We start from the raw sequence: 40,529 nt of genomic DNA, 5'->3' as shown, positions 1-40,529 counted from the left end.
AAGGGCGTGGCGGGGGGCACGACCGGAGCCGGGGGCTGAACGGGTGTCGGCAGGGGCCTCGCGGCGGGCGTTGCCGCCAGAGGCGTGTGGTTGCGGGCGCTCGGCGGCGGCGTGGACGGCGAGGGCTCGGCTACGCGGGCCTGCACCGGCGGCGCGTTCTCGTCGGCTTCCTCGGCCTCTGGCGCATCGAGGTAGCGGCCGTTGTTTTTGACGACCTCGCCGGCGAGCGCCATGTAGTTGCGCGTGCCGGTAGAGACCACGTCGTAAAGCAGGACCGGCTTGCCAAAGGACGGAGCCTCGCTCACGCGAACGTTGCGCTGGATCACAGCGCCAAACACCCGGTCACCGAAGTAGCGGCGGACCTCGCTCGCGACCTGGTTGGAGAGGCGCAGGCGACCGTCGAACATGGTCAGCAGCACGCCCTCGATCTCCAGATCGGGGTTGAGGTGCTGGCGCACGATCTTGATCGTATTGAGCAACTGCCCGAGGCCTTCGAGCGCGAAGTACTCCGCCTGGACCGGGATGAGGACCGAGTCCGACGCGGTCAGCGCGTTCAGCGTCAGCAGCCCGAGGCTGGGCGGGCAGTCGATCACGATGAAGTCGTACTTCCGCCGTGCCTGCAGCAACGCCTTCTTAAGGACCTGCTCGCGCTCATAGAGGTCGATCATCTCGATCTCAGCGCCGACCAGGTTGATGTGGCTTGGAAGGAGGTCCAGAAACGGCATCTCCGACTGCAGCACGGCGTCCTCGACGCTGACGCTGCCCATCAGCACCTCGTACACGGACGAGGCGACGGTCCGGCTGTCCACGCCGAGGCTGGACGAGCCGTTGGCCTGGGGGTCCGTGTCCAGCAGGAGCGTCGGGTGCTCCATGGCGGCCAGGCTCGCCGCGAGGTTCACCGCCGTCGTCGTCTTGCCGACGCCGCCTTTCTGGTTGGCGATCGCGATGACCTTGCCCATGGGGCGAGCGCTGTGCTGGGGGGTGGGGCCTGCGGCCCGACGGGAGGAAAACGAAGGGGGCCGCGCGCCGATCACCGGCGGGCCGCACCTGCCTTCGAATATAGCCCGCCGCGGCGCTGGCGTCGGGACCCCGCCAGGGGCCTCTGGCGTGTATCGCGGCCTTTTCTTCTTCCAGACGCATGCCCTCACCCTCCGCTCTCGCGCTGGAGCACCGCCAGCGGCTCCTCGCCCTCCAGTCCGATCTCCGCGACTCGCTCTCTGCCCTCGACGGCGCCTCGGGCGACGCGCCGCTCCAACTCCGCGCCACGATCGAAACCGCCGCCGAAGCGCTCGGCGGCCTCGCCAACGCGTTCGGGGACTTCGCCGAAGGCGACGAGGACGCCTGGGAGGGATAACGTCTGCCCGGGCGATCCCGCGGCTCTCAACGCGTGAGTGCTGCCCGACGCCGATCTTAGGCGCCCGCTCCGCACCTCCACCGTGGCCCGCCGTTTCGTTCTCCCTGCCCGCACGCCAGAGGCCTCCGCTGCCTCAGGCGCGCTACGCGCGGACCTCCAGATCGACTACGCGGCGGAGCTCAACCCCCAGCAGCTTGCCGCCGCGACGGCCTCTGGCGGGCCGACGCTGATCGTCGCGGGCGCGGGGACGGGCAAGACGCGCACGCTGGTCTACCGCGTGGCGTACTTGGTGGAGACGGGTGTGGAGCCGGACCGAATCGCGCTGCTGACCTTCACGCGCCGCGCCGCGCGCGAAATGCTCGTCCGCGCCAGCGGCCTCTTGGACGGCCGCTGCGAGCGCGTGCGCGGGGGCACCTTCCACGCTTTCTGCGTCGAGGTTCTGCGGCAGCACGGCGAGGCCATCGGCTTGCCGCGGCGCTTTACGATCCTAGACCAGGCCGACGCCGCCGACGTGATTGACCTCGTGCGCACCGAAAAGGGACTGGACTCGCGCGAGAGGCGCTTTCCCAAGAAGCGCTCGCTCCAGCGCATCCTCTCCAGCGCCGCCAACCGCGGCATGAGCGTTCAAGAGGTCATCGAAGAGGAGCACCCGCACTACGCCCGCCACGCCGACGCCATCGCGGAGCTTGGCGACGCGTTTCAGGCCACCAAGCGCCGCTACGGACTGGCGGATTACGACGACCTCCTCGGCCTCACCGCGCAACTCCTCGCGACGCAAGAGGCCATCCGAAAGCAGGTCTCGGGCCGCCTCACGCACGTGCTCGTGGACGAGTACCAGGACGTCAACCACGTCCAGGCCGATCTCGTGCGGCTTCTGGCGAGCGAGCACGGCAACGTCACCGTCGTGGGAGACGACGCGCAGAGCATTTACCGCTTCCGCGGCGCCGACGTGGGGCACATCCTCGCGTTTCCCGAGCGCTTCCCCGGCGCGCGCGTGCTCAAGCTGGAGGAGAACTACCGCTCCACGCAGCCCATCCTGACCCTCGCCAACCACGTGCTAGAGGGCGCCCGAGAGAAGTACGAGAAGCGCCTGTTCACCCGCAAGGAAGGCGGCGAGACGCCCGGCCTGGTGCCGTGCCCGGACGAAGAGTGGCAGTCCCGGTTCGTTTGCGAGCTCGTTCTCGGCACGCGAGAGGCGGGGGTGCCTCTGGCGCGGCAGGCGGTCCTATTCCGGGCCTCGTGGTGCTCGTACGCGCTCGAAGCCGAGCTCACGCGGCGCCAGATCCCGTTCGTTAAAGTGGGCGGGCTCAAGCTGGCCGAAGCGGCCCACGTCAAGGACATGGTGGCGCACCTCCGCGTGGCGGAGAACGCGGCGGACGCGGTCGCCTGGAACCGGGCGCTGCTGCTTCTGGAAGGCGTCGGGCCGCGGACGGTCCGCAAGGTGCTGGACTGGATCGGCGCGCAAGAGGCCTCTGGCGCCGACGCGTACGGGCTCGCCTTCGGCGCCGATGCGCGCTACGCCGACTCGGTCCGTGCCCTCGCCGCGCTGCTGGCGGACCTGCGGGACGGACGGCCTCTGGCGGACCAGGTGGACCGCCTTCTCGCGTACTACCGCCCGCACTTCGAGCGGATCTACGACGACTGGGGGCGCCGCGAACCCGATCTGGACGGACTCGCCGACCTCGCCGCGCGCTACGAAACCCGCGCTGATCTCCTGGAATCCTTCGCGCTGGACCCCGTGGACCTCTCGCAAGAGGACGTGGAAGGCGCCTACCGCGACGAGCCCCCGCTCGTGCTTTCTACCATCCACTCCGCCAAAGGCCTGGAGTTCGATACCGTGGTGTTGATCGACGCGCTGGACGGCGTGCTGCCCAACGAGTACGCCGTCAAGACGCAGGCCGAGCTGGACGAGGAGCGGCGCCTCCTCTACGTCGCGCTCACGCGCGCCGAGCGCGAGCTGTACGTCAGCTACCCCGCGAGCCGCTGGCGCCGGGGCTCGGGCGGCTTCCTGACCCGCGTCAGCCGTTTCCTCGAAGACACGCCAGAGGCCCTGCTGGAGCGCGTGGCGCTCGTTGAGGAAACCTCCGGTTCGGCGCTCCCGCCCGCGGACGCGCGAGGCGCAATAGGCGCGGGAGGGGGAAAGGGCGGGGAGACGCCCAAGCGGTTAGGTCCGTGAGGGCTTGCAGGAGAAGGCGGAAACCTGTACCCTTCATTTTGGCTTCATGAAGTCTCGCGGCTATGCAAATCGACGCCTCCCCTAGCTCTTCTGCTGGCTTCTCGCTCGGGGAGGTGCGCATTGAGCGCGTGGGGATCTCGCGGTACGCCGAGGTGCAGGCCTTGAACCGGGCGGTGTTCGGCGACGACCGCGTCATCTTCCGGCTCGACCGGACGGACCTGACGTTTCTCGTGGCCTACCACGAGCAGACGCCCATCGGGTTCAAGGTCGGCTACGGGGAGTCCGAGCCGACGTTTTACAGCGCGAAGGGGGCCATCCTCGAACCCTACAGGCGCAGAGGCGTGGCCCGTCAGCTCCTGGCTCGGCTGATGGACGAGGCCCGCGCGATGGACTACCGCCGGTTCGCCTACGACACGTTCCCCAACAAGCATCCGGGCATGACCGTGATGGGCCTGGCCGAGGGCTTTAAAGTGACCGCGGCCGGGTACAACGCGGCGTACAGGGACTACCGCATCCGCTTCGAGAAGCGCCTGTAGCGCCAGAGGCCTCTGGCGCCAGAGGCTCGGAGCGGTCCGCCTCTGGCGGCCCCACCTGCGCTCTATCCCAACCGATCCATGCGCCGCGTTTCCCTCCTCATCCTTCTCAGTTGTGGCCTCGCGTCGTGCTCCGCGCCTGCACCGGTGCGTTGGAGCGGGGGAGGCGGGAGCAAAGCCGAGGGCAAGGTCTCGCTCTGCCACGACGGCAAGACGATCCGCGTGGACGGCAGCGAGGTGCGCGCGCACCTGCTCCACGGCGATCAGCGCGGCGCGTGCCGCGGCTAGCGACACACGCGCCAGAGGCCTCTGGCGTCGAGAGGTGTCGGGCGCGAAGAACAATCGGAGCGGCCCTCTCGTTCTCTTCGCGCACCTCTCTCGAACCGATGACCTCCCGTCTCCCGATCGCCGTTTTGCTCGGCTGCTGCGTTGGCCTCGCCGCGTGCTCCACGCCCTCCCGCACGACGGGAAAACGGGGCGACTCTCCCCGGCAGGGCCGTGCCGATACGCGAGGCAGCGGCAAAGTCACCATCTGCCACAAGGGCCGGACGCTCCGCGTGGACGGCAACGCGGTCCGCGCGCACCTCAACCACGGCGACCGCCGCGGCGCCTGCCGCTAGCGTCGCGCGCGGTCCGGCCTCTGGCGCCAGAGGCTTCCCTCTACTCCTGCACCACGGAGAGCACGACGTATCCGCCAGAGGCGACCAGTCGCACACCGTACGGCCGCTGCGCGCTCGCCGCGAACATGAGCGAGCCTTCAGGCGAGGGGACGGGATCGCCGCCTGCGGCCTCTTGCGTCTGCAAGGAGCGGAGTTGGAAAACCGTAGAGGTCAGGCGCGAAGAGACCGGGTCCGCGATGCTCACGCCGACAACCGCGCCGGCTTCGTAGGCGAGAACGAGAAGCCTCTGGCGCCCGCCCGCCTCGCGAGCAAAGGTGAGGATGGGAGCGGCGTCCGTTCCGTCCGTGCGCGTGGGCGTTCCCAGGCCGAGCGCGGACGCGGCCTCTGGGGTGCAGCCGAGAAGGCGCTGCGCCAGAGGCACCCAGGCGTTCGGGGTGGGCTCGAAAAGGTCGGCGGCATCCAACGGCGCCGCTTCCAGACCACACGCCTCTGGCGGCGCGGGTGGCGTGGGCGGAGGCCCGGGCGGGGGAGGAGTGGCCTCGGTGGTCGTGGTCTCTGGCGCGCGAGAGGCAGGCGCCAGAGGCGCATCGGCGGGCGGGGCTGAGGCGCACGCGCCGAGGGCGAGGCAGAGCAGGAGGGCGGAGGTTCGCATCGCGGTCGGAGGGGGACCGCAGGATCGCACCGCCAGAGGCGGCTTGCTTCGCGAACCGGCCCACGAACCCAGCCGCCCCCTCTGGCGTTGCCGAGGCCCCCGCGCCAGATCCCCCGCATGACACCCGACGCTCCCACGACCTCCTCCGGCCTCGATCTCCCCGCCGTCGCCACCGCCGAGGACCTCCCAGCCGATCTCGATGCGCGCCTCGGCGCCCCGGGCGAGTACCCGTTCACGCGCGGGGTCTACCCCGAGATGTACCGCCAGAGGCTCTGGACCATGCGGCAGTACGCGGGCTTCTCCACCGCCGAAGCGTCCAACGAGCGCTACCACGCCCTTCTCGGAGCAGGCGCCAGAGGCCTCTCGGTCGCGTTCGACCTGCCCACGCAGATCGGCTACGACGCCGACGACCCGATGGCCGAGGGCGAGGTCGGAAAGGTGGGCGTGAGCATCTGCTCGCTCGACGACATGCGGCGCCTGTTCAGCGGCATCCCGCTCGGCGACGTGACGACGAGCATGACCATCAACGCGACGGCGCCCATTCTGCTGGCGCTCTACGTCGCCGTCGCGAAGGAGCAAGGCGCGGACCTCTCGCGCCTGGGCGGGACGATCCAGAACGACATCCTGAAGGAGTACGCGGCCCGTGGCACGTACATCTTCCCGCCACGCCCGTCGATGCGCTTTATCACCGACGTGTTCGCGTGGTGCGGCCAAGAGCTCCCGCGGTGGAATACGATCTCGATCTCGGGCTACCACATCCGCGAAGCCGGCGCCACCGCCGCGCAGGAACTGGCGTTCACCCTCGCCGACGGCATCGCGTACGTCCAAGCTGCGCTCGATGCCGGGCTCGACGTGGACGCTTTTGGCAAGCGCCTGAGCTTCTTCTTTAACGCCCACAACGACTTCTTGGAGGAGGTCGCCAAGTTCCGCGCGGCTCGCAAGATGTGGGCGCAGATCATGCGCGAGCGCTTTGGCGCGACGGACCCGAAGGCGCAGATGCTCCGCTTCCACACCCAGACCGGCGGCAGCACGCTCACCGCCCAGCAGCCTCTGGCGAACGTGGCGCGCGTGACCATCCAAGCACTCGCGGCCGTCCTCGGCGGGACTCAGAGCCTCCATACCAACGGCTACGACGAGGCCCTCGCGCTCCCCACCGAAGAGGCCGCCACGCTCGCGCTCCGCACGCAGCAGGTCATCGGCTTCGAGAGCGGCGTGACCGAGACCGTCGATCCTCTGGCGGGCTCGTTCGTCGTCGAGAAGCTGACGGCGGATCTGGAGGCCGAGGCCACGCGGCTCATCGAGCAGGTCGACGAGATGGGCGGCGCCGTCGCGGCTATCGAGGAAGGGTTCTACCAGGACGCCATCGCGCAGAGCGCGTACCGCCAGCAGCTCGACATTGAGAGCGGCGAGGCGGTCGTTGTCGGCGTCAACAAGTTCCAGTCCGACGAGACGACGACGTTCGAGACGATGACCGTCCCGGACTCCATCCGCGAGACGCAGATCGAGCGCCTCCGCGAGCTCCGCGCCTCGCGCGACCCGGGCCTCTGGCGCGACGCGATGGACGCGATCACCGCAGCCGCCCGCTCCGACGAGAACCTCATGCCGCGCGTGCTCACCGCCGTCGAGGCCGGCGCGACGGTCGGCGAGATTTCCAACGCGCTCCGCGAGGTCTGGGGCGAGTTCGCGGGGTAGCTGCTAGCGCGAGAGGCCTCTGGCGCCAGAGGATTACAGGCCCATCCGGAACGTGAGGATGGGCGCGTTCGCTTCCACGCTGTAGCCCAGCGAGACTTCCGGCGGCGCGACCGTGACGCCTCCCGCCAGAGGCCTCTGGCGCCGGAGCCGCGCCTCGCGCGCGTTGCCGGGGATCGTCGCGAGGTCGTAGCCGATGGCGCTGGCGAGCCCGCCGAGGAGAACGGCCGCGCCCGCGTAGATCACCACGGCGGTCCCGTTCGAGCACCCCCCCTGGTCGAAAGACGAGAGCACGCACAGGAGCCCGCCCGTGAAGAGGAGTCCGCCGCCAACGGCTGTCGAGAGGCCCCGAATGCGGAGGCTGGTCACAACGTCGTCCTGCGCGCCTAGCGTAAAGTTGCCGACAAGCGAGCCGGTAAGCCCGCCGATAATCATCACGGCGTACGCCACCTCCTCGCCCTGGCGCCCCGGGCTCTCGTCGGGGCCGTTCTCTGGTAGCACAGTGTAAAGCGCGTACCCGCCCAGCACGGATGCGGCCGGGATGCCTACAGAGTAGGCGTACGCTCGAAGCGCCGACCTCTGCAGCGGCTGGAAGTTCTCCGTGACCGGAATCCTCAGCCCGGGGAGGGGCGGCAAGCTGTCCGTGGGGACCTGCGCCATCGCAGCCGATCCCGCGAGGAGGCTGGCGACGAGAACCAGAAAACGCATAGCGAGTGAGGGCTGACTGCGCGAAGGTAGGACACCCGCGCTCCATTCCCGTCCTCCCGCCGTCTTCGGTTGCCTCTGGCGCAAGAGGCCGACAGTTTGCGGCCTTCGCCTCCCGCCCAAGCCCGTGGCCGACGCCCTCGCGCCCTACGACTTCGACCTCCCCGACGCGCTGATCGCGCAGCGCCCTGCCGAGCAACGCGACGGCTCGCGGATGCTTGTGCTCCACCGCACTTCTGGCGAGATCGAGGACCGCCACGTAACGGATCTGCCGGAGTACCTGGCATCTGGCGACGCGCTCGTGTTCAACGACACGCGCGTGATGGCCGCCCGCCTTCTCGGCCACCGGCCGACCGGCGGCAAGGCCGAGCTGTTCCTCATCGAGCGGCGCGAGGACGGCCTTTGGCGCGCGCTCGCCAAGCCCGGACGCAAGCTCCGCGAAGGCGCCGAGGTCTGGCTCGGGGGGGAGAGCGGAGATGCGGGCTCCGGCGCCAGAGGCCTCCGCGCCGAGGTCGTCGGCGTCGAGGACGACGGCAAGCGGCTCGTCCGGTTCACGCGCGGCGGCGGGCCTCTGGCGGAGGCCGAAGAGCGCGAGGCGCTGGACGAGATCGGGCAGCTACCGCTGCCGCCTTACATCGCGCGGCCAACCGACCGCGCCGACCGCGAGCGCTACCAGACCATTTTCGCGCGCGAAAGCGGCGCCGTCGCCGCGCCCACCGCCGGGCTCCACTTCACTGACACGCTGCTGGGGCGCCTCGAAGCAGGCGGCGTTGGACGCGTGCACGTCACGCTCCACGTCGGCTACGGCACGTTCGAGCCCGTCAAGGCCGAGGACCTCGCCGACCACCGCGTCGCGGCGGAGCGGATCGCCGTCACGCCAGAGGCCTCTGGCGCCCTCAACCGCGTGCGCGCGGCGGGCGGGCGGATCGTCGCCGTGGGCACCACGAGCACGCGCACGCTCGAGACCAGCGCCGACGCCAGCGGCACGTTTTACCCGGCCTCTGGCGCCACGGACCTGACCGTCACGCCCGGCTACACCTTCACCGGCGTGGACGCGCTGCTGACCAACTTCCACCTCCCGAAGTCGTCGCTGCTCGTGCTCACGTCCACGTTCGGCGGGCGCGAGAACGTCATGCGCGCCTACCGCCACGCTGTTGCCGAGCGCTACCGGTTCTACTCCTACGGCGACTGCATGCTGATCCTGTAGAGCGCCTCTGGCGTCAGAAGCCGGGAGCGCAAGAGGCACGGCGCAAGGGGAGAACGTGAGGAGAGACCACCGCCTCGCAAGCGCGGCCGGCGCGTCCCCTATCATGCCGTCTCGGAACGAGACGCCGCCCGTTCCCGCGGCTTCTGGCGCCCGCACGAAACCACCCCGCGCGCCGCCAGAGGCCTCTGGCGCGAGGTCTTTAGCGTCTCAGGCTGTGCCGCTTTTGAGAGATAGCCCGTGCGGGCGTCACCCGAGAGCGCCAATAGTGGCGGCCAAGCCTGCGTTGAGCGAGAGGGCTCGCCCCTTGCACACGCCGCGCTTGTGTCTCCCCCCGAGTCGGCCGATACCCCGACTGACCCGCCCCGACCTATGCAGGACCGCCCGACCCCTTCGCCCCAGCGCCCGGACCGATCTGGACCGGCCAGCCCGTCCTCCGGCGACGTCCACGACGCCGTCTTCGAGGAGATCGTTTTCGATCCCACGCCCATGGAGGAGTGGCGCGCGCCCGAACTCGTCGAGCCCCTGCCCGAGTCCTCTGGCGACGGCGCCGCCGTGCCCAACGCCGAGCGCGCCGACGCCCCCCGCCTCGCAGCCGAGCCGGACGCCACCGCGATGGACTACGACGAGCGCGAGGGCTTCCGCATCGACTCGCCAGAGGCCTACCCCGCAACGGGCGCCGCTGGCGCCGCGCTCGCGCCCATCCAGCGCTCGCTCCCCGCCGCGCCGCAGACGGCATCGGGCGCGCCCCCGGCCCCGCCTCTCCCGCCCGCGCGGACCGAGGCCCGCCGCGCCTTCCGCGACCGGATGCAGATGCTGAGCCGCCACAAGTGGCTCATCCTCGGCATCTTCCTCGCCACGCTCGGCGCCTTCGCGCTCTACACCGCCCTCGCCCCGCGCGAGTACACGGCGTACAGCCTGCTCCTCATCAACCCCGACGAGGACGCCGAAGTCTCCGCGCAAGAGGATCCCAACCGCGTTCTCAACCAGGCGCTGATCCTGCAAGAGAACCCGCTGATCGCGCGCCAGACTGCTCAGGCCATCCTGGACGAGCCGGGCGCGGAGACGCTGAGCGTCGTCCGCGAGGCCGCTGCGGAGTACGAAGCCCCTGTAGACGCCGCGAATCTGGGGGAGTACCTCCAGCAGGAGATCGTCTCCGTGGGGCCTGCGCGTGAGGAGGTGGACGCGCTCAAGGTGGAGGCCGTCGCGCACGATCCGCGAGAGGCCGCCAAGATCGCGCGGGTCTACACCAACGAGTACCTCGCGATGACGCGGCAGTCCAACCGCGCCGACCTCTCGGAGACACGAGAACTCTTGGAAGGCCAGGTGATGACCCGACAAGGCGAGCTCTCCGAAATCGAGTCCCAGTTGCAGGCGTTCATGACGCGCGAGAACGCCGCCGGCCTGCAGATCCAGACGCAGAACACCGTAAGCCAGATCGGCCAGTTGGAGTCCGGTCTCGACCTCGCGCAGGCCGAGATCAGCCAGCGCAGCGCCACGCTCGCCCAGTTGGAGCGCGAGGCCGCGTCTATCCAGCCCCGTCTGGCCGAAAGCGCCAACACTGGCGCCTCCAACGCGCAGAGCGCAGAGGTGCAAACCGAGATCACCCGCTACGAAGGGCTCCTAGCACAGGCGCTCCGCGCCAACCCGGACCTCCGCGGCGATCCCAACGCGCACCCCGACACCCGCGCGCTCAACCAGCGCATCCAGGGCCTCAAAGCCGAGCAGCGGCGCTTGGCACAGGAGCGGGCCTCTGGCGTCGTGAACTCCAACGGATTGGACCTGTCCAGCTCGGGCTCCAACGGCGCGAGCTACGTCGCCGACCTCCAGCGGCGCATCGCCGACGAGCGCTCGGCGCTCCAGGGCGCCCGCGCCCGCGCGAGCTCGCTCAGCTCCCGCTTGGGCGAAGCCCGTGGCGAGCTTCGCGCCAAGCCGGGCCAAGAGGTCCGCCTGTCGCAACTGGAGCGCCGCCGCGCGATGGCGTCCGAGGCGCTCGTCGAGCTGGAGCGTGAGCTGGCCAAGACGGAGATGGCCGAAGGGACCGAACTGGCCGTTGCCAGCGTGCTCCGCGAGGTGCAGGAGCCGCGCAAGCCCTCCAGCCCGAACGTGCTGCTCAACCTCATTCTCGGCTCGGTTCTCGGCCTTCTGCTCGGTCTCGGCGCCGCCGCGCTCCGCTACACGACGGACAGCCGCATCCACACGCCGGGTGACCTGGAAGGCGCCGGCTTCACGGTCGTCGGCACGGTCCCGGACCTGACGGACCAGCTCCGCAAGGGCCGCAAAACCGTGGACGGCATCCCGGTGCATCCGGGCATGGTGACCATCACGGAAGCGTTCGCGCCAGAGGCCGAGGCGTTCCGACATCTCCACGCCGCGCTCAACGCGGGCGCTGCCTCGCCGCAGGTCGTCCTCGTGGGCGCGCCAGAGGCTGGCGTGGGCAAAAGCCTCGTCGCGGCCAACCTCGCCGCCGCTGGCGCGCAAGCCGGCCGCCGCGTGCTGCTCATCGACGCCGACCTCCGCACGCCCGCCGTGGGCGCGCTTCTGGGACTTGGCGAGAGCCCGGCGCTCGGGACCGGCGGCCAGGACCTCAACGTGGTCTACTGGAGCACGGTCGTGCCCGGCCTGTTCGCCGTGACCGCCCGCGAGACGCCCGACGCCCCCGGCCAAGCCTGGGCGCCCGAGCGCGTCGGCGAGTTGCTGGGCAACCTCCGCCACACGTTCGACCTCATCCTCATCGACACGCCGCCCGCGCTCCGCACCGCCGATGCCGCGCTCCTCGCGCCCTACGCCGACGCCGCGCTGCTCGTGGCCGAGGCCGGCGAGAGCGACATCGACGCCATGAGCCACGTCGCGGGCGAGCTTGCCGGCGCGGGCCTCTCGCGCGTGGGCGCCGTGCTCAACCGGTTCGTGCCGTCTCGCGCCGTGGGTCACAAGAAGACCCAGGGCGCCCGCTTCTCTACCCCCAAGGCCCGCGCGACCCAGCAGCAGGCCGATCCCCACCAGAAGGCTCTCACCGCCTAGACATCATGCGCTCCTTCGCCCTCTGCGCCCTGTTCCTGCTCCTCCTGCCTCTGGCGCCAGAGGCCTTTGCCCAGGGCTCGCAAGGCGGCCGCATCGGCCGCAGCGAGCAGGTGATCTCCACCAGCCCGGGCTACTACCAGTTCCACCAGCCCGGCGAGGCCACGATCCAGGTGCAGGTGGAGGGCGCGGTCCGCAACCCCGGCCTGTACGAGATCTCGGTCCAGACCGACCTCAGCCGGCTTCTGGCGCTCACCGGCGGCGCCAACTACGACGTGCGCCAGTCCTCGGAGCGTCAGCGCGTCGAGGTGCGGCTGTTCCGGCCCTCCGAAGGCGTCGTTTACGCGACGACCTCGTCGGACATCGCGGCTAATCCCGGCTCGTACCCGCCGCTTCGCGAAGGCGACTCGGTGATCGTGGACGTGATCCGGAAGCGGAACTTCGGCTGGCAGGAGGCGGGCATCATCGTCGGCGCGGTCTCGGCGGTGGCCTTGCTCGTCAACGCGGTCGCGGGCAACTAGCCTCTGGCGCCAGAGGCCCCGGCCTCGGCGTGGGCCTCGGTTCCTGCACCCCCTATGTCCGCATCTCCATCTCCGGCCGTTTCGCCAGAGGCCCCCAGCCGGGCCTCGCGCGCGCGCCGTTGGGCGGGCAAGGGCATGTGGAGCGTCCTGGACCAGGCGCTGTTCGCCGGCGCCAACTTCGTGGTCAACGTGCTCCTCGCGCGGTGGCTCTCGCCAGAGGCCTACGGCGCGTACACCGTCGCGTTCACGGTTTTCTTGCTCTTTAGCACGCTCCACCAGGGGATGCTGACGGAGCCGATGCTGGTTTTTGGGCCGGGGCGCTTTAAGGACCGGCTGCCGGCGTACTTCGGAACGCTCTTGCGCGGGCACCTGGGCGTGAGCGCTATCGGTTTCGCCGTGCTCGGCGCGGGCGCGCTCGGCACGTGGGCGTTCGGCGGGCCTCTGGCGCTGACGGTTGGGCTCCTCGCCATCGCGATCGCGCAGGGCGGAATCCTGCTGACGTGGCTCACGCGCTCGATGCAGTACGTCACGTTCGAGCCGCAGCGCTCGGCCGTCGCCGGAGCGATCTACGCCGTGCTCTTGCTCGGCGGCGTGGCGGCGCTCTACGCCGCGGGTGTGATCGGCGAGGTGGAGTCCACCGACGTGCTCCTGGCCGTTGGCGTGACGGGCGCGGCGGGGCTCCTGTCCGGCCTGTGGCTCGTCCGGCGCGGCGGCCTGTGGCCGCTGCCGACGCCAGAGGCCGAGGTGGTGCGGGAGGCGCGCGCGCAGCACGTCGAGTACGGCCGGTGGGCGGTCGCCTCTGGCGGGCTGGACTGGGTGGCGGGCTACCTGCCCATCATGTGGCTGAGCCTCGCGGGCGGCCTGGCCGAGGCCGGCGGTCTGCGGGCGCTGTACAACTTCGCCCTCCCGGCCGTGCACGTGTTCCAAGTGCTCGGCACGCTCATGGTGCCGACGTTCGTGAAAGCGCTGGAAGGGGGGACCGGCCGCCGCACGCTGGGCGCGCTGACGGCCCTGGCCGTCGTGCTCGCGGGCATCTACGGCGCCGTGCTCCTCGTCGCGGGCGCACCCGCGCTGTCGCTCATCTACGACGGCAAGTTCGACGCGTACGCGGACCTCATGTGGGCCGTCGCGCTCGTGCCCGTCGGCATCGGCGTGGTGGTGGTGTTGCTCTCGTGCCTCCGCGCGATGGAGCGCCCGCGCCAGCTGTTCTGGGCGCGCATCGTCGCGCTCGTGTTGACGGTCGCGCCTCTGGCGCTGCTGGGCGGCGTGACGACGGCGCGCGCGGCGCTGCTCACGATCGTCGCCATTTCGCTCGCGAGCGCCCTCGCGATGGGGATCGACGCGCTGCGCCACCTCGGCACGTCGGGCGCCAGCGGCCCAGATAGCGCCTCTGGCGACGGCCCGCAGAGCCCACCGCCCGCCTCTGGCGACGGCGCGGGGCATGCCCACACGCCAGAGGCTACAGGCGAGCCCCGCTTGCCGCTCCATTCCGCATCCCCTATCCCTCCGCCAGAGGCCGAGCCGTGGACCTGACGTTTTCTCCCGGCCTCTCGCGCGGCATCTCCACCCGAGGCGGCGAGCGCTACCTCCGCGTGCTCGGCGTGTGCCTGCTGGGCTACGCGTTGTTCTCGCGCACGTTTGCCTACATCGGCGTGCCGCCGCTGTTTATCGGCGAGGTGATGCTGGCCATCGGCCTGTGGCTGGCGGCGACCTCCGGGCAGATGCGGCACGTGCTGGGCATGTGGACGGTGCGGATCTGGGCGGCGCTCGTCGTCTGGACGCTGATCCGAATGGTCCCGTACCTCGGCACGTATGGGCTAGACGGTCCGCGCGACGCGATGCTCATCGTGTACGGGAGTTACGCCGTGATCGTGGCCTCGCTGATTCTGGCGGCGCCGGAGCGGCTCGTGGAGGCGGTCACGCGCTACCGCACGTTCGTGGTCGTGATGCTCTCGCTGGCGTGGGTGGTGTACCTCGCGGCCAAGCAGTTCTACGCGCAGATCCCGGACCTGCCGTGGGCGGGCAACGTCAAACTGTTGGAAGCCAAAGGCGGCGACCTGATGGTCCACATGACCGGCATCACCGCGTTCATGGTGCTGGGCCTGATGAAGCGCAAGATGCTCTGGATCAGCCTCGCGGCGTTCAGCAGCGGCATCATCATGGTGAGCAACCGTGGCGGGATGGTGGCCTTCTTCCTAGGCCTGGGCCTCGCGTGGCTTATGCGCCCGCCCGGTACGGGACAGGGGAGCAGCAAGCTCGTGTACGCCTTCGTCTTCCTCGTCGTCGTCGGCGCGATTGCGGGGCCGATGTTGAAGCTGGAGGTGCAGGGCGGCAGCCGCGAGATCACCGTCGAGCAGGTCGTCGAGAACATCAGCTCCATCTTTGGGCGCTCGGGCTCGGACACGCTGGACGGCACGAAAAAGTGGCGCCTGCTGTGGTGGACCAAGATCGTGGACTACACCTTTAACGGGCCGTACTTCGCGCAGGGCAAGGGCTTCGGCATCAACCTCGCGGAGTCGGACGGCTTCGAACTCGACATCGACGAGGGGCTCCGGAGCCCGCACAACGGTCACCTGACGGTCCTCGCGCGAGCGGGCGTGCCGGGCTTCCTGCTCTGGCTCGCGGTCCACGCGATGTGGTTCTGGACCGTCGGCAGCGCGTGGGTGCGGGCGCGGCTCGCGGACCAGCGCCGCTGGATGGCGCTGTTCGCGTGGCTCTCCGCGGTGTGGATCGCGGCCCTGGTAAACGCGTCGTTCGACGTGTTTTTAGAGGGCCCGATGGGCGGCATATGGGTCTGGTCGGTGATCGGCGCGGGTCTTGCAGCGGCCCGGTTGCAACGCACGCACCCGACCCTGCTCGACGCGCCAGAGGCCCCGCTGCCTCGCGCGGCGTCGGCGCCCCCCGCCCCCCGCCATGCCCTCCGCCCCGAACCGTCCCGCTCCCCATCCCGACCTCCCGTTGCCTGGCAGTGGTGACGGCTCGCCTCTGGCGCCTGGAACGCTACACGCGGGAGCGCCACGCCTTTCGGTGACGGCCGAGAAGGAAGCGTCGGCGCCAGAGGACGCCCCTCTGACCGTCCTGCTGGTGCACAACTTCTACCAGCACCCAGGCGGCGAGGACCGCGTGTTCGAAGTAGAAGGGGAGATGCTGGAGCAGCGCGGCCACCGCGTGCTGCGGTACACGCTTCGAAACGAGGAGGTGGACGAAATGAACCGCGTGGCGCTGGCGGCGCGGACGGTGTGGAGCCGCGACGCCTACCGCGAGGTCCTGGAGATCGTCGAGCGGGAGGGCGTCGACGTCGTCCACGTCCACAACACGCTGCCCCTGGCGTCGCCGAGCGTGTACCACGCGGCGCAGGACGGCGGGGCGGCCGTCGTGCAGACCCTCCACAATTTCCGGTTCATCTGCCCGGGCGCGCTCCTCTTGCGCGACGGCGAGCTGTGCCACGATTGCGTGGGCAAAAGCGTGGCGACGCCCGCGATCCAGCACAAGTGCTACCGCGGGAGCACGGCCGCGACGGCGGCGGTCGTAGCGACGACGGCGATCCACAAGGCGGCGGGGACGTACGCCTCGAAGGTCGACCGGTACATCGCGCTCAGCGACTTCGCCCGAGGCCTCTTCATCGAGGGCGGGCTGCCCGCGGACCAGATCGCCGTCAAGCCCAACGCGCTCCAGGACGATCCCGTTCAGGGGCCCGGCGGCGAGTACGCGCTGTTCGCGGGCCGACTGGGCAAGGGCAAAGGCATCCAGGTGCTGCTGGACGCGTGGTCGATGGACCCGGACCTCCCGCACCTCAAGATCGCCGGAGACGGCGAGCTCTCGCACCTCGTCACAGAAGCGGCCTCTGGCGACCCACGCATCGAGTGGCTCGGGTGGTGCAACGGCGACGAAATGGCGCAGCTCATGCGCGAGGCCGCCGTGCTCGTCACGCCGTCCATGTGGTACGAAGGCTGGCCGCTTGTCGCCATCGAGGCGATGGGGTTGGGCACGCCCGTCGTGGCGACGAACCACGGCGTCTTTCCCGAGATGATCATCGACGGCGTAACGGGCTCGCTCGTACCTCGCGGCGACGCGGGCGCGCTCGGCCAAGCCGTCAGGCGCCTCCTCAGCGACCCTGAGATGCTGAAGGAGATCCGCCACGCCACGTGGGAGCTGTACCGCGAGCGGTTCACGCGCGAGATCAACTACCTCCAGCTCCGCCGCATCTACGCGGACGCGATTGCGCGCCGCAACGGCGAGCCGACCCCTCTACCTTCGCCAGAGGCCGCTCGGCCGCTGTTCGTCCCCGCCGCCGGCCATGCCCGATCCTCGCCCCCCGTTCCCGTTGACTGGTAGCGCCGCGCCTCTGGCGCCTGCGCGGGGCGCGCGCGATGCGGAGGGGACGCCAGAGGCGCTCTGGAACTCGGCCGAGGGCGGTGACCTGCCGACCGTCCTGCTGGTGCACAACTTCTACCAACAGCCGGGCGGCGAGGACCGCGTATTCGATATCGAGGGTGGCTTGCTGGAAGCGGCGGGCCACCGGGTGCTGCGGTACACGCTCACAAACGAGGACGTAGACGGAATGGGCCGCGCGGCGCTGGCGGCGCGGACGGTGTGGAGCCGGGACGCCTACCGCGAGGTGTTGGACATCGTCGAGCGGGAGGGCGTCGACGTCGTCCACGTCCACAACACGCTGCCCCTGGCGTCGCCGAGCGTGTACCACGCGGCGCAGGACGGCGGGGCCGCCGTCGTGCAGACCCTCCACAACTTCCGGCTGATCTGCGCCGGGGCGCTGCTCCTGCGCGACGGCCACATCTGCCACGACTGCGTCGGCACGCGGCTCGCGCTCCCGGCCATCCGGCACGCGTGCTATCGCGGGAGCACGGCCGCGACGGCGGCGGTCGTGGCGACGACGGCGATCCACAAGGCGGCGGGGACGTACGCGTCGAAGGTCGACCGGTACATCGCGCTCAGCGACTTCGCCCGAGGCCTCTTCATCGAGGGCGGGCTGCCAGAGGCGCTCATCGTGACCAAGCCCAATGCGCTTCTGGCGGAGCCGTCGCTGGGACCGGGCGGGGACTTCGCGCTGTTCGGAGGCCGCCTGGACTCCAACAAGGGCATCCAAGTCATGCTCGACGCGTGGCGAAATCACCCCGATCTGCCCCCACTCAAGATCGCGGGCGACGGCGCGATGGCGCCAGAGGTGCGGGCCGCGGCCTCTGGCGACCCGCGCATCGAGTGGCTGGGCTGGAAAAGCTCGGACGAGATGCGGGAGCTGATGGGCCGGGCCGCCGTGCTCGTGGCGCCGTCGCTCTCCTACGAGGGCTGGCCGCTGGTCGTCATCGAGGCGATGGGGCAGGGCACGCCCGTCGTGGCGACAAACCACGGCGTCTTCCCCGAGATGATCGTCGACGGCGTGACGGGCCACCTGGTCAAGCGCGACGACCCCCACGCCCTCGCCGCTGGCGTGCGCGCACTCCTCGCGGACCGCGAGGCGTTGCAGGAGACCCGCCGCGCGACGTGGAAGCTGTACCGGGAGCGGTTCACCCGCCGCATCAACTACCTACAGTTGCGCGCCATTTATGCCGATGCCATAGCCCACCGCCGCGCCCACGCCTAAAACCGCATGCCGCCCGAGAGTCCCCGCGTCGCGTTCGCCGTCCCCGTCTACAACGGGGAAGCCTACCTCGCCGAAGCGCTCCGCGCGCTCCAGGCGCAGACCGAGACGCGGTGGGTCGCGTTCGTGACGGACAACGCGAGCACGGACTCCACGCCCGAGATCGTGCAGGCGGCGGCCTCTGGCGATCCCCGGATCCGCTACGTCCGCAATGCCGCCAACCTCGGCGCCAACGGCAACTTCAACCGCTCCGCCGAGCTCGCCGTCGCCAGCGGCGCGCCCTTCGTCAAGTGGGCCGCCCACGACGACCGCCCGCACCCCGGCTACCTCGCCGCGTGTCTCGCCGCGCTGGACGCCGCGCCAGAGGCCGTCGGCGCGCACTCGGCAATCCGGCTGATCGACGGCGACGGCGACGTCTATCCCTACCGCGAGGACGCGGGCGGCTTTATCGCCTCGCCCACCGACGTGTGGAAGTGGACGCCCGAGACCATGCGGTTGCTCTCCGCGCCCGAGCCGGCCGAGCGATTCGGAAGCTTCCTGCGCGTCAAGGCGGGGGAGTGGATGATCTACGGCCTCTTGCGCGCCGACGCGCTCGCGAAGACCAAGCCGTTCGACCTCCCCGGCGTGGAGGACGCGCTCTGCGCCGAGCTCCTCTTGCGCGGGCCGATGCTGTACGTGGACCCGGTCCTGTTCGATCACCGGCTGCACGGCGGCAGCGCGCGGCACATGAGCCGCGCCGACTACCTCGAATACGAATCGGGATCTGAACATTCTAGCCCGGTATTGCCTTCCATCGGTCGTGCGGCGGACTTCGTGACGGCCATCCGCCGCGTGCCGCTTGCGCCTCGCCAGCGGCTCCGCGCCTGGGCCACGCTCGCGCACTTCGCGCTGGGCCTGCGCCGTTTCCGCAACCTCGTCGTCCCCGGCCCCGACAACTACCTCGGCCTCAACTTCCAGCGCTCCTGACCGCCTCTGGCGCCAGAGGCCGCGGCGCTTCCCGTCGCAGCGCTCCCGGACGACCGACCCCGACGACCCATGACCGACTCCGCCCACATCCTCGGCGTCCGCTTCGACGCCCGCTCGACCGACGAGGCCGCCGACGAGATCCTCGGCTGGGCCTCTCGCGCCGAAGCGCGCTATGCCTGCTTCTCCAACGCCCACGGCACCATCGAAGCGCAGGACGACCCGTCGTTCATGGACGTCCTCAACGGCGCCGACCTCAACGTGCCGGACGGCATGAGCGTGGTCCGCGCGATGCGCTCGCTAGGCGTGGATCAGAAGGACCGCGTCTACGGCCCCGACGTCACGCTCGCCGTTGCCGAGCGCGCCGCCGCCAGAGGCGTGCCCGTCGCGTTTTACGGCTCCAGCCAGAAGGTCTTGGACGCGCTCTCGGCCAACCTCCCGCAAAAGGCGCCGGGCCTTCAGATCGTCTCCGCCATCTCGCCGCCCTTCCGTGCGCTCACGCCCGAAGAGGACGAGGCCTTCGTGCAGGAACTCAAGGCCTCTGGCGCCCGCATCGTTTTTGTCGGCCTGGGCTGCCCACGCCAGGAGCGGTGGGCCGCCGAGCACGCCGACCGCATCGGCGCGGTCTGCCTCGCCGTCGGCGCCGCGTTCGACTTCCACGCCGGGCTGCTCACGCAGGCGCCGGGCTGGATTCAGCAGGCCGGCCTAGAGTGGGCCTTCCGCCTCGCGATGGAGCCCAAGCGCCTCTGGCGCCGCTACTCGCGCATCGTCCCCCGGTTTATGGGCGGATTCGCCGCGCAGCGGTTCCGCCAGAGGCAGCAGAACGCGGTCTCGGCCCCGACGGCATAGCTCTCGCATCAGAACGCACAGCGCCGCCTCCCCCGGTACATTCACGTCCCCTGGCCCACGATTGCGGGCCGCGGAATCTCACCTTCGCCACACGAGATGAACATCGACCACGACCCCAAGAACACTCGCGTCCTCGTCACAGGTGCTGGCGGCTTTATCGGCCACCACCTCGTCACGTACCTCAAAGCCAAGGGCTACTGGGTCCGCGGCGTGGACATCAAGGAGCCCGAGTACAAGGCCACCGACGCCGACCAGTTCGACTTGCTCGACCTCCGCCGGTGGGACAACTGCCTGGAGGCCATGCGCCCCGCGCCCGACGGGCAGAAGATCGACCACGTGTACGCCCTCGCGGCGGACATGGGCGGCATGGGCTTCATCTCGGCCAACCACAGCCTGATCCTCCACAACAACGTGCTCATCAACACGCACACGCTGGAGGCCGCCCGCAAGGGGGGCGTGAGCCGCTACTTCTACACGTCCAGCGCGTGCGTCTACCCGGAGCACCTCCAGACCTCGGCGGACGTGGTCCCGCTCAAGGAGGAGGACGCCTACCCGGCCGCGCCGCAGGATGCCTACGGGTGGGAAAAGCTCTTCACCGAGTTGCTCTGCCACTACTACGCCGGCGACTACGGCATGGAGACCCGCACGGTCCGCTTCCACAACGTGTACGGCGAGCTCGGCACGTGGGACGGCGGCCGCGAGAAGGCGCCAGCGGCCATGTGCCGCAAGGTGGCCGTCGGCAAGCTCACCGGCGAGCCGACCATCGATGTCTGGGGCGACGGCGAGCAGACCCGCTCGTTCATGCACGTGGACGACTGCACCGAGGGCGTGTACCGCCTCATGATGAGCGACTACAAGGAGCCGCTCAACCTCGGCCGTGACCGCATGGTGAGCATCAACAAGCTCGTCGACATTGTGGCCGATGCCGCTGGCGTCGAGATCCAGAAGAACCACATCGACGGCCCGATGGGCGTCCGTGGCCGCAACTCGAACAATGACCGCCTCCGCGAAGTCCTCGGCTGGGAGCCGAAGATCACGTTGGAGGAGGGCATGGCCCGCACGTACAACTGGATCGAGGCGCAGGTACGTGACAAGATGGCCCGCGAGGCCATGGAGCAGGAACTCGCCGCCGCTGGCGATGGGGCAGTGCACGCAGCGCAGCCCGCGTAGCGGCCTACCATTCAGGCACAGAGAGGGGCGTGGCGCTGAGGCGCCGCGCCCCTTTTGTATACGTTGATGGTCGGGAGCAACGCCTAACGCGAGGTTGGAGAACCGTCGGCGGAGAACATTCGGTGAGATACTGCGACAAGGTGGGTGTGTGCCTCGCGGATCTACGTTAACTCGCACTGTTTAGGAACCGGAAACGGTACCTTGCGCGTTACGCCGAACTCATTCGGCTATTACCCACTACCAGAGGCACATCATGGCGAAGTCAAAATCATCCAAAGCGTTCGAGTTCGAGACCATCAGCGCGGACGAGGCGAGCAACCGCAAGTCCACGCGCGGTCGTCGCCGCAGCAAGTACAGCCCGATCGGCGAGCGGTTCGCGGATCTCAAAAAGGGCGAGGTTCTCGTCTTCAAGGCGACGAAGAACGAGGTGCAAGGCATCCGTAACTACATGCGCCGCAACTTTGAGGACGCGCACGTGGTGAACAGCCGTTCCCTCGACGGCGACAACTTCGAGGTTTACCTCTCGGAGGCGTAACGCTCCCGGCTGCGACCGATCCAACGCCCGGTGTCACTACACACCGGGCGTTTCTGTATCTGTCCCGCGCGCCGGTCGCCTCTCGCGACGCCAGAGGCGAGCCTACGGCGCGGCACCTCTGGCGGCACGGTCTTCGCTCCGCCTCGGGTGCACGACATTGCCACGTATGCGCATCCTCCTTACCGGCCACGACGGGTACATCGGTACCGTCATGGCTACGACTCTACGCGACGCGGGCCACGAGGTCCACGGCATCGACAGCGGCCTCTTCGCGGCCTGCGCCTTCGGGCCTCAGCCTCTGGCGCCGGTGGCCACGCAGGCCGACGTCCGCGAGATCACGCCCGCTTCCCTCGACGGCTTCGACGCCGTCGTTCACCTCGCGAACCTGAGCAACGACCCGCTCGGCAACCTCGACCCAGACCTCACCTTTGCTGTCAACCACCGCGCCACGGTGAAGTTGGCGGAGATGGCGCGAGAGGCCGGCGTCGGCCGCTTCGTGTTCGCGAGCTCGTGCAGCCTTTACGGCGCCGCCGGGCAGGACGCCGTGACCGAGACTGCCCCGTTCAACCCCGTCACGCCGTACGGCGAGGCCAAAGTGCTCGCCGAGCGCGACCTGAAGCCTCTGGCGACGGACTCCTTCGCGCCCGTCTTCATGCGCAACGCGACGGTCTACGGCGTGAGCCCGCGCCTCCGGTTCGACCTCGTGGTCAACAACCTGACCGCCTGGGCGATGGCCACAGGCCAGATCCGCATGAAGAGCGATGGCAGCCCCTGGCGCCCGCTCGTCCACGTCCGCGACGTGTGCTCGGCGTTCGGCGCTGCTCTCGACGCCCCGCCAGAGGCCGTGAGCGGCGAGGCGTTCAACGTCGGCGCGGCAAGCGAGAACTACCGCATCCGCGAGGTCGCGGAGATCGTGGGGGAGGAGGTGGACGGCACGCGCGTGACGTTCGCCGAGGGCGCGAGCCCGGACGCGCGATCGTACCGCGTCGCCTTCGACAAGATCACCGAGCGCCTAGGCTGGACTCCCGAGTGGACCGTGCGCGATGGCGTCCGCGAGGTCCGCGACGCGCTCGCCGGGCTCGATCTCCAGCCCGAGACCTTCGAGGGCCCGCGCTACTCCCGCATCGCGCACCTCCAGTCTCTTCTCGACTCGGGCCGCTTACAGCCTGACCTCCGCTGGGCCGACGCCATCCCCGCCTGATTCGCCTCTGGCGCGATGGGCGCCTCCGCCAGAGGCCTCTGGCGCCAGAATGCAGGCACATGCGAAAATGCGGGCGTATGCGATACGCCCCTACGGGCTTGATCCTTCAGGTATATCGACAGCACTGACGACCGAACATCGATCCATGACCGCCACCGAATCCGCGCCTGCCGCGCTCTCCCTCGACTCCGACCCGGGCCTCGATTGCCGCCACTGCGGCACGCCTCTGGCGCAATCGGTCGCGGACCTCGGGATGCACCCGCCGTGCCAGAGCATCGTGTCCCCGGAGCGCCGCTGGGCGCCAGAGGCCGTCTTCCCGCTCCACGCGTTCGTGTGCTCGCCGTGCCGCCTGGTGCAGATCGACGCAGTCGTCCCGCCAGAGGACATCTTTACCGAGTACGCCTACTTCTCGTCGTTCTCGACCTCGTGGCTGGAGCACGCGAAGCGCTACGCCGAGTCGATGATCTCGCGGTTCGGGCTGGACGGAAGCAGCACCGTGGTCGAACTCGCGAGCAATGACGGGTACCTCTTGCGCAACTTCGTGGAGGCCGGGATCCCGTGTCTGGGTGTGGAGCCCGCCGCGAACGTGGCCGAGGCCGCGGTGGCCTCTGGCGTGCCGACGCGCGTGGCGTTTTTCGGCGAGGACGAGGCTCGCGCGATGCGGTCTGAAGGCATCGGTGCCGACCTGATCGCGGGCAACAACGTGCTGGCGCACACGCCGCACCTGAACAGCTTCGTCGCGGGCATCAAAGCGCTCCTCAACCCCGGCGGCGTGGCGACGCTGGAGTTCCCGCACCTGGTGCGGCTCATGGAGGGCAACCAGTTCGACACGATCTACCACGAGCACTTTTCCTACTTCTCGTTCACGACCGCCGAGCGCGTGTTCGCGGCCCACGGCCTCACGCTGTTCGACGTGGACGAACTGCCCACACACGGCGGCTCGCTCCGCATCTACGCCCGCCACGCCGACGACGACAGCACGCCTCTGGCGCCGAGCGTCGCGCGGCTCCGCGCGCAAGAGGCCGAGTGGGGTGTGGACGAGGACGCGACCTACGCCGCCTTCGCGGACCGCGTGACGCGCACCAAGCACGCGCTGCTGAGCTTCCTTCTGAAGGCCGCTGGCGAGGGCAAAACCGTCGCCGGCTACGGCGCGGCGGGCAAGGGCAACACGCTGCTCAACGCCTGCGGCATCAAGCCCGATCTCGTCCAGTTCGTGGTCGACCGCAACCCGTACAAGCAAGACACCTACCTGCCGGGCTCGCGCATTCCGGTCTTCGCGCCAGAGGCCATCTTCGAGCGGAAGCCGGACTACGTGCTCATCCTCCCGTGGAACCTCCAGACGGAGATCGCGGAGCAGATGAGCGCCGTCCGAGAGTGGGGCGGCCAGTTCGTCGTGCCCATCCCCGAGGTGGAGGTGTTTTAGGTCAGGCCGCAGGTGCGCGGGCCTCTGGCGCTTCGGGCACTAGTGCTGCGTGATACGTGAATAGAGATGCGAGAGAGCATTGGGCTCCTCTGCTCTCGTCCACAGCGTGGAGCAGAAGCCTCTAGCGCCAGAGGCGAGCGCGAGGCAGCTTTACTCGGAACTCGGAACTCGGAACTCGGAACTCGGAACTCATGAACCTCCACCCCACGAAAATCCCAGGTTGCGTCCTCGTCACCCCGCAGTGGCACGAGGACGAGCGCGGCGGCTTCTCCCGCACCTGGGACGCCGAGACGTTCGCCTCTGGCGGCATGGCAACCGAATGGGCGCAGTGCTCGGTCTCGCGCAATCACGCCAGAGGCACGCTCCGTGGGATGCACTTCCAGCGCGCGCCGCACGAGGAGGCCAAACTCGTCCGCTGCACGCGCGGCGCGGTCTACGACGTGTGCCTGGACCTGCGCGAGAGCTCCCCAACACGCCACCAGTGGGTCGGCGCGGAACTGACGGCCGACAACGGCCACGCGCTCTACGTCCCCGAGGGCTGCGCTCACGGCTTCCTGACCCTCGAAGACGACTCCGAGGTCTTCTACATGATCTCTGCCGCCTATGCACCCCATGCCTCTGGCGGCGTGCGCTGGGACGACCCCGCGTTCGGCATCGAGTGGCCGGGCGAGGTGCGCGTCATCAAGGACCGGGACGCAGACTATCCACTGATCTAGCGCCAGAGGCCGATAGCAAGAGGAAATATGGACTCCATCGCTCAAGACCTCTACACTGCCGCCGTCTATGTAGCTCAGCGCGAAGATGCTGAGATCCGTGCTCTCACGGATGATGGGGTGTTCTCTATCCCAGAGTTGGCCTATGCTTACCTCGTCGGGAAAGAGTTTGCTCAGCGCCAAGCGTATGAGAAGGGCAAACAAATCAAGTGGAAGCGCGAGACGAGGCTCGGGTCTGGTCCGACGGATCTCGTATTGGAAATCCCGAAAGACGACGGTGACACTCTTGTGATCGCAGTCGAGTTCAAAGTCCGCAGCACGCTACCCAAGTATCGCGCAGACCTCCGGAAACTCGAGGCCGCGAAGTACGGAGATCAATCAATAGACCTGCGCATCTTTCTAGCCCTCGTGGATCGGTTTATCGGCAGAGAGGATCCTCGTATCGCCGATATCGACGCAGAGGTAGACGGCGGCACGGGAAAGTGGAAACCGGACCTACGCCCCATCTCAAGGTTCATCCAGTTCGAGACGAAGACCTCCAGCTACTCTAGCCCTGTCGAGTGCGTCGTCGCGGCATGGATTGTAGGTGGCAGTGACGAGTAGAATCCAGCAAGATGCCTCTGTCAGATGTCTATCACTGGCCACTGACTCCAACCCTTACCGGATCTCATTGTACGCTTCCATCGCCATGTCGCGGCGCTCGGCGTGGTCCACGATGGGAGCCGGGTAGGTCTCGCCGATCACGACGCCGGCCTTTTCCAGCACGGCCTCTGGCGCCTGCCAGGGCTTGTGGATCCACTTCTTGGGGAGGTCCTTGAGTTCCGGGACCCACTCGCGGATGTAGTCACCGTTGGGGTCGTGCTTCTCGCTCTGGCCGATGGGATTGAAGATGCGGAAGAACGGCTGCGCGTCGGCGCCAGAGCCGGCGACCCACTGCCAGCCCATCGTGTTGTTGGCGAGGTCGCCGCCGCAGAGCGTGTCCCAGAACCACTTCGCGCCCTCCTGCCACGGCACGAGGAGGTCTTTGGTGAGAAACGAGCCGGTGACCATGCGGATGCGGTTGTGCATCCACCCGAGCGCCCAGAGCTGGCGCATCCCGGCGTCGACAAGCGGATACCCCGTCTGTCCGCGCTGCCATGCCTCCAGATAGCCGGGCGTGGCGCGCCACTTGAAGTCGGCGAACTTCTCCTTGAGCGGCTCGGTGGGCGTCTCCGGGTGCGCGTGGAGAACGTGGTACGAGAACTCGCGCCAGGCCAGCTCGGAAAGGAATTTGTCGGCGGCGTCGCGCGTGGGGCCGTTCGAGACCCAGGCGTTGCCGCGGGCCCAGACCTCGCGCGGACTGATCTCGCCCCAATGGAGGTGCGGCGAGAGCTCGGACGTGTGGCGGAGGTCGGGGCGGTTGCGGTCGTCGTCGTAGTCCACCGCGACGTCCAGAAAGCGGTCGAGCCTCTGGCGGGCGCCGGCCTCGCCGGGCGTCCAGAAGTCGCGCATGCCGCCGGCCCAGTCCACGCCGTCCTGCTGCTCGGGCGTGAGGCCGAGGCTGTCCAGATGGGTGCTGTCGGGCCAGGCCTCTGGCGCTTTGCGTTCGCCCAGGCGCGGGACCGCCAGAGGCTCGCCGACGGTCACCTGCTTCTTGAACTTGCGCCAGAACGGGCCATACACGTGGTACGCGCCGCCCGTCGTGGTGCGGATCTCGGAGGGCTCGTGGAGCAGCCGCCCGGTGAACTGCTTGCACGCGATGCCGTCGGCTTCAAGCGCCTCGCGGATCTCCTCGTCGCGCTCGCGGAGCGCGGGCTCGAAGCGCGTGAGCCACGCGACGGTATCCGCGCCAGAGGCGTCGAGAACCTCACGGATGGCATCCAGGCTTGGCCCCTGGCGGACCGTCAGGCGCGAGCCCTTCTCGCGCAGGTCGCCGTCGAGCGCCTCCAGGCTCTGGCGCAGCCACCAGCGGTGCGCGCCGCCAGGCGCCCAGTCGCCGTGCTCCTCTGGCGCCCACACGAACAGCGGGACGACGGGGCCGCTGGCGCCAGAGGCGAAGTCCAGCGCGGCGTGGTCGGAGAGGCGGAGGTCGTGGCCGAACCAGACGACGGTTCCAGGCATGAGCGGCGGGGGAGAGGTGCCCGGTGTGTTCGCGCGGGCCTCTGGCGCGGTTCCTTCCGAGCAGCGGAGAGGCGTGCGGACAGCCTCTGGCGCCAGAGGCGGAGACGGACGCGCTTGGCAGAGCCCAGGTCCGCCAGAGGCTGCGGTACCTTACGGCCCCCTCACCTCCAGACCCGACATGGCAACCGACGGCCACGGCCTCCTCGCAGGCAAAACCGGCATCATCTCCGGCGCACTCGACCCCGATTCCATCTCCTGGGCCGTCGCCGAGGCCGCCCACCGCGAGGGCGCCCGCTTTGTGCTCACCAACGCGCCCGTCAGCAAGCGCTTCGGCCAGCTCGACGCGCTCTCCGAGGCCACCGGCGGCAGCCCCATCGTTTACGCCGACGCGACGAGCGACGCGGACATGGACGCGCTCTACGCCGAGGCCACAGGCCACGCGGGCGGCCAGATCGACTTCGTGGTCCACTCCATCGGGATGGGGCTCAACGTGCGCAAGGGCAAGGCCTACGAGGAGCTCAAGTACGAGTGGTACCAGAAAACGCTGGACATCTCGGCCGTCTCGCTGCACCGCATGGTTGCCGCCGGGCTCCGCGCCGACGCCATCGCCTCTGGCGGGTCGGTCGTCGCGATGAGCTACATCGGCGCGCAGCGGACGTTCTCGACGTACTCCGAGATGGGTGACGCGAAGGCGCTGCTGGAGAGCATCGTGCGCTCCTTCGGCTACCGCCTCGGCAAGAAGAGCATCCGCATCAACGCGCTCTCGCAGAGCCCGACCAAGACGACCGCCGGCGGCGGCATCGAAGGCTTCGACGCGCTCTACGACTTCGCGGACAAAGTGGCCCCGCTCGGCAACGCCGATCAGGCCTCGTGCGCCGACTACACCGTCACGCTGCTCAGCGACTACACCCGCATGGTGACCATGCAGACGCTGTTCCACGACGGCGGCTACAACAACATGGGCATCTCGGAGGAGATCGTCCGCGAGATGATGGCGCAGAAGGACGCATGAGCCGAGCGCAGAAGGCGTCTCTCGGGCTCCTGGCTGTCGGGTTCATCGGCGCGGGCGTGATGCATTTCGTCCGTCCGCGGATGTTCACGCAGATCGTCCCGCCGCAGCTTCCGGCTCCCCAGACCCTCGTCGCCGTCAGTGGCGCCGCCGAGGTGCTGGGCGGCGTCGGGTTGCTGATTCCGCGCCTGCGCAAAGCGGCGGGGTGGGGGCTCGTCGCGCTCCTGGCGGCGGTCTTCCCCGCGAACATCTACATGGCGACGGTGGCGGAGCGGTTCGCGTCGCTCGCGCCCGCGTGGGTGCTGTGGGCGCGGCTCCCGCTCCAGCCTCTGGCGATGCTCTGGGTGTGGTGGGCCGCCGTCCGCGGCGACCGATGACGGGCCTCTGGCGCCAGAGGCCCGGCGAGCGCGCAGGCCGATGGCTCGCGCTGGCGCTCTGCCTCGCGCTCGGCGCGTGCGGCGCTAGAGGCGGCGTGGAGGACGCGCTGGACGTGCCCGAGCCGCAGGCGGGCGTGGACGTGCAACGCCTCACGCTCGCACTCCGCGTGGACCCGACCGAGCTGGCGGTCTCCGGCCGCGCCACACTCCGCGTGAAGCACCCGAACGATCTGGGCACGCTCGTGCTCGGCTTGAGCAGCGCGATGCAGGTGGACCTGGTGCGCGTCAACCAGCAACCCGTGCAGATCACGCACGAGGAGAACGCCCTCGCGATCCCGGTCCGCGGCGACAGCAGCCTCGTCGAGATCGTCTACGGCGGCACGCCGGACGCTGGCCTCTACCGCGAGGAGACGGAAGCGGGCGGGACCGTGCTCTGGACCGACGGCTGGCCGACGCGCACGGCGGGCTGGATGCCGGGCGTGCACCATCCGAGCGACCCGGTCGTGTGGGACCTCGCGCTGGAGGTACCTACGTCGTGGGAGATCGCCGCCAGCGGCACGCCAGAGGCGGAGACGTTGGAGGACGGCTGGCGCCGCGGGCGCTTCGTCACCTCCGAGCCCGCGCCCCTCTACACGCTCGCGTGGGCGGCCGGCGACTTCGCCGTGACCGAGCAGGCGGGCAGCGTGCCCATCCGCCACCTCACGCTTCGAGGCGACTCCCTCGCCGTCGGCGCGCTGGAGCGGACGCCGGCGATCCTGGACACGCTGGAAGCAATGCTCGGACCGCTGCCCTACGGCCGGTTCGCGACCGTCGAGGTGCCGCTCGTCTACGCCGGGATGGAGAACGCCGCCGCGCCGTTTTTCCAGACCCAGCTCTACGGCGAGGCCTCTGGCGCGCTCGAGGAAGTGATGGTCCACGAGGCCGTCCACCAATGGTGGGGCAACGACGTGGTCCCCGCCGACTGGCGCCACCTCTGGCTCGCCGAGGGACCCGCCACGTACCTCACGGCTGTTCTCTACGAACGCTTGGACGGGCGCACCGCCTTCCGCGAGCAGCTCGTCCGCATGGCGCTCCTCTCGCGCGACGACGCCCGGCGCCGCCTCGTCCCCGACGCGCTCGCCTCGCCAGAGGCCATGCTCTCGGGCACGGTCTACCAGAAGGGTGGCTCGTTTCTCCACATCCTCCGCCAGACCGTCGGCGACGCCGCGTTTTTCGCCGCGCTCCGCGCCACGCTCGTGGCTTACGACGACGCGCCTCTGGCGACGGCCTCGTTCCAGGCCGAGCTCGAAGAGGCCTCTGGCGTGGACCTCGACGCGCTATTCGAGACGTGGGCCTACAGCACGAACCTCCCGACGCTGAAGACGCGCTGGGACCGCGGCACGCGCACCCTTTCGTGGGAGCTCAGCGGCGCCAGCGGCGGGCTGAGTGGCATCGGCCTTGAACTCTACATCGCGCAGGACGACGCCTCTGGCGTGTACGTCCCGCTCGACGCGGGCACGGCAACGCTCACGGGCGGAAAGGCGCCTGAGGTGTACCCCGTCGGGTGGATCGCGGACGTGCGGTGAGGAGGGCCGCGGCCCGATTTGATCCGCCAGAGGCCTCTGGCGTCGCGCGCCGCTCGCTCTGCCTCCAGCGCTCGTCCGGCCTCCCGAAGGGGCGTGTCGCACACGCCCGGCGCTCAGGACGGCTCCGGGTCCCGCCAGAGGCCTCTGGCGGTTGAACTGGCCCTCACCCTGTCCCTCTCCCGAGGGAAGAGGACCTCGCAGGTAAGCCCCAGGAATCCTCTGGCGCCAGAGGCGAGCGCGGGACAGCTTTACCCAGTACCCAGTACCCAGTACCCAGTACCCACGCCCACGCCGTCTTCGCTTGACGCCAGAGGCCCGGCCCGGCACCTTCGGACGCCCCACCCTGAGCCCCGTGATCCGACTGTTCCTCTCCGATATCGACGGCTGCCTTTCCGAGCCATACCGGCCGTTCGACCTCTCCGGGTTCGCGAGGCTCCGCGCGTGGGCGCAGCACGCCGAAGGGGAGGAGGCGTGGCCGCGGATCGGGATCTGCTCGGGGCGGGCGTATGCGTACGTGGAGGCCGTTGCGCAGGGGTTGGGGCTGTACGGCCCGGCGCTGTTCGAGAGCGGCGGCGGGCGGTTCGACCTCCAGGCGGCGTCTATCGAGTGGAACCCGGCGCTGACGCCCGAGACGGAGCGCGCGCTGGACCGCGTGCGGGAGTTCTTCCTGCGCGAGGTGGTCACCGGCGCTCCGCGGATTTCGCTGGACTACGGCAAGCGGGCGCAGGCTGGCATCGTGAGCGCGAGGCAGGGCGAGTGCGCCACGTTTCTCCCCGCCGCTCGCGCGTTCGTAACGGCGCTCCACGAGGAGACCGGCATCGCGCTGCACCCGTTTTCGACGCCGTGGTCGGTAGATGTTGTCCCGGCCGAGCTCACCAAAGCGCAGGCGCTGAGCTGGGTCGCGGAGGCCGAAGGCATCGGGCTGGACGAGATCGCGTTCGTGGGGGACACGGACGGCGACGTGGGAGCGCTGCTGGCTGCGGGCCGCGGTTTCGCGCCTCAGAACGCCGATCCTGCGGCCAAGGAGGCCGCCGACTTCGTCACGCAGGGCGGCATGATCGCGGGCGTCGGGGAGGCCTACCTCCACTGCTTGGAGACCAACGGCGTGGACCCCGTGCAGGCGCTTGTTTCTGCCCCCGGCCTTTTCAGCACGGATAGCTGACGTCGGCGCGTTACGTTTGCCTGTGCAGATCCGCCAGAGGCCCGGCACGCCGCTTGCCCGCCTCCGCCCGTGCCCTGTCCTCTACCGCCGATGATGCGCCCGCTCTTCCTGCTCCTCGCCCTCGCTATCGCCTCTGGCGCCCACGCTCAAGCCGATGAGGCTCCGCGTTCCTTTGCGGGAGCCGATCGTGCCCGTGGCGAGACGTTCGCCGAGCGCGAGGCCCGGATGGCAGAGCGTGGAGGGCCGGAAACCGCGCCCGCGGCGTACGTCGTCCGAGACCGCGTGCCTCTGGCGGCAAGCCGGGGCGGCGCCGCGCTCCGGACGCTCCGCCGCCGCGACGGCGTCCGCGTGCTGGAAGAGACCGACGGGTGGAGCCGCGTGGCGTGGAACGAGGTGGAGGGGTGGTTGCCGAGCGACGCGCTCTCCAACGTCTGGATTCGCATCAGCAAAACCGACCGCACCGCCTACGTCTACCAGGGCGGTCACCTCTGGCGCGAGCTACCCATCGACGTCTCCAACACGCCCGACGGCGACAAAACACGGCGGGCGGGCCGGTTGGAGAAGGAGGAGCACCGCATCCCCGAAGGCACCTTTTTCGTAACCCGCCGCAACGAGGACTCCAACTACTACCTCGCGTTCGTGCTCAGCTACCCGACGCCGGTGCACGCGCTGCGCGGGCTCGAAGACGGTCTTATCTCGCAGGCGCAGTACGAGTCCATCGTGTCTGCCCACCGGGAGTTCCGCGAGCCGCCGCAGAACACGCGCCTCGGCGGCCTGATCGAGATCCACGGCTCCGGTAGCGGACGCCGCCGGGCGTGGACGCGCGGCTGCGTGGCGCTGCGCAACGTGCACATGGACGCGCTCTGGGAGATCGTCGAGGTCGGCACGCCGGTCGTTATCGAGCCGTAGCGCCAGAGGCCTCTGGCGTGCCGAGCCACCGGTAGATGGCGCAGACGTCCAGCCTCCGGCGCCAGAGGCCGTCAGTCGATGGGGATGGAGTAGCGCACGCGCGCGCCGACGTGGTACGGCTGGTCGCTGACGGTGCCTGCAAACGCGACGATGGGCTCGATCAGGAACTGGTCGAGGACGAAGGTGCCGCTGGCATAGACCCCCGAGCCGCTCAAGCCGCCTTGGAACCGGACTTCCTGCCCCGCTGCGGTGAGCCCGCCTGTGCCGAGACCGAAGTGGACGGCCGGCGCCGGGGAGCCCATCAGCGAGCCATCGAAGAAGCCGCCCTGCAGGTGGAATCTGCGGGGGCCGGCGCGGAAGCCGAACGTCTGCGCGATGTTCGCCACGTCGTTCTCGTCCGCGCCCAGGTAAGTGATCTCGCCAACGCGGGCGCCGAAGTGTCCACCGAAGTTCTTGCCTTCGAGCCGGACGTAGGCGTGCGCGTCGTAGGTGTTCACGCCAGGCTCGCCCTCCCGCGTCGAGCCCGGGTCTGCGTTTTCCTGCGTCCCTCCGCTGAGGCCTAGTCCCAACTCGCGGGTGAATGCCCGGTCGATGTCCACGGTCACGTGCGCGATCCCTACACCGGCCGTCCGGTACTGGTTGAGGTTGGAGTCGCAAACCTCTTGCTCCTGGTAGACGCCCGTGCCGCCGTGCGCCTCCACCGCGAACATCGTGAAGCGCTCCGTGCCGCCGTCCGCGCCCGTCGAGTCCGCCTCTGGCGTGAGGATCTGGAACCCCATCACGAGCGGAAGGCCCGCCGCGAGGGCCGTTGCCGTCCACCGGAGGTGCGGCGCCGCGGCGTGGCGCCAGAGGACGACCGCGACCGCGCCAGCGGCGGGGAGCAACCGGACGAAGAGCGAGACGGACTCTGGCGCCGTCAGCCAGCCGTCCAGCGCCACGCGCGCCGCGAGAAGCGCCACCAGGAGACCGACGAGCCGCGCGACCGGCGCCTCCGCCAGAGGCGAGGAGGCTAGTGCGGGCCTCTGGCGCGCACGGCGCTCGGAGAGCAGCACCCAGCCGAGAGCGAGAACCGCCGTGATGGCCATCGCGACCTGAATGGACGTGAGGCCGGCAATAGCTTCCACCTCGCGCGCCCGCACGAAGTCCTGCGCGAAGCGGTGCACGGCATACGCGCCGACCGTCGCCCAGCACAGGTTGCCCGCGATGCGGAGCCGCCGCGAGACCGCCGGCAGCAGCGCCAGAAGCCCGAGCGCGAACACGATGTCGTACAGCGGGACCGGGTGGACCGCGTGCGGCCCCGCCGCGCCGGCGCCAACGACGCCCTCGGCGACGTGGAAGCCGTGCACGAACGAGCCGCTGGCGTACGTCGCGCCGAGCACGCCGTCTGTTGGCGTGCCAAAGCAGCAGCCCGCGAGCAAGCAGCCCACGCGGACCAGCACGAGCGCCACGAGCCCGGAGTACGCCAGAGGCTCCAGGACGGACTGCCGGATGCCGAGCGCCCGCCGCGCCACCTCAGCGCCAAGGAGGGCGCCGGCGATCGCGCCCGGGATGCGCTTGACCGAGGCCTCTGGCGCGATCCCGCCGTCGATCAGCGCGCGGACAGCGTCTAGCGCGATGGGGAGCACGCGCGTGCCCACGATGCCGCCCAGCCCGGCCGCCGCCAGGACGAGCAGCCACGAGGCGGGCGGCCAGCCCCGCCGGTAGCCCATGACGGCGGCCGTGAGGTACGCGCCGAGCAATGCGGCGACGTAGAACGGCCCGAAAAGCTCGGGGTAGGCGCCGAGAGGGTTAGCGAGAGTCATAGGGGGTGCCCGGGGTTAACGCCGTCAACCTACCTCTGGGACATACTACAGCCCTTCACATTTGTACCGTCATATCGCCCCACTCCCAGGCCTCTGGCGGGCCGCGTTCCGCGACACTTCGCCCACGCCAGAGGCCGCAACACCGCACCGCCGCGGCGCGTACCTCTGGTCACTAGACTCCATCCACGATGCGCACTCGCTTCCATTCCCTCGCAGCGGGCCTGATCCTGGCGCTCGCGGCCCTCGCCAGCGGCCCCGTTCTCGCGCAGCCCGCCGCGTTGGAGACCGGCTCTGGGCCGGTCTACCGCGTCACGATCGACGGCATGATCGACGCGGCGCTCGCTACCTACGTCGACCGCGCGCTCGCAGACGCTAAGGCCGATTCGGCCTCGGTTGTGATTCTCACGGTGGACACGTTCGGGGGGCTCATTGACGCCGCCGACCGCATCGTGAAGTCGCTTCTGGAATCTCCCGTCCCGATTGTGGCGGTCGTGGAGAAAAACGCGATCTCGGCAGGCGCGCTCATCACCTACGCCGCAGACCGCATCTACGTCACGCCAGGGGCCACGATGGGCGCTGCGACGGCAGTCAACGGAACGGGCGAGTACGCGCCTGAAAAGATCCAGAGCGCCATGCGCGCGATGATCCGTTCCACCGCCGAAGCCAACGGCCGCGACGGCAAGATCGCGGAGGCGATGGTGGACGAGCGGATCAGCGTCCCCGGCGTCGTTGAAGAGGGCGAACTCCTCACGCTCTCGGCCGATGAGGCCGTCCGCCTCGGCGTGGCCGATGGCTTGATCTCGAACGCGGACGCCGCGCTCGCGGAGGTCGGCGTTGCCGGCCGTGACGAGGTTGCGCACCGCGCCAGCGGCCCCGAGAAGGTGCTCCGGTTCCTGGGCTCGCCGGTTATGGCCTCGCTGCTCATGATGATGATGCTGGGCGGGCTCTACTTCGAGCTACAAACGCCCGGCGTCGGCTTTGCGGGCGCGATGGCGGTTTTGGGCGCGGGCTTGTTCTTCGCGCCGCACTACCTGCTGGGCCTCGCGGCGTCGTGGGAAATCGCGCTGTTCGTCGTCGGTGTGGGCTTACTGATGGTGGAGATTTTCGTGACGCCCGGGTTTGGCGTGTTCGGCATATCCGGGCTTATCGCCACCATCGCCGCGTTGCTTATCGCGCTGATTCCCAACGTGGGCCTGAGCTTCCCGAGCGACGGCGAGATCGCCCGGGCGAGCGCCACGCTCGCGGCCACGATGGTGCTGCTCGTGATCTTCGGCTTCTCGCTAGCGAAGTATCTACCCCGATCTGAGCGGTTCTCGCATCTGGTCCTTTCCGGGGACCTGGCGGCGGCCACAGGCCACACGTCTGCGGCCACGGACTCCAACCTCGTCGGGATGCAGGGCGTCGCCATCACCTCGCTCCGCCCCTCGGGCACGGCTGAAGTCGGCGGGCGCCGGATCGACGTCGTCGCGCCGGGCCAGTTCGTCGAGTCCGGCGCCGCCGTCGAGGTCACGCGCGCCAGAGGCGCCGTGGTTGAGGTGCGGCCTCTGGCGACACCCCCCGCGGCAGCGGTTTAGACATGGAAATGCTCATCCCCATCGCGCTCATCTTGGTCGGCCTCGCGCTCGTCGTGGTCGAGGTCACGCTCGTGCCCGGTACGAACGTCGTCGGCGTGATGGGCGTGCTAGGGGCGGCCGTGGGCGTCGTGATCGCGTTCGTGGAAGGCGGGCTCAGCGGCGGCGTGTTCGCGCTCATGGGGACGCTCGGCGCTGGCGGCGCGATCGGCTACTTGCTTTACGAGAGCGGCGCCTGGGAACGCTTTGTGCTGACGGACAGCCTGCGGCGGGACGCCGACGCGGACCAAGTGGCGGACCTCTCGCGGGCGCGCCTGATCGGCCAGCAGGGGACGGCCGCTACGCCGCTACGCCCCGAGGGCGTGGTGGACGTGGCCGGTGAGCGCGTCGAGGCGCGCACCGAAGGCGCGTTTGTGGCAACGGGCAGCCGCGTCCGCGTCGTCGCCATCGACCGGCACCGCGCCGTCGTCCGGCTGGAGGGGTAGCCTCTGGCGCCTGAGGCGATCTTGCGTCCTCACCCAACCGCACCGCTATGCTGGACTCGTTTCTCGGCCTCTCGCCCCGTCTCGGCCGCGAGGTCTTCGTCGCCGACAGCGCCGCCGTTGTGGGCGATGTCACGCTGGGCGACGGCGCCAGTGTTTGGTACGGCGCCTCTCTCCGCGGCGACGTGCACTGGATCGAGGTCGGCCCCGGGAGCAACGTGCAGGACAACGCGACGGTCCACGTCTCGCGCGGCACGCACCCGTGCCGGATCGCCTCTGGCGTGACGATCGGGCACAACGCCGTCGTCCATGGCTGCACCATCGAGGACGACGTGCTGATCGGGATGGGCGCCGTCGTGCTGGATGGCGCGGTGATCGGCGCGGGCTCCATCGTGGGCGCCGGGGCCGTGGTGACGAAGGACACGCTTGTGCCGCCCCGTTCGCTCGTGCTCGGGACGCCGGCGCGCGTCATCAAGCCTCTGGCGCCAGAGGCCGTCGAGAGCAACCGTGCCAACGCGGCGCACTACGTGCGGATGAGCCGGATGTACCTCGGGCTGGACACGCCCCCCTCGAATCCGTTTTACGAGGACGCGCGCTGAGGATCGTTAGCTTCTGGGCCGTTTGTCTCCCCGGTTTATGCGCCTCGTTGCTCTCGTTTTCGTGCTCTTCATCGCCGGCTGTGCGCCCTCTGTACAGACCGTCGCAACGCTGGACTTCGTGGACGGCCCGCCGCCGCTGGATGTCACCACGCTTCTCGTGGTGCCGGTGGGGCCCTCAGATGCTGAATACTGGCCTCTGGCGGCCGAGCGCGCGGCCCTCGCGCGGCTGACGGGAGCGTCGCGCGCTCGGTTGGATTCCGCCGATCTCGTCGAAGCCAAGAACCTGCGCCAGAGGCGGCTGCCGCTGGACAGCCTGGGCATTGATTCGTACGAGGCGTACGCGATGAGCGTCCTGATGGAGGCAGTCCAGGAGCGGACATCTGCGGAAACGGTCGCCTCGGGGGCGTTGCCCACGGACTCGACGATGCAGGAGCAGGCCTTCGCAGCGCGGATCAAGCGTCCGCGAGGGAACGCGGGGCCTCGGACGTTTACCCGCTTTTACCGCGCCCCGCGTGTAGGCGTGCCCGACCAATTCGGAGGAGGTCTCGTGCTACTCGCGGAGAACGTGACCGTCCGCGTCCAAGAGGGACGGACAGGGGTCGCGCCGAGCAGCGGGACGCCAACGCGCGAGAACGACCTCGTCCTGATCGGAGGGCGGCTCACGCTCTGGGACGACCGCGTGGGCCAGGTGGTGACCACCGCCGACGTGTACGCCTCGGATGACATCTCGCGCCGCTCCCTGGGAGAGGTGATGCGCGGCGAAAAAGAGAGCGCACGGATGGAGCGGGCCTTGCAAGCGCTCCGCGTCGCGCGTGAGCGGTTTGCCGACGAACTGGCGGACGCGCTCCCGTTCCTGATGGAGGACGCCTAGGAACTACTCCGCGACGCGACCGGAGCGGTAGTCCGCGCCCCGGAGGTGGCCGCTGGCGCTGCGCACGTGCGTCTCCATGCCCGGGACCACGTCCGTGTTGTGCGCCGATGCGGCCCGCCACCCGCCTGCGCCAGAGGCCTCTGGCGCCACCTCGCGGACGACGAACGAGAAGACCGTGTGCCGCACGCCGGGAGCTTCTACGCTCCCGACGGCGGTCTGGCCGTCCAGCCGCATCCGCGCGTGGACGACGGCCACGCCCGGCGCCAGAGGCTTCACCGTCGTCCGCGTCACGCGCAGCGTGGAGTCGGGGAACAGCACCTCTAGCCCGTAGGCGTGCGCGCGGCGGATCGCCTCGCGGTCGTGCCACCACAGGCCGACAACGTTGACGAACTCGGCGTCGGCGTCGAAGAGGTCCGCGAGGGCGTCGGGGTCGCGCGCGTTCCACGCCGCGGCGAAGGCGTGGGGGAGGGCCTCTGGCGTCTCAGGGAGCGTCATGGAGAGCCAACGCGGGGCGCGGGACGGGGTTCTTTTCGTGGCCTCTGGCGCCAGAGGCTGCGGTTTGGTTCTCTTCGCGCCGTCTCCACACAAGCCGCGGCGGGATCGGGGCGTACGTTGGGCCCGCATCCAAACGCCCCCGCGTGACCCGCTCCGCCTCCGTCCTCCGCACCTCCCACGTCGCCATGTGCATGGCGATGATGATGTGTGGCATGGCTCGGCCAGGCCCGGAGGCGGCACGCACCGCGCGACCCTAGACGCTCTAGGACCTCGCGTTTCTGCACCCCTCTCGGCCACAGGCTGGGAGGGGCGTTTTTTTGCGCCCGGCCCGGTAGCCGAGAGACAGCCACGCCCCCCGTGAGCACGCCTCTCCACTTCGATACGCTTCAGCTCCACGCCGGACAGGTCCCCGACCCGACCACGAACTCCCGCGCGGTCCCGATCTACCAAACCTCGTCGTACGTCTTCGACGACGCGGGCCACGCCGCGCGCCTGTTCGGCCTGGAGGAGTTCGGCAACATCTACACCCGCCTCCAGAACCCGACGACCGACGTGTTCGAGAAGCGCATCGCCGCGCTCGAAGGCGGCGCGGCGGCGCTCGCGGTCGCCAGCGGCCAGGCGGCGCACCTCGTCACCTTCGCCACGCTCGCCCAGTCCGGCGACAACATCGTCGCCAGCAGCAAGCTCTACGGCGGGACCACGAACCTGCTCAACGTCGCGCTCCGCCGCCTCGGCATCGAGGCGCGCTTCGTGCCCGACGAGACGCCAGAGGCCTACGAAACGCTCGCCGACAGCCGCACGCGGGCCTTCTTTACCGAGACGCTGGGCAACCCCGACCTCGGTGTGCCCGACTTCGAGCCTCTGGCGGAAGCCGCGCACCGCGTCGGCGTGCCGCTCGTGGTGGACAGCACGTTTGGGCAGGGCGGCTGGGTGGTGCGGCCGATCGAGCACGGCGCGGACATCGTGACGCACTCGGCCACGAAGTGGATCGGCGGGCACGGCACGTCGCTGGGAGGCGTGATCGTGGACGCGGGCCGGTTCGACTGGCGCAACGGGCGCTTCCCGCTCTTTACCGAGCCCAGCGACGGCTACCACGGGCTCGTCTTTACCGACGTGTTCAACCCCGAGAGCGATCTGGGCAACCTCGCGTTCATCATCCGCGCGAGGGTGGAGGCGCTGCGCGACTTCGGCCCGGCGCTCTCGCCGTTCAACGCGTTCCAGCTCTTGCAGGGCGTCGAGACGCTCTCGCTCCGCGCCGAGCGCCACGCCCAGAACGCCAACGCCCTCGCGGCGTGGCTCGCCTCGCACGGCGCGGTCAAGCAGGTCCGGCACCCGAGCCTGGAGAGCCACCCGAGCCACGCCCGCGCGCGGCGCTACTTCCGCGAGGGCGCCTTTGGCAGCGTGCTCAGCTTCGAGCTCCACGGCGGCGTCGAGTCTGGCCGCGCCTTTATCGAGGGCGTCCGCCTGGCGAGCCACCTCGCAAACGTGGGCGACGCCAAAACGCTCGTCATCCACCCCGCGAGCACGACGCACCAGCAGCTCTCCGACGCCGAGCAGCTCGCCTCTGGCGTCACGCCGGGCCTGGTCCGCGTCTCCGTCGGCACGGAGCACCTCGGTGACATCGTGGCCGACTTCGAGCAGGCGCTTCAGTCCACCCTCGTCGCGGCGTGATTCCCGCCCCTGGCGCCACGGCGGCGCCAGAGGCCCCGCCCAGGTGGCGAAGTAGAAACGCGGCCGTCTGCAAAACGGCTACGCGCGGGTGCGACTCCCGCCCTGGGCTCCTCCTATCCAGCTCGCGCCACCACCCCGCGACGCGCCCGACACCCATGACGCACACCTTCCACGCCGGAGCGTTTATCACCGAAGCCGGCGACTCCATCCCCGACGTGACCGTCGCCTACCAGACGTGGGGCTCGCCAGAGGCCCGGCGCCGGGCGGCCTCTGGCGAGAACGTCGTACTCGTGTGCCACGCGCTCACCGGCGACGCCGACGCGGCGGCGTGGTGGCCGGGCCTCGTCGGGCCGGGCCGGATCATCGACCCGGAGCGGCACCTCGTCCTCTGCGCCAACGCGCTCGGCTCGTGCTACGGCACGACCGGCCCGGGCACGCTCGACGCCAGCGGCCGGCGCCTGGGCTCGCGCTTCCCGCGCATCAGCGTCCGCGATATGGCGCGGCTCCACGCGCGCCTCTTGGACCACCTCGGCATCGGCCGCGTCGCGCTCGCCGCGGGCGGCTCGATGGGAGGGATGCAGGCGCTTGAGCTCGCGCTCGAAACGGACGCCGTGGACCGCCTGCTCCTAATCGGTATGGGTGCCGAGCACGCGCCGTGGCAGATCGGCATCTCGGAGGCGCAGCGTCTCTCGATCCGAGCCGACCGCCTCTGGCGCGGCGGCGATTTCGCGCCCGAGGCCCCGCCAGAGGCCGGGCTCGCTGCGGCTCGCGCGATGGCCATGATGCTCTACCGCAGCCCTGCGCTCTACGCCGAGCGCTTTGGCCGGCGCCCCCAAGCCTCTGGCGCTGCATCCGACGGCGCCGCCCCCTTCCAAGTCCAGAGCTACCTCCGCTACCAGGGAGACAAGCTTGCGCATCGGTTCGACGCCGGCAGCTACGTCGCGCTCACGCACGCAATGGACAGCTACGACATCGCGCGCGACCGGGCGCCAGA

At 69.7% G+C, this 40,529-nt stretch carries 39 protein-coding genes, 1 tRNA gene and 1 pseudogene (1 of these 41 only partly in view); 34 read left to right on the top strand and 7 right to left on the bottom strand.

Translation table 11 applies throughout. From position 1 onward, the window contains the following. Positions 1-179: 179 nt before the first annotated feature. A pseudogene (locus BSZ36_RS10370) lies at positions 180-959 on the bottom strand (ParA family protein); the annotation flags it as partial. Between the two features lie 179 nt (positions 960-1,138). Here BSZ36_RS10370 and BSZ36_RS10365 point away from each other — a divergent pair. From BSZ36_RS10365 to BSZ36_RS10345, 5 genes are all read left to right on the top strand, one after another. Further along, entirely contained in the window at positions 1,139-1,354 is a 216-nt protein-coding gene (locus tag BSZ36_RS10365; RefSeq protein ID WP_094548633.1) for a hypothetical protein, read from the top strand. 82 nt (positions 1,355-1,436) lie between these two features. Next, complete coding sequence (locus tag BSZ36_RS10360) at positions 1,437-3,530, top strand: ATP-dependent helicase (RefSeq protein WP_179271129.1); 2,094 nt, start codon at positions 1,437-1,439, stop codon at positions 3,528-3,530. A 62-nt stretch (positions 3,531-3,592) separates the two neighbouring features. Then, positions 3,593-4,066 (top strand): GNAT family N-acetyltransferase, encoded by a 474-nt coding sequence (locus BSZ36_RS10355; RefSeq protein WP_094548629.1) that lies wholly within the window; start codon positions 3,593-3,595, stop codon positions 4,064-4,066. A gap of 78 nt (positions 4,067-4,144) precedes the next feature. Beyond that, the gene (locus BSZ36_RS10350; protein WP_094548627.1) at positions 4,145-4,351 is read left to right on the top strand and encodes a hypothetical protein; all 207 of its coding nucleotides are present in this window, start codon (positions 4,145-4,147) and stop codon (positions 4,349-4,351) included. A gap of 98 nt (positions 4,352-4,449) precedes the next feature. Then, positions 4,450-4,683 carry a hypothetical protein gene (locus BSZ36_RS10345; protein ID WP_094548625.1) on the top strand — a complete coding sequence of 78 codons (234 nt, stop codon included), beginning with the start codon at positions 4,450-4,452 and terminating at the stop codon, positions 4,681-4,683. 40 nt (positions 4,684-4,723) lie between these two features. Here BSZ36_RS10345 and BSZ36_RS10340 read toward each other — a convergent pair whose 3' ends face one another. Further along, positions 4,724-5,335 carry a hypothetical protein gene (locus BSZ36_RS10340; protein ID WP_094548623.1) on the bottom strand — a complete coding sequence of 204 codons (612 nt, stop codon included), beginning with the start codon at positions 5,333-5,335 and terminating at the stop codon, positions 4,724-4,726. Positions 5,336-5,452: 117 nt separating this feature from the next. On the opposite strand from BSZ36_RS10340, the gene BSZ36_RS10335 reads away from it, so the two are divergent. Further along, positions 5,453-7,027, top strand: coding sequence for an acyl-CoA mutase large subunit family protein (locus tag BSZ36_RS10335; protein WP_094548621.1), 1,575 nt, complete (start codon positions 5,453-5,455; stop codon positions 7,025-7,027). Positions 7,028-7,060: 33 nt separating this feature from the next. Here BSZ36_RS10335 and BSZ36_RS10330 read toward each other — a convergent pair whose 3' ends face one another. Beyond that, complete coding sequence (locus tag BSZ36_RS10330) at positions 7,061-7,732, bottom strand: hypothetical protein (RefSeq protein ID WP_094548619.1); 672 nt, start codon at positions 7,730-7,732, stop codon at positions 7,061-7,063. 124 nt (positions 7,733-7,856) lie between these two features. On the opposite strand from BSZ36_RS10330, the gene queA reads away from it, so the two are divergent. The 3 genes from queA (at position 7,857) to BSZ36_RS10315 (ending at position 12,472) form a co-directional block, all read left to right on the top strand. Beyond that, positions 7,857-8,936, top strand: coding sequence for a tRNA preQ1(34) S-adenosylmethionine ribosyltransferase-isomerase QueA (queA, locus tag BSZ36_RS10325; RefSeq protein ID WP_094548617.1), 1,080 nt, complete (start codon positions 7,857-7,859; stop codon positions 8,934-8,936). Between the two features lie 369 nt (positions 8,937-9,305). Continuing rightward, positions 9,306-11,954, top strand: a complete 2,649-nt coding sequence (locus BSZ36_RS10320; RefSeq protein ID WP_094548615.1) for a GumC family protein — start codon at positions 9,306-9,308, stop codon at positions 11,952-11,954. Positions 11,955-11,959: 5 nt separating this feature from the next. Further along, positions 11,960-12,472 (top strand): polysaccharide biosynthesis/export family protein, encoded by a 513-nt coding sequence (locus tag BSZ36_RS10315; protein ID WP_094548613.1) that lies wholly within the window; start codon positions 11,960-11,962, stop codon positions 12,470-12,472. Here BSZ36_RS10315 and BSZ36_RS19405 read toward each other — a convergent pair. Next, positions 12,469-12,609: a hypothetical protein gene (locus BSZ36_RS19405; RefSeq protein WP_179271128.1), complete on the bottom strand. Its 141-nt coding sequence runs from the start codon at positions 12,607-12,609 to the stop codon at positions 12,469-12,471. The genes BSZ36_RS10315 and BSZ36_RS19405 overlap by 4 nt on opposite strands. Between BSZ36_RS19405 and BSZ36_RS10310 the strand changes: the two genes are divergently transcribed. The 12 genes from BSZ36_RS10310 (at position 12,608) to BSZ36_RS10255 (ending at position 25,525) form a co-directional block, all read left to right on the top strand. Further along, positions 12,608-14,005 (top strand): MATE family efflux transporter, encoded by a 1,398-nt coding sequence (locus tag BSZ36_RS10310; RefSeq protein WP_094548611.1) that lies wholly within the window; start codon positions 12,608-12,610, stop codon positions 14,003-14,005. The two genes, BSZ36_RS19405 and BSZ36_RS10310, sit on opposite strands and share 2 nt — an antisense overlap. Next, positions 13,996-15,447 carry an O-antigen ligase family protein gene (locus tag BSZ36_RS10305; protein WP_094548609.1) on the top strand — a complete coding sequence of 484 codons (1,452 nt, stop codon included), beginning with the start codon at positions 13,996-13,998 and terminating at the stop codon, positions 15,445-15,447. The genes BSZ36_RS10310 and BSZ36_RS10305 overlap by 10 nt, the downstream gene beginning before the upstream one ends. Further along, positions 15,386-16,807: a glycosyltransferase family 4 protein gene (locus BSZ36_RS10300; protein WP_094548607.1), complete on the top strand. Its 1,422-nt coding sequence runs from the start codon at positions 15,386-15,388 to the stop codon at positions 16,805-16,807. Before BSZ36_RS10305 ends, BSZ36_RS10300 begins: the two co-directional genes overlap by 62 nt. Next, positions 16,770-18,071, top strand: a complete 1,302-nt coding sequence (locus BSZ36_RS10295; protein ID WP_094548605.1) for a glycosyltransferase family 4 protein — start codon at positions 16,770-16,772, stop codon at positions 18,069-18,071. Before BSZ36_RS10300 ends, BSZ36_RS10295 begins: the two co-directional genes overlap by 38 nt. A 6-nt stretch (positions 18,072-18,077) precedes the next feature. Next, positions 18,078-19,034: a glycosyltransferase family 2 protein gene (locus BSZ36_RS10290; protein ID WP_094548603.1), complete on the top strand. Its 957-nt coding sequence runs from the start codon at positions 18,078-18,080 to the stop codon at positions 19,032-19,034. A 69-nt stretch (positions 19,035-19,103) separates the two neighbouring features. Continuing rightward, positions 19,104-19,880, top strand: a complete 777-nt coding sequence (locus BSZ36_RS10285; RefSeq protein ID WP_094548602.1) for a WecB/TagA/CpsF family glycosyltransferase — start codon at positions 19,104-19,106, stop codon at positions 19,878-19,880. A 96-nt stretch (positions 19,881-19,976) separates the two neighbouring features. Next, positions 19,977-21,050 (top strand): NAD-dependent epimerase/dehydratase family protein, encoded by a 1,074-nt coding sequence (locus BSZ36_RS10280; protein ID WP_094548600.1) that lies wholly within the window; start codon positions 19,977-19,979, stop codon positions 21,048-21,050. A 253-nt stretch (positions 21,051-21,303) separates the two neighbouring features. Continuing rightward, positions 21,304-21,585 carry a hypothetical protein gene (locus BSZ36_RS10275; RefSeq protein WP_094548598.1) on the top strand — a complete coding sequence of 94 codons (282 nt, stop codon included), beginning with the start codon at positions 21,304-21,306 and terminating at the stop codon, positions 21,583-21,585. Positions 21,586-21,751: 166 nt separating this feature from the next. Continuing rightward, positions 21,752-22,786 carry an NAD-dependent epimerase/dehydratase family protein gene (locus tag BSZ36_RS10270; RefSeq protein ID WP_094548596.1) on the top strand — a complete coding sequence of 345 codons (1,035 nt, stop codon included), beginning with the start codon at positions 21,752-21,754 and terminating at the stop codon, positions 22,784-22,786. Positions 22,787-22,931: 145 nt separating this feature from the next. After that, positions 22,932-24,209: a class I SAM-dependent methyltransferase gene (locus tag BSZ36_RS10265; RefSeq protein WP_094548594.1), complete on the top strand. Its 1,278-nt coding sequence runs from the start codon at positions 22,932-22,934 to the stop codon at positions 24,207-24,209. 191 nt (positions 24,210-24,400) lie between these two features. Then, positions 24,401-24,925: a dTDP-4-dehydrorhamnose 3,5-epimerase gene (gene rfbC / locus BSZ36_RS10260; protein ID WP_094548592.1), complete on the top strand. Its 525-nt coding sequence runs from the start codon at positions 24,401-24,403 to the stop codon at positions 24,923-24,925. Positions 24,926-24,952: 27 nt separating this feature from the next. Continuing rightward, entirely contained in the window at positions 24,953-25,525 is a 573-nt protein-coding gene (locus BSZ36_RS10255) for a hypothetical protein (protein ID WP_094548590.1), read from the top strand. A gap of 54 nt (positions 25,526-25,579) precedes the next feature. Here BSZ36_RS10255 and BSZ36_RS10250 read toward each other — a convergent pair whose 3' ends face one another. Continuing rightward, a complete protein-coding gene (locus tag BSZ36_RS10250) occupies positions 25,580-27,022 on the bottom strand; it encodes a cryptochrome/photolyase family protein (RefSeq protein ID WP_094548588.1) in 1,443 nt (480 codons plus the stop codon). A 178-nt stretch (positions 27,023-27,200) separates the two neighbouring features. On the opposite strand from BSZ36_RS10250, the gene BSZ36_RS10245 reads away from it, so the two are divergent. From BSZ36_RS10245 to BSZ36_RS10225, 6 genes are all read left to right on the top strand, one after another. After that, positions 27,201-28,034 carry an enoyl-ACP reductase FabI gene (locus tag BSZ36_RS10245; protein ID WP_094548586.1) on the top strand — a complete coding sequence of 278 codons (834 nt, stop codon included), beginning with the start codon at positions 27,201-27,203 and terminating at the stop codon, positions 28,032-28,034. After that, a complete protein-coding gene (locus tag BSZ36_RS10240) occupies positions 28,031-28,408 on the top strand; it encodes a DoxX family protein (RefSeq protein ID WP_094548584.1) in 378 nt (125 codons plus the stop codon). Before BSZ36_RS10245 ends, BSZ36_RS10240 begins: the two co-directional genes overlap by 4 nt. After that, the gene (locus BSZ36_RS10235; protein ID WP_094548582.1) at positions 28,405-29,973 is read left to right on the top strand and encodes a M1 family aminopeptidase; all 1,569 of its coding nucleotides are present in this window, start codon (positions 28,405-28,407) and stop codon (positions 29,971-29,973) included. The genes BSZ36_RS10240 and BSZ36_RS10235 overlap by 4 nt, the downstream gene beginning before the upstream one ends. After that, positions 29,970-30,128, top strand: a complete 159-nt coding sequence (locus BSZ36_RS19400; protein WP_179271127.1) for a hypothetical protein — start codon at positions 29,970-29,972, stop codon at positions 30,126-30,128. The genes BSZ36_RS10235 and BSZ36_RS19400 overlap by 4 nt, the downstream gene beginning before the upstream one ends. A 197-nt stretch (positions 30,129-30,325) precedes the next feature. Further along, positions 30,326-31,135, top strand: coding sequence for an HAD family hydrolase (locus tag BSZ36_RS10230; protein WP_179271126.1), 810 nt, complete (start codon positions 30,326-30,328; stop codon positions 31,133-31,135). Positions 31,136-31,225: 90 nt separating this feature from the next. Further along, the gene (locus BSZ36_RS10225; protein WP_094548578.1) at positions 31,226-32,044 is read left to right on the top strand and encodes a L,D-transpeptidase; all 819 of its coding nucleotides are present in this window, start codon (positions 31,226-31,228) and stop codon (positions 32,042-32,044) included. A gap of 71 nt (positions 32,045-32,115) precedes the next feature. On the opposite strand, the gene BSZ36_RS10220 is transcribed toward BSZ36_RS10225, so the two are convergent. After that, complete coding sequence (locus tag BSZ36_RS10220) at positions 32,116-33,846, bottom strand: prolipoprotein diacylglyceryl transferase family protein (RefSeq protein WP_094548576.1); 1,731 nt, start codon at positions 33,844-33,846, stop codon at positions 32,116-32,118. Positions 33,847-34,034: 188 nt separating this feature from the next. Here BSZ36_RS10220 and BSZ36_RS10215 point away from each other — a divergent pair, with 188 nt between their 5' ends. From BSZ36_RS10215 to BSZ36_RS10200, 4 genes are read left to right on the top strand one after another with little or no spacing between them, the layout of a single operon-like run. After that, positions 34,035-35,420, top strand: a complete 1,386-nt coding sequence (locus BSZ36_RS10215) for an NfeD family protein (protein WP_094548574.1) — start codon at positions 34,035-34,037, stop codon at positions 35,418-35,420. Positions 35,421-35,422: 2 nt separating this feature from the next. After that, positions 35,423-35,902 (top strand): NfeD family protein, encoded by a 480-nt coding sequence (locus tag BSZ36_RS10210; protein WP_094548572.1) that lies wholly within the window; start codon positions 35,423-35,425, stop codon positions 35,900-35,902. A 47-nt stretch (positions 35,903-35,949) separates the two neighbouring features. After that, the gene (locus tag BSZ36_RS10205) at positions 35,950-36,498 is read left to right on the top strand and encodes a gamma carbonic anhydrase family protein (RefSeq protein WP_094548570.1); all 549 of its coding nucleotides are present in this window, start codon (positions 35,950-35,952) and stop codon (positions 36,496-36,498) included. Positions 36,499-36,535: 37 nt separating this feature from the next. Further along, positions 36,536-37,369 carry a hypothetical protein gene (locus BSZ36_RS10200; protein ID WP_094548568.1) on the top strand — a complete coding sequence of 278 codons (834 nt, stop codon included), beginning with the start codon at positions 36,536-36,538 and terminating at the stop codon, positions 37,367-37,369. Between the two features lie 3 nt (positions 37,370-37,372). On the opposite strand, the gene BSZ36_RS10195 is transcribed toward BSZ36_RS10200, so the two are convergent. After that, positions 37,373-37,864 carry an SgcJ/EcaC family oxidoreductase gene (locus BSZ36_RS10195; protein ID WP_094548566.1) on the bottom strand — a complete coding sequence of 164 codons (492 nt, stop codon included), beginning with the start codon at positions 37,862-37,864 and terminating at the stop codon, positions 37,373-37,375. A gap of 357 nt (positions 37,865-38,221) precedes the next feature. Here BSZ36_RS10195 and BSZ36_RS10190 point away from each other — a divergent pair, with 357 nt between their 5' ends. The 3 genes from BSZ36_RS10190 to metX all read left to right on the top strand — a co-directional run. Beyond that, positions 38,222-39,535 (top strand): O-acetylhomoserine aminocarboxypropyltransferase/cysteine synthase family protein, encoded by a 1,314-nt coding sequence (locus BSZ36_RS10190; protein WP_094548564.1) that lies wholly within the window; start codon positions 38,222-38,224, stop codon positions 39,533-39,535. Positions 39,536-39,572: 37 nt separating this feature from the next. After that, positions 39,573-39,644: transfer RNA gene (locus BSZ36_RS10185), tRNA-Cys, on the top strand. A gap of 46 nt (positions 39,645-39,690) precedes the next feature. Next, positions 39,691-40,529 carry the 5' portion of a homoserine O-acetyltransferase MetX gene (gene metX / locus BSZ36_RS10180; protein WP_094548562.1) on the top strand. It continues 217 nt past the right edge of the window, so only the first 839 of its 1,056 coding nucleotides appear in the window; it begins with the start codon at positions 39,691-39,693; its stop codon lies beyond the right edge, outside the window.

It is taken from the genome of Rubricoccus marinus (genome assembly GCF_002257665.1).
Lineage (GTDB): Bacteria > Bacteroidota > Rhodothermia > Rhodothermales > Rubricoccaceae > Rubricoccus > Rubricoccus marinus.
The sequence above is the reverse complement of the archived record's forward strand: the minus strand, read 5'-3'. Positions and strand labels throughout refer to the sequence as shown.

What these genes read in the sequence shown, in the direction of transcription:
- BSZ36_RS10270 (WP_094548596.1), top strand. Translation starts at nt 21,752, where the DNA reads ATGCGCATCCTCCTTACCGGCCACGACGGGTACATCGGTACCGTCATG.
- BSZ36_RS10195 (WP_094548566.1), bottom strand. Translation starts at nt 37,864, where the DNA reads ATGACGCTCCCTGAGACGCCAGAGGCCCTCCCCCACGCCTTCGCCGCG.
- BSZ36_RS10280 (WP_094548600.1), top strand. Translation starts at nt 19,977, where the DNA reads ATGAACATCGACCACGACCCCAAGAACACTCGCGTCCTCGTCACAGGT.
- BSZ36_RS10275 (WP_094548598.1), top strand. Translation starts at nt 21,304, where the DNA reads ATGGCGAAGTCAAAATCATCCAAAGCGTTCGAGTTCGAGACCATCAGC.
- BSZ36_RS10335 (WP_094548621.1), top strand. Translation starts at nt 5,453, where the DNA reads ATGACACCCGACGCTCCCACGACCTCCTCCGGCCTCGATCTCCCCGCC.
- BSZ36_RS10285 (WP_094548602.1), top strand. Translation starts at nt 19,104, where the DNA reads ATGACCGACTCCGCCCACATCCTCGGCGTCCGCTTCGACGCCCGCTCG.
- BSZ36_RS10225 (WP_094548578.1), top strand. Translation starts at nt 31,226, where the DNA reads ATGATGCGCCCGCTCTTCCTGCTCCTCGCCCTCGCTATCGCCTCTGGC.
- BSZ36_RS10320 (WP_094548615.1), top strand. Translation starts at nt 9,306, where the DNA reads ATGCAGGACCGCCCGACCCCTTCGCCCCAGCGCCCGGACCGATCTGGA.
- BSZ36_RS19405 (WP_179271128.1), bottom strand. Translation starts at nt 12,609, where the DNA reads ATGCCCTTGCCCGCCCAACGGCGCGCGCGCGAGGCCCGGCTGGGGGCC.
- BSZ36_RS10290 (WP_094548603.1), top strand. Translation starts at nt 18,078, where the DNA reads ATGCCGCCCGAGAGTCCCCGCGTCGCGTTCGCCGTCCCCGTCTACAAC.
- BSZ36_RS10255 (WP_094548590.1), top strand. Translation starts at nt 24,953, where the DNA reads ATGGACTCCATCGCTCAAGACCTCTACACTGCCGCCGTCTATGTAGCT.
- BSZ36_RS10300 (WP_094548607.1), top strand. Translation starts at nt 15,386, where the DNA reads ATGCCCTCCGCCCCGAACCGTCCCGCTCCCCATCCCGACCTCCCGTTG.
- BSZ36_RS10310 (WP_094548611.1), top strand. Translation starts at nt 12,608, where the DNA reads ATGTGGAGCGTCCTGGACCAGGCGCTGTTCGCCGGCGCCAACTTCGTG.
- BSZ36_RS10330 (WP_094548619.1), bottom strand. Translation starts at nt 7,732, where the DNA reads ATGCGTTTTCTGGTTCTCGTCGCCAGCCTCCTCGCGGGATCGGCTGCG.
- BSZ36_RS10315 (WP_094548613.1), top strand. Translation starts at nt 11,960, where the DNA reads ATGCGCTCCTTCGCCCTCTGCGCCCTGTTCCTGCTCCTCCTGCCTCTG.
- BSZ36_RS10250 (WP_094548588.1), bottom strand. Translation starts at nt 27,022, where the DNA reads ATGCCTGGAACCGTCGTCTGGTTCGGCCACGACCTCCGCCTCTCCGAC.
- BSZ36_RS10355 (WP_094548629.1), top strand. Translation starts at nt 3,593, where the DNA reads ATGCAAATCGACGCCTCCCCTAGCTCTTCTGCTGGCTTCTCGCTCGGG.
- BSZ36_RS10240 (WP_094548584.1), top strand. Translation starts at nt 28,031, where the DNA reads ATGAGCCGAGCGCAGAAGGCGTCTCTCGGGCTCCTGGCTGTCGGGTTC.
- rfbC (WP_094548592.1), top strand. Translation starts at nt 24,401, where the DNA reads ATGAACCTCCACCCCACGAAAATCCCAGGTTGCGTCCTCGTCACCCCG.
- BSZ36_RS10200 (WP_094548568.1), top strand. Translation starts at nt 36,536, where the DNA reads ATGCGCCTCGTTGCTCTCGTTTTCGTGCTCTTCATCGCCGGCTGTGCG.
- BSZ36_RS10350 (WP_094548627.1), top strand. Translation starts at nt 4,145, where the DNA reads ATGCGCCGCGTTTCCCTCCTCATCCTTCTCAGTTGTGGCCTCGCGTCG.
- BSZ36_RS10245 (WP_094548586.1), top strand. Translation starts at nt 27,201, where the DNA reads ATGGCAACCGACGGCCACGGCCTCCTCGCAGGCAAAACCGGCATCATC.
- BSZ36_RS10205 (WP_094548570.1), top strand. Translation starts at nt 35,950, where the DNA reads ATGCTGGACTCGTTTCTCGGCCTCTCGCCCCGTCTCGGCCGCGAGGTC.
- BSZ36_RS10340 (WP_094548623.1), bottom strand. Translation starts at nt 5,335, where the DNA reads ATGCGAACCTCCGCCCTCCTGCTCTGCCTCGCCCTCGGCGCGTGCGCC.
- BSZ36_RS10265 (WP_094548594.1), top strand. Translation starts at nt 22,932, where the DNA reads ATGACCGCCACCGAATCCGCGCCTGCCGCGCTCTCCCTCGACTCCGAC.
- BSZ36_RS10215 (WP_094548574.1), top strand. Translation starts at nt 34,035, where the DNA reads ATGCGCACTCGCTTCCATTCCCTCGCAGCGGGCCTGATCCTGGCGCTC.
- BSZ36_RS10345 (WP_094548625.1), top strand. Translation starts at nt 4,450, where the DNA reads ATGACCTCCCGTCTCCCGATCGCCGTTTTGCTCGGCTGCTGCGTTGGC.
- BSZ36_RS10295 (WP_094548605.1), top strand. Translation starts at nt 16,770, where the DNA reads ATGCCCGATCCTCGCCCCCCGTTCCCGTTGACTGGTAGCGCCGCGCCT.
- BSZ36_RS10365 (WP_094548633.1), top strand. Translation starts at nt 1,139, where the DNA reads ATGCCCTCACCCTCCGCTCTCGCGCTGGAGCACCGCCAGCGGCTCCTC.
- BSZ36_RS10220 (WP_094548576.1), bottom strand. Translation starts at nt 33,846, where the DNA reads ATGACTCTCGCTAACCCTCTCGGCGCCTACCCCGAGCTTTTCGGGCCG.
- BSZ36_RS10235 (WP_094548582.1), top strand. Translation starts at nt 28,405, where the DNA reads ATGACGGGCCTCTGGCGCCAGAGGCCCGGCGAGCGCGCAGGCCGATGG.
- BSZ36_RS10210 (WP_094548572.1), top strand. Translation starts at nt 35,423, where the DNA reads ATGGAAATGCTCATCCCCATCGCGCTCATCTTGGTCGGCCTCGCGCTC.